This window comes from Kitasatospora sp. NPDC048545, assembly GCF_040651155.1.
Taxonomy (GTDB): Bacteria; Actinomycetota; Actinomycetes; order Streptomycetales; family Streptomycetaceae; genus Kitasatospora.
In genome coordinates this window covers 1-57,168 of record NZ_JBEZIQ010000017.1, presented here as the reverse complement: position 1 = coordinate 57,168, position 57,168 = coordinate 1, and the positions used below count along the sequence as shown (strand labels likewise).

Genomic DNA, 57,168 nt, shown 5'->3' with positions numbered 1-57,168 from the left:
CCCCGCCGAGGTCGGCCGGGCCCGTCGGTGGGTGCGCTCGCGGCTGTTGAACCACGGGGTGGACCCGGACGCGCCGATGGCCGAGACCGTTGTGCTGGTGGTCTCGGAGCTGGTGACCAACGCCGTGGTGCACACGGGCTGTCCGGCCGTGCTGCGGCTCTGCCTGCCGATGGCCGGGGACGCGGAGGGGGCGGACGGGCCGGCCGCCCCGCTGCGGGTGGAGGTCGCCGACGCCAGCCGGGCCGCCCCCGCCCCGCGGCACGCCGGGGCCGACGAGGACGCGACCAACGGCCGTGGCCTGGAGCTGGTCGAGCTGCTCTGCGAGCGCTGGGGCTGGTACCCGGACGGCTCGGGCAAGCGGGTCTGGTGCGAGATCGGCGCCGCTGCCCGCCCGGCCGATCCGCTCGCGGACGTGGACTGGGCGGCTTTGGCGCAATAGCGGCTGTCGCGACGGCCGCGGACCCGTGGCGATCACCGGCCGAAAGGTGACGCAACCATTCCGAATTTCGGACTACCCATTGACGTGACGTATCCGACTGATCACGCTTGGGTGCGGCTCTCCGTTGCGAGGGGACGCCGAGGGGCCGTCCGACCACCGCCGCGGTGCCGCTGTCCAGGGGGATCGTGTCAGCGAGGGGGCCGCGGACTGCCGGTCGCGGGCCGCTCCTCGGCGAGTGCGGAGGCCGCGGCGCGGGTTCAGGGCCCGCGCGTCGCGGTTGGATGGCGGCGTGCCGTTCCGTGCTCGGGGTGCGCGCGGCCTGCCGCCATCCAATGCGTCACCGCGCGGGGGGCTGGATCCGGCCACCCGGCGGTCCTTTGCCGGATCGTTCCCGGGACCGCCTCCGGTGGGCCTGCCGCGGACGCTAGCGGGGGGTGGTGCGGAAGGTGCGCCGGTAGGCGCTCGGCGCCACGTCGAGCCGGCCGCGTAGTTGCAGCCGCAGCGAGGCGGCGGTGCCGAAGCCGGACTCCCGGGCGACCTGGTCGATCGTCAGGTCGGTCCGCTCCAGCAGTTGGCGGGCCCGCTCGGTGCGCTGCGTGGTGATCCACTGGCCGGGGCTGGCGCCGGTCTCCTCGCGGAAGCGCCGGGTGAAGGTCCGTACGCTCATCCCCGCCCGGTCGGCGAGCCGGCGCAGTTCGAGCGGCTGGTCCAGGTGCTCCAGGGCCCAGGCGCGCACCGCGGCGGTGCCGTGGCCGCCGGAGTCCACCGGGCTCGGGGCCTCCACGTACTGCTTCTGGCCGCCCTCGCGCCACGGCGGGACCAGGCAGCTGCGGGCCACCGCGTTGGCCACCGCGCTGCCGTGGTCACGGCGCACCACGTGCAGGCAGAGGTCCACCCCGGCGGCGACCCCGCCGGAGGTGAGGACGTCGCCGTCGTCGGTGTAGAGCACGTCGGGGTCGAGCCGTACCCGGGGGTACATCCGGGCGAAGTGCTCGGTGTACCGCCAGTGGGTGGTGGCCGGTCGGCCGTCCAGCAGCCCGGCGGCGGCCAGGACGAAGGAGCCGGTGCAGATCGACATCAGCCGGGTGCCGGGCCGGATCCGGGCCAGGGCCTCGGCCAGCGCCGGGGTGAAGCAGGCGTCGACGCCCGCCGGACCGGCGTCGGCGGAGGCCGGGATCACCACCGTGTCGGCCCGCTCCAGCAGTTCGGGCCCGTGGTCGACCGTGACCCTGAAGTCGGCGCTGGTGGCGACCGGCCGTCCGTCCGGGGTGCAGGTGGCCACCTCGTAGTGGGGCCGCCCGGCCGCGTCCTTGGCACCGCCGAAGATGCGGGCGGGGATGCCCAGTTCGAAGGCGATCACGCCCTCCAGGGCGAGTACCGCGACCAGGTGTGCCATGCCGTCCCCTCGGGTGTCGGTGGGGTCCGGGCCAGCGTACGCCCGGTCGTGGCCCGATTCTTGCGAAAGCTGTCATTCAGGCCACTCGTCCGGGCCCCGGCGGCCCGGAACACTCGTCGCGTGACCGAACGCAGCGCCCTCGCCCCCACACCCGAACCCGGCCCCGGACCCGCCACCGACTCCGCTCCCGCTCCGGCCCCGGGACCCGCCCCCGACCCCGGCCCCACCGGGCGCCCCCGGGTCCACTACGCCTGGGTGGTGGCGGGCGTCGCCCTGCTCGTCCTGCTCGGCTCGGCCGGCTTCCGCTCCACGCCGAGCCTGATGATGGACGCCCTGCACAACGAGTTCGGCTGGTCGCTCGGGACCATCTCCGCCGCCACCTCCGTCAACCTGACCCTCTACGGCCTCACCGCCCCCTTCGCCGCCGCGCTGATGGACCGGTTCGGGGTCCGCCTGGTGGTGGTCTGCGCACTGCTGACCATCTCCGTCGGCTCCGGGCTCACCATGCTGATGCGCCAGCCCTGGCAACTGGTGCTCTGCTGGGGCGTGCTGGTCGGCCTCGGCAGCGGCTCGATGGCGGGCGCCTTCGCCACCACCATCACCGGCCGCTGGTTCCAGGCCCGCCAGGGCCTGGTCACCGGGGTGCTCACCGCCGCCGGCGCGGCCGGCAACCTGGTCTTCCTGCCGGTCGGCGCCTGGCTGGTCGAACAGCACGGCTGGCGGTCGGCCGTGGTCGTGGTCTCGCTCGCCGCCAGCGCCGTCGCCGTCCCGGTGCTGCTGCTGATGCGCGAACGGCCCGCCGATGTCGGCCTGCTCCCGTACGGCGCGACCGAGGCGCCGCTCTCCTTGCCCGCCAACGGGCAGGAGGGGCCCGGCGCGCCCGTCACCGACGGCCGCGCCCTGGCCCGCTCGCTGCGGGTGCTGCGCGACGCCGCCCGCATCCGTGCGTTCTGGCTGCTGGCCGGTTCCTTCGCGATCTGCGGCGCCACCACCGCCGGCCTGGTCGGCACCCACTTCATCCCGGCCGCGCACGACCACGGCATGCCGGTCACCACCGCCGCGAGCCTGCTCGCCCTGATCGGCGTCTTCGACGTGGTCGGCACCGTCTTCAGCGGCTGGCTCACCGACCGGGTCGACTCCCGGGCGCTGCTGACGGTCTACTACGGGCTGCGCGGCCTGTCCCTGCTCCTGCTGCCGCAGCTGATGGCCGGCTCGCTGAAGCCGCCGATCCTCGCCTTCGTGGTCTTCTACGGCCTGGACTGGGTCGCCACCGTGCCGCCGACCGTCGCGCTGTGCCGCCGGCACTTCGGCGAGGACGCCCCGATCGTCTTCGGCTGGGTCCTGGCCAGCCACCAGATCGGCGCGGCCGTCGTCGCCGGGCTGGCCGGCCTGGCCCGCGACGCGCTCGGGAACTACGACCTGACCTGGTACGGCGCCGGCGCACTGTGCGCGGTCGCGGTCGGGCTCTGCCTGGCGCTGCGCACCGGACGGACCGACCGCCCGGGTGCCGCCGGTGCCGCCGGTGCCGCCGGAAGGACGGTCACCGCGGAGGTCTAGGCTCCGGTCCATGGCGCTCACCTTCACCCTCGACCCGAAGCTCGACCCCGACCTGCGGGCGGACGTCGTCCGCCTGTGGGCCGACGTCACCAACGCCGGCGGCGCGGTCGGCTTCGTGGCGCCGGTCACCGAGGATGAGGTGTGGGACACCGCCGACCGCCAGTTCGCCGGGGTCGGGCCGGACGGCCCCGACCGGCTGCTGGTCGCGCACGACGACACCGGCCGGCTGGTCGGCGTGCTGTTCTTCGAGTCGATGCGCTTCGGCCCGATGGAGCACTGGCGGATGCTCAAGCGGGTCATGGTGCACCCCGACTGCCAGGGCCGCGGCCACGGCGCCGGACTGCTCGCCGAGGCCGAGCGGATCGCGCGGGCGTGGGGCCTGCAGTCGCTGCGGCTCACCGCGCGCGGCGGCCTGGGCCTGGAGGGCTTCTACGCCCGCAGCGGCTACCGGGAGGTCGGCCGGGTGCCGGCCGCGATCCGGGTCGCCCCCGGGGACGACCGCGACGACATCACCATGTGGCTCGACCTGCGCTGACCCCCGCCCCGGAGCCCGGTCCGGCCGGGGCCCCGCCGCGCAGGAGGGGCCCCGGCTGCTCCGGCCGTCAGGCATGCTTGACTGGAGGACCCGACCCCCGCCCGGACCCGCCCCGCGCAACGAGAAGGATGTGTTCCAGTGAGCAGCAACGGCCCGGACAAGTCGCACGCCACGCTCCGCTACACCTCCATGCGGGTCAGCATCTTCCTCGGCTGCCTGCTGGTGGCCCTGCTGCTCGGGCACTTCCAGATCATCCCGGTCAGCGGCCAGACCGGTGTCGTCTTCCTGTTCCTGCTGGCCGCGGTCGCCTCCGCGCCGCTCAGCTACGCGCTGCTGAGCAGGCAGCGTGACGAGATGTCCGCCCAGATCAGCGGCAAGGTCACCGGGATGCGCAACCGCACCGCCGAGCGGATCGCCGCGCAGAACGCGGAGGAGGACGCCGCGGACGACGCCGCCCGCGCGGCGGCTGCCGGGCAGAACTGACCCCGGCCCCACCCCGACCGCCGAGCCCCGCCGCAGCCGCCGTGCCCGCGACCCCAGACTCCGCGCCGCCCGGGCACCCGTCCGGGCAGCCCGTCGAGCAGCCGTCCGAGCAGCCCGTCGAGCAGTCCGCCGGGCATCCGTCCGGGCAGTCGTCCGGGCAGTCGTCCGGGCAGTCGTCCGGGCAGTCGTCCGTCGAAAGCGCGCTCGGGACCTGGCCTGCCCCCGTCCGCCGGCCCACCGGGCGCGACGTCGCCCGGCTCGCCGGGGTCTCCCAGGCCACCGTGTCGCTGGTCTTCTCCGGCGCCGAGGCCGGCCGCCGGGTCTCCGAGGCCACCCGGCAGCGGGTCCGGGAAGCGGCCCGCAGCCTCGGCTACCGCCCGCAGGCGGCCGGCCGGCAACTGCGGCTGGGCCGCAGCGGGATGATCCTGCTCGCCGTGCCGAACCTCCAGGGGCCGTTCTTCGGCCGGGTGCTGGAAGGGGTCCACCAGGAGGCCGGCCGCAACGGCCTGGCGGTCGTGGTCAGTTCCGGCTGGGGCAGTGCCACCCTCGCCGAGGCCGCCACCGCCGGCCGCTTCGACGGCCTGCTGATCTGCTCCCCGGACGACAGCCAGCTCGGCGAACTGCCCACCGACATCCCCGCCGTCTTCCTGGACGCCGACCCGGGCACCGACCGCACCCGCCCGACCGTCGAACTCGACGTGGCCGGCGGAATGCGCGCCGCCGTCGAGCACCTGGCCGCGCTCGGCCACCGCCGGATCGGCCGGCTGCGCTCCACCCACGCCGCGTACACCTTTCGGGTGCGGCAGGCCGCCTTCGAGCAAGTCGCGCGTGAACTCGGCCTGGACGTAGTGGAGTTGGGAGTGAGCCTGAACGAGGGGCACCGGGCCGCGCGGACCGTGGCGGACCGCCTGCTGGCACGGGCGGACCGGCCGCGCGCGGTGATCTGCGACGACGACGTGGTCGCCTCCGGGGTCTACCAGGCCGCCGCCGAGCTGGGGCTGCGGGTGCCGGAGGACGTGTCCGTGGTCGGCATGGACAACGTCGCGGTGGCCGCGCTGCTCGCCCCGCCGCTGACCACCGTCGACCTGCCCGGCGAGGAACTGGGCCGGGCGGGCGCGGCCGCGCTGGCGGGCCTGCTGCGCGGGGAGCGGGTGGAGCCGGTGGCGCCGCTCGCCACCTCGCTGGTCCTGCGGGCCTCCACGGCCTCGGCGCAGTAGCGACCGCCGGGCCCGGCCATCGAGCTCCCGGCGGTCGAACTCCCGGTGCGGGAGTCCGTTGCGCGGGGCCGGTCCGGGCGGGTTACGGGTCGTCCGCCGTGATCGCCAGGGGGCGCCGGGTCGGACGCGGCCGTCCGGGGACGTCGGGCCGCCGGGGCTGCCGCGGCCGATCGCTCGCGAGCAGTGGAGAAAAGGGGACTGCGCCCACCGGCCAGACCGCCGGTGGGCGCAGTCGTTCGTGGGGGCGGGCTCAGCCCACCGGGACGGGCCGCGCCGGGACGGGCGCCACGGGCGCCGGGTGGAACCAGCGCCGGGCACCGAACAGCAGCAGCGCGCCGAGCGCGATCCCGCCGGAGGCGCACAGTGCGACGGGCTGCAGCGAGCCCTCGGCGAGGTTGCCGGAGACCGCGTAGCCGAGCGAGTTGCCGGTGGCGAACAGCGTCACCAGCCAGGCGAAGGCCTCGGTGACCGTGCCGGTCGGGGCCAACTCGGCGACCAGGACGAACGCCGCCGCGAGCATCGGGGCCAGCATGACTCCGGACAGGAAGGCCAGCGCGGCCATCGGGTACGGCCCGGGCAGGAGGACCAGCGGCAGGTAGGAGACGGCCATCGCGAGCGCCATCACCCAGGTGCGGGTGGCGGTGGTCTGCCGCCACTTGACCGCTCCGTAGGCGAGCGCGCCGAGCAGTCCGCCGAGCGCGGCCAGGGCCAGCAGGGTGCCGGCGCCGCCCGGCAGCGCGTCGGCGTGGTGTTCGGCGTAGGCGATGAACAGCACGTTCTGCGCGCCGACCGCCCAGCCGGCCCCGGCCAGTCCGACCAGCAGCAGCACCAGGCCGGGGGAGCGCAGCGGTCCGAGCAGTCCGGCGGAGTGTTCCCGGACCGGGGCGCGCCAGGCCCTGGCGGGTGCGGTGGTGGCCACGATCAGCGCGCCGGCCAGGCCCAGGCCTGCGGCCGCCCAGAGCGCGACCACCGGGCTGAACAGGCCGGCGATCCCGGCGACGGCCAGTGGCCCGGCGACGTAGAGGATCTGCTGCGAGGCCGAGTCGAACGCGTAGGCGGTGTCGAGCTGTTCCTCCTCGACGACCTCCGGCCAGAGCGAGCGCAAGCAGGGTTCCAGCGGCGGCATGGCGAGGCCGGCGACCGCGGCGCCGACGGTGGCGGCGAGCGGGGAGCCGGGTGCGAGGGCGAGCAGCGCGTACCCGCCGCCGGCCACCGCGGCCGAGGCGAGCAGGACGCGCGGCTGCCCGGTGCGGTCCACGATCCGGCCGAGGACCGGTCCGCCGACGGCCGCCGAGATCGCGTAGGCGGCGGTGGCCAGCCCGATCCGCCCGTACGGCGCGCCGGCCTCGCGCAGGGCGAGGGCGATCACCAGGGCGGTCATGCCGGCGGGCAGGCGGCCGAGCAGGGTGCCGAGGAGCAGGCGGGTGACGTGTGGGGCGCGGAGCAGGGCGAGGTAGCCCATCGGCGTCCTCTCCGGTCTGGGCAGGCGGGGGCGGGGACGTCGTCAAAGTTATACGTATAACTGCTCGGCGGTCAATCTGCCCGGAGATCGTGACTGATGGGGCGTCAGGTTCGTTCGTGTCCGGAACTCGCCTGCGGGGCGGCGTGTCGGCGGGGTGCGGGTTCGCGTCATCTCAAACAACTACTTTGAACATCTCAAACCTTTACTGCTAACGTATCGGCCATGACAGCCTCAGACGCACTGCGGATGCACGGCCCGGGCCCGCAGCCCGGCGCCGCCCGCCCGTGCGCTCTGACCGGTGCTGTGGACAGCCCGCGCCGTTGTCGCGCCCTGATCTGTACTGCCCTGAGCTGTACCGCGGCGGCACGCCCCTGACCGGGGGCCCGACCCCTCCCGTCCGGCCCCGCGCCGTGCCGCCCGCTCCGCCCCGCACCTCACCTCACCGTCAGCAACGCCCTCCCCCGGAGTCGCTCCCCCATGTCCACAGCGCCTGAGGCGACCTCGTCGCCGTCCGTGCTCGCCCGTATCCGCAAGACGCCGTTCTGGGTGCAGATCGTCGCCGGTCTCGTGCTCGGTGTCGGCCTCGGCTACCTGGCCCGGGCCGCCGACATCTCCTGGCTGGCCACCACCCTGGAGACCATCGGCAAGATCTTCGTCCAGCTGCTGAAGCTGGCCGTCCCGCCGCTGGTGTTCACCGCGATCGTGGTCAGCGTCGCCAACCTGCGCAACGTCACCAACGCGGCCCGGCTGGCCACCCGCACGCTGCTCTGGTTCATGATCACCTCGCTGATCGCGGTCGGCATCGGCCTGGGCCTGGGCCTGCTGACCAACCCCGGCCAAGGCACCAACCTGAAGACCGAGGGCCTCAAGGCGCTCGACTCCAAGGGCACCTGGATCGACTTCCTGACCGGGATCTTCCCGACCAACATCGTCGACGCCTTCGCCAAGGTGAACGTGCTGCAGATCGTCTTCATGGCGGTCGTGGTCGGCGCGGCGATCATCAAGCTCGGCGCCAAGGCCGAGCCGGTCCTCAAGCTCAGCGAGTCCGTCCTGGAGCTGACCCAGACCGCACTGTGGTGGGTCATCCGGCTCTCCCCGCTCGGCACCCTCGGCCTGATCGGCAAGTCCGTCGCCAAGTACGGCTGGGACCTGCTCAAGCCCTTCGCCACGCTGACCCTGGACATCTACGTCGGCTGCGCCCTGGTCCTGTTCGTCGTCTACTCGCTGCTGCTGCGCTTCGCCGCCGGCCTCAACCCGCTGCACTTCTTCAAGGGCGCCTGGCCCGCGATCCAGCTGGCCTTCGTCTCGCGCTCCTCGGTCGGCACCCTGCCGGTCACCCGCCGCGTCACGGAGCGCCTCGGCGTCCCGAGCGAGTACGCGTCGTTCTCCGTTCCGTTCGGCGCCACCACCAAGATGGACGGCTGCGCCGCGATCTACCCGGCGATCGCCGCGATCTTCGTCGCGCAGGTCTACAACATCGAGCTCGGCATCAAGGACTACGTCCTGATCGCCTTCGTCTCGGTGGTCGGTTCGGCCGCCACCGCGGGCCTCACCGGTGCGATCGTCATGCTGACGCTGACCCTGTCCACCCTGGGCCTGCCGCTGGAGGGCGTCGGCCTGCTGCTCGCCATCGACCCGATCCTGGACATGATGCGCACCGCGACCAACGTCGCCGGTCAAGTTGTAACGCCGATCATCGTTGCTGCTCGGGAGGGCATCCTCAATCGCGAGGCCTACGACAACCCGCAGGGTGACCTGCTGGACGAGCCGGTCGCCATCCCGGCGCAGGCCTCCGCGAAGGCCGCTGCCGCCGCCTGATCCTCGTCGGACACGCCGAAGGGTCCTCCCCGCCACCGGGGGAGGACCCTTCGCCGTGTCCGGTGCCCGTCCTGGCCGGCGCGTCGGCCAGGACGAAAGGCAGGGGGCCCACCGAACGGCGGGCCCCCTTGGGTACTGCTCTTGTGCTCATGGTGACGGCTGTCGGGAGCCGCCGGTGGACCCGTCGGGGTCCCGAGCGATCAGATCATCAGAGGATGGTCAGACAGCGGTGACGTTCTCCGCCTGCGGGCCCTTCGGGCCCTGGGTGACGTCGAAGGTGACCGTCTGGTTCTCCTCCAGCGAACGGAAGCCGTTCGCGTTGATGGCGGAGTAGTGAACGAAGACGTCGGGGCCGCCGCCCTCCTGGGCGATGAAGCCGAAGCCCTTCTCAGCGTTGAACCACTTGACGGTTCCCTGAGCCATGCCGTTCTCCTTGCGATGCGTGTCGGGGACCACACCGTGTGGCCCCCGGTCCGCTGCGCTGATCGCCCTGCCTCCGGACGAGTCCGAAGTTTTTCGATATTGCTGAAAAACTACAAAAAGCCTGCGGTTACATGCTCCGCAGGCTTCAAGTACTGCAAGGGGAATCAAACTGCAACTGAGGGCAACGCTAGCATGCGGCCGCTGTGACGACCAGAGGTCACTTACGGCGTGGAAGGCGCGTGTCGTAAGGGCGAGAGCGGGCGTGGAAAGGCGTGTTGGGGGCGCGTGAGGGCGTGTCGGGTGGCCGGTGCGAGCCGTGGTGAACGACGGGCATACGCTGCGGGGAGGCGCACGAACAGCAAGGGAGCGGCGCAGTGGCAGCACCGGACGCACAAACACCGGACGCGCAAACGCGGGAGCCCCAGGAGAACACGCCGGCCAGGCCCCGGGTCGGCCATATTCAGTTCCTGAACTGCGTTCCCCTCTACTGGGGGCTCGCCAGGACCGGCAATCTGCTCGACCTGGATCTCACCAAGGACACCCCGGAGAAGCTGAGCGACCAGCTCGTCGGCGGCGCCCTCGACATCGGCCCGATCACCTGCGTGGAGTACCTGCGCAACGCCGACGACCTGCTGGTCCTGCCCGACATCGCGGTCGGCAGCGACGGCCCGGTGATGTCCTGCCTGATCGTGAGCAAGGTGCCGCTCGCCGACCTCGACGGCCGCCGGGTCGCCCTCGGCTCCACCAGCCGCACCTCGGTCCGGCTCGCCCGGCTCCTCCTCGAAGAGCGCGAGGGCGTGCGCCCCGACTACTTCAGCTGCCCGCCCGACCTCAGCGCGATGCTCGCCGAGGCCGACGCCGCCGTCCTGATCGGCGACCCTGCGCTGCGCGCCTACCTCGGGCAGGCCGCCGACCTCGGGCTGACCGTCCACGACCTCGGCGAGATGTGGAAGGAATGGACCGGCCTGCCGTTCGTCTTCGCGGTCTGGGCGGTGCGCCGCGAGTTCGCCGAGCGGCGCCCGGAGCTGACCGCGGCCGTGCACCGTGCCTTCCTGGAGTCCCGCGACCTCTCGCTGGTCGAGGCCGCCAAGGTCGCCGAACAGGCCGCCCGTTGGGAGGTCTTCGGGGCGGACGTGCTGGAGCGCTACTTCAGCGAGGCGCTCGACTTCTCGCTCGGCGCCCGCCAGTTGGCCGGCGTCGCCGAGTTCGCCAAGCGGGTCGCGCACGACAGCGGCTTCGCGCCGGACGTGGCCGTACGGCTGCTGGAACCGGCCGAACTGCCGCTGCAGCCGGTGGAGCTGCCGGTCGGCGGGTGAACCCGCGGCCGGGCGGGGCCGTCGCGGTCGCTGCGGGGTGACGGCCGGTGGGGCGTCCTCCCCGGCTGCGCGGCCGGGCGGGGCAGCGCCGGGGGCGGCCGGGCGGGGCCGCGCCGGGGACGACCTCTTTTCCGCTGATCCGGTCGGCGGGCTGAAGGGGGTCGGTCCGGCCCGGTACGGTCTGCTCCCGGGGTGTCAGCGGCGGGTGGCCCGCCGGGAGCACGCCCCGGAAGCGGCGCACGCGGCCGGGCATCCGCCCGGGGCCGCGCGTGCGAGGGCGAGGGGAGCGTGCGGGCCATGCAAGCACTGGGGGCGGGCGATCCGCGGCAGGTGGGCGCCTACCGGCTGCTGCGGCGGCTCGGCGCGGGCGGAATGGGCCGGGTCTACCTCGGCCGGACGGCCGGCGGGCGCACCGTCGCCGTGAAGGTGGTGCGCCCGGAACTGGCCGACGACGCCGAGTTCCGCGCCCGGTTCCGGCAGGAGGTGGCCGCCGCCCGCCGGGTCGGTGGCACCTGGACGGCGCCCGTCCTGGACGCCGACACCGAGGGCGAGCAGCCCTGGGTCGCCACCGGCTACGTCGCCGGGCCCGCGCTCACCACCGCCGTCCAGGAGTACGGGCCGCTGCCCGAACCGGCGGTCCGCGCCCTCGGGGTCGGGCTCGCCGGGGCGCTCGCCCACGTGCACGGGCTCGACCTGGTGCACCGGGACGTCAAACCGTCCAACGTGCTGCTGACCCTGGACGGGCCGCGGCTGATCGACTTCGGCATCGCCAGGGCGCTCGACGCGACCGGCGGCTTCACACGATCGGGCCACGTGGTCGGCTCACCCGGCTTCATGTCGCCCGAACAGGCGAGCGGACAGCCGGTCGGACCGGCCGGGGACGTCTTCTCGCTCGGCGCCGTGCTGGCCTTCGCCGCCACCGGTGTGCACCCCTTCGGAGAGGGCGTCAGCGCGGCCGTCCTGCTCTACCGGGTGCTGCACGAGGAACCGGACGTGGCCGGACTGCCGCAGGAGCTGCGGGCGGTCGTCACGGACTGCCTGGCCAAGGACCCGGCCGCCCGGCCCACCCCGCAGCAGCTGGCCGCCCGGCTGGACCCGGACGGCGCGGGCGGCGCCCGGTTGTGGGGCTTCCTGCCGCCGGCGCTGGCGGCGGGGGTGGGACGCGGTGCGGTGGAACTGCTGGACCTGGAGGACGAGCCCGAGGGGGCGCAGACGGACCAGGCGCAGGCGGAGCCGACGCCGACCTTCGTGCCCAGGGGCTACTACCCGCCGTCGATGGTGCGGCAGCCCGCGCCCGGCGGGCCGCGGCGGCGGGCGGGGCTCGCGGCCGCGGCGGTGCTGACGGTCGCGCTGCTCGGCGGCGGAGGGTACGGGCTGTACTCCTGGTGGCAGGGGCCCGGTCCCGATCCGGTGGCCTCGGGGCCGACCACGGGGCCGGTCCCGGTCCCGTCCGTCGACCCGGGTGACGCCGTCGCCTCACCCGGGGCCTTCGTACCGGGCGGGACGGACGGCCCGTCCGCATCCGCTTCCTCCCCCTCTGCTCCCGCCGCCGCCTCGCCGTCGGCTCCCGCGACCGGCGGGCCGAACGCGGTGCCGGCCGCCTTCCTGGGCACCTGGAGCGGGGACATGACCACCGACAAGGGCCTGCCCGGCGGCACCACCACGCTCACCGTCCGCCCGGCGGCGATCGGCCAGGAGACCACCGGCAGCCGCAACGCCGTCTCCGGGCTGATCCCGATCAGCTGCGAGGGGAGCTGGACGCTCACGTCGGTCTCCGACACCAAGCTGGTGTTCCGGTCCCGACTGGTCCGCTCCTCGCTCCCCGGCGCCTGCACCGGCGGCGCCAACGCCGAGACGCTCACCCTGCAGCCCGACGGGACGATCCGGTTCACCTCCGCCGACCCGGCGGCCGGAAACCCGGCCGGGACCCTGCGCAGGACGAACGGGGCGGCGGGCTGAGGATGCCCGAAAGGCCTGGCGTAGGCTGGTTCGGCCGTACCCGAGTAGCACTTGAGAGAGAGAAGGCCGCCAGGTGACCGAGCTCGCAGCGACCACCCTCGATGCGTCCAGCACCGACCTGCGGGCCGTGCTCGACCGGGCCGCCGCCGGCGGCCGGATCACTCCGGAGGAGGCGCTGGAGCTCTACCGCTCCGCGCCGCTGCACGCGCTCGGCTCCGCCGCCGACGCGGTGCGCCGCCGCCGCTACGCCGGTACCGAGCACATCGCGACGTACATCATCGAGCGGAACATCAACTACACCAACGTCTGCGTGACGGCGTGCAAGTTCTGCGCCTTCTACGTGCCGCCGAAGAGCGACAAGGGCTGGTCCCGCGAACTCGACGAGATCCTGCGCCGCTGCGCAGAGACGGTCGAGCTGGGCGGCACCCAGATCATGTTCCAGGGCGGCCACCACCCGGACTACGGCGTGGAGTACTACGAGCGCGCGTTCTCGGCGATCAAGGCCGACTTCCCGCAGCTGGTGATCCACTCGCTGGGCGCCTCCGAGGTCGAGCACATGTCCCGGATCTCGGGGGTCTCCATCGAGGAGGCCATCACCCGGATCCACAAGGCGGGCCTGGACTCCTTCGCCGGCGCCGGCGCCGAACTGCTCCCGGAGCGCCCGCGCAAGGCGATCGCCCCGCTCAAGGAGTCCGGCGAGCGCTGGCTGGAGATCATGGAGGCCGCGCACGGCCTCGGCGTGGAGTCCACCTCCACCATGCTGATGGGCACCGGCGAGACCAACGCCGAGCGGATCGAGCACCTGCGCATGATCCGCGACGTGCAGGACCGCACCGGCGGCTTCCGGGCCTTCATCCCGTACACCTACCAGCCGCAGAACAACCACCTCAAGGGCTCGACCCAGGCCACCGTCTTCGAGTACCTGCGGATGATCGCCATCGCCCGCCTGTTCCTCGACAACATCGCCCACATCCAGGGCTCCTGGCTCACCACCGGCAAGGAGGCGGGCCAGCTGTCGCTGCACTACGGCGCGGACGACCTCGGCTCGGTCATGCTGGAGGAGAACGTCGTCTCGGCGGCCGGCGCCAAGCACCGCTCCAACCTCACCGAGCTGATCCACCTGATCCGGGCCGCCGACCGCGTCCCGGCGCAGCGCTCGACCACGTACGAGCACCTGCGGGTGCTGGACGACCCGGCGAACGACCCGGTCGACCCGCGGGTCGCCTCGCACATCGCCTCCACGGCGATCGAGGGCGGCACGGCGCACCCCGAGCTGAAGATCCTGGACAACTGAGGCTCCCTGGCGTGCGCGGGGCCCCCGCGTTCGTGAGGGTCCCTGCGTGCGCGGGCCTCCCTGCGTTCGTGAGGGCCCCGCGTTCGTGAGGGTCCCTGCGTTGTTCGGGGGATCCCCGGGCTCGTGATGATCCCGGACGAGTGAGGGTCCCGGGCAGCCGAGGATCCCGGACGAGTGAGGACACCACCCGCCGTGCTGACCCTGCACCGGGCCGCCTTCGTGCTGCCCGACCCGGCCGACCCGACCGCCCCGTCCTTCGCGGACGGGGCGGTGGTGGTGCGCGGCGAACGCGTCGAGGCGGTCGGACCGTACCGGGAACTGGCGGCCGCGCACCCGGACGCGCGGGTGCGGGACTGGGGCTCGGCGGTGCTCGCCCCCGGGCTGTGCAACCCGTACGGGCACCGGCTGTTGGAGCGGGCTTACCACCCGGACCCGCGGGAGGAGATCGGCGTCGAGCCGGTGGCCGACGGACTGGCCGGATCGACGGACGAGGCGCGGTGCGGGGCGAGTGCGCGGCGCGGGCTGCAGCGGATGCTCGGGTTCGGGGTGACGGCGGTGGCCGGTCCGTTCGCGCGTCCCTCGGTGCGGACGGCGGTGGGGCGGTCGGGAGTTGTCGAGGTGCCGGTCCGGCCGGGCGGTGCGGACGTCGCGGGCGTTCCGGACGGCACGGGTGCTGCGGGTGTTTCTGGTGCTGCGGGCGGGGGGTCGTTGGACCCGCTGGCCGTGCTGCCCTTTGCGGAGGCCGTGCACGGGCGGGTGGCGGTCGGCGGACGGGCGGACTTCGCGGTGTTCCCGGCCGCGGGGGAGGGGCGTGCCGAGCCGGTGGCGGGCGGGTGCCTGGCCACGGTGCTGGGCGGGAGGCTGGTGTACCGGCGGCGCTGAACGGGCCGGTGACGGTTCCGTGGGGGTCCCACGGGGAGCCCGTGGGGGGCCGGTGGGGGGGGCCGGTGGGGGCCGGCCGGAGGGCGGCGGGGAGCCCGCGGGCCCGGCCCGGGTCCGGTGGCGGACCGGTGGCGGACCGGAGGTCGTCCGGCGACGCCAGTGTGACGTACTCGTCAGTAGCCGGATTCCCTTTCGGCGCACGGGACTTCCTTCGCGTACACCCGAACTCTGCTGCCGGTGGCGGGGGATGATTGTCCCTTCGCCGTGACCTGAGGGCCCGCCAGCGGATACGATCCCGGACAGCTCGATCCGTACCCTCACCACACCACCGCCCGTGCCCGCGGGCGGCGGGGCCCGTCCCCGGCCCCGACGGCAAGCCAGGACAGGAACCATGCAAACCGCGACCGTTCCCCCGCCGCGCGTCCCGCGGTTGGGCCGTGGTTGGTACCTCGCTGCCGTGCTCAGCGCCGTGCTGGCCGTCGGCATGTGCCTGCTCGGCTGGCGTCAGGCCGACCAGGCCGACCGGATCGCGGCGCACCCGGTGAGAGTCGAGGGCACCGTCACCCAGCTCCCGACCGGCGGCGGCACCTACAGCTCCGTCAGCTACCAGGTCGGCGGCCAGCCGCACACTGCGGCCGCGCTGCCCCTCGCGGACGGCACCAAGCTCGGTGACGCGATCTGCCTGGAACACGCCGCCGACGACGCGGGCGCGGTGCGGATCTGCGGCGACACCTACCCGCAACCCGTCGGCGTGGGCCTGGCCCGGTTCAGCGTGCCGGTCGCCGTGGTGCTCTTCGCGGTCTGCGTGCTGCGCATCTGGCGTCACCGCAGGGCGGTCGCGGTCCGCGCCGGACAGGGGCGGCTGGCCGCCAACCTCGCGATGGCGACGGAAGCGCTGGCCGACGGGATGCCCGCGATCACCCACGGCAAGCGCTCCCGCCGCAAGCGCCGGGCGGGCGGGCGGCGCGGCCAGCACTGAGGGGCCGCTCCCGTCCCCGGGGGCCGGGGCGACCCGTCGGCGCATCCCGGGCGAGGCCGGGGTGCGTCCGGTGTCGAGCCGCTGTTCGGTCCGGTGCGGAGCCCGGTGGTGCGCCCCGTGGTGCGGGCCGTCGCGGAGTCCGGCGTGCGGCGCATCGTGCGCCCCGTTGGTCGGGGAGTCCGGGCGAGGGTGAACAATGGGGGCGTGACCCGAGCCTCTCTGGACAAGCAGCCGCACGAAGTCGCCGCCATGTTCGACGACGTCGCGGCGAACTACGACCGCACCAACGACGTGCTCTCCCTCGGCCAGGCCCGCGCCTGGCGCCGGGCGGTGGCCGAGGCCGTGGCCGCCGGACCGGGGGACCTCGTGCTCGACCTCGGGGCCGGCACCGGCACCTCCTCGCTGCCCTTCGCCGAGGCCGGGGCCCAGGTCGTCCCGTGCGACTTCTCGGTCGGCATGCTCGCCGAGGGCAAGGCCCGTCACCCCGAGCTGGCGCTCACCGCGGGGGACGCCACCCGGCTGCCGTTCGCGGACGGCACCTTCGACTCGGTGACGATCTCCTTCGCGCTGCGCAACGTCCAGGACACCGACGCGGCGCTGAGCGAGATGCTGCGGGTCACCAAGCCCGGCGGCAAGCTGGTGATCTGCGAGTTCTCCACGCCGACCTGGACGCCGTTCCGGACGGTCTACACCGAGTATCTGATGCGCGCGCTGCCGCCGGTCGCCACGGCCGTCAGCAGCAACCCGGAGGCGTACGTCTACCTCGCCGAGTCCATCCGGGCCTGGCCGGACCAGCCGGGGCTGGCCGCCAAGCTGCAGGAGAACGGCTGGTCGAAGGTCGCCTGGCGGAACCTCACCGGCGGGATCGTCGCGCTGCACCGGGCGTACAAGACCGCGTAGACGGTGCGGGCGGTGCGGGTCACCCGGCGGACCGGGCGGACCGGCGGGCGGGTGCCGGGCGGGCGGTCGGGCGGGTGACCGGGCGGGGACGCGGGCATTTCCGGCGGCGTGAGCGGAACTAGACTGCCGAAGACAAAAGCCGCCGTCCCCCCGCCGCAGCTCCAGGAGTGTGTCCACGTGTCCGAGACCGCAGCCGATCTGACGAAGCCGGACAGCCCGGTGGAGAGCACGGCCGACGTCATCGTGGTCGGCGCGGGCCCGGCCGGTGCCACCACGGCGTACTACCTGGCCCAGGCCGGGCTGGACGTGCTGCTGCTGGAGAAGACCGCCTTCCCGCGGGAGAAGGTCTGCGGCGACGGCCTCACCCCGCGCGCCACCAAGCAACTGGTGGACATGGGCATCGACGTCTCCACCGAGAACGGCTGGCTGCACAACAAGGGCCTGCGGATCATCGGCGGCGGCGTCCGGCTGGAGCTGGACTGGCCCGAGCTGTCCTCCTTCCCCGACTACGGCCTGGTTCGCAAGCGCGCTGACTTCGACGAGCTGCTGGCCCGTCAGGCCGAGAAGGCCGGCGCCCGCCTCTACGAGCGCTGCAACGTCAGCGGGCCGGTCCTGGACGAGCGCACCGGCCGGATCGTCGGCGTCACCGCCAAGCTCGGCGAGGAGAAGCGGCCGGTCACCTTCCGCGCCCCGCTGGTCGTCGCCGCCGACGGCAACTCGACCCGGCTCTCCCTCGCCATGGGCCTGCACCGGCGCGAGGACCGCCCGATGGGCGTCGCCTACCGCACCTACTTCAACTCCCCGCGCCACGACGACGACTACCTGGAGTCCTGGCTGGAGCTGTGGGACACCCGCGGCGGTCAGCGCAAGCTGCTGCCCGGCTACGGGTGGGTCTTCGGCATGGGCGACGGCACCTCCAACGTGGGCCTCGGCATCCTCAACTCCTCGCCGGCCTTCGGCGAACTGGACTGGCGCGACGTGCTCAAGGCCTGGTGCGCCGGCATGCCGGAGGAATGGGGCTACACCCCCGACAACATGACCGAGCCGATCCGCGGCGCCGCGCTGCCGATGGCCTTCAACCGGCAGCCGCACTACACCCGCGGCCTGCTGCTCGTCGGCGACGCGGGCGGCATGGTCAACCCGTTCAACGGCGAGGGCATCGCCTACGCGATGGAATCCGGCCAGATCGCCGCCGGCGTCATCGTGCAGGCCCTCGCCCGGGTCACCGACGGGGGCCGGGAACGCGCCCTCCAGGCCTACCCGCGCATCCTCAAGGACGTGTACGGCGGCTACTACACGCTGGGCCGCGCCTTCGTGAAGCTCATCGGCAACCCGAAGGTGATGCAGCTGGCGGCCCAGCACGGCCTGCCCCGGCCGCTGCTGATGCGCTTCACCCTCAAGCTGCTCGCCAACCTGACCGACCCGCAGGGCGGCGACGCGATGGACCGCGTCATCAACGGCCTCACCCGGGTCGCGCCGAACGCCTAGGTCTGTCCGGCCGCACAGGACCTAGTCCGGAGCCCCTTCCGACTCCACCGCAGCAGTCTCCGCGGCAGGCTCCTCCGGCCGCTGCCCGGCCTGCTCCTCCGCCGCCTCCCGGCGTCCGTCGACCGGACGCCGGGAGGCGGCGGAGCGCTGTTCGACGTAGGCGAGGCGGTCGGCGAAGACCCGGGCCGCGTCGGGGGTGAGCGTCCGCAGCGCCACCAGGGCGGAGAAGACGACGTCGCAGAGCTCGTGCTGGACGTCCTCCCAGCTGTGGGTCACCCCCTTGCGCGGATTCTGGCCGGTGGCGCCGACCACGGCCGCGCCGACCTCGCCGACCTCCTCGGAGAGCTTGAGGATCCGCAGCAGCCGCTCCTCCCGGGGCGACAGCGTGCTCTCCGTGTCCAGCCATGCGACCAGGTGGTCGACGCTCTCCCAGATCCGGCTGTCCATGCGGCGTTGCTCCCTGCGGTGTGGTCGGTGTTGCCACGGTACGGGAGCGGCACGGCGGGCGGGCGGGCTCGGTCGGTGGCTGGTCGGTCGCTGGCCGGCTGGTGGCTGGCCGGTTGGTGGCTGGTTGGTGGCTGGTTGGTTGGTGGGCCGGGTCGCCGTGGCTGCCCGGCCCGGTCGGTCAGCGGGTGCTGATCTTCACGTTGCGGATGTTCACGGGCAGGTTGGGGAAGCCGTCACCGGGGTTGTTCTGGTCGTCCTCGCCGGCTGCGGCGATCTTCTGCAGGACGTCCAGGCCCGCCGTGATCCGGCCGAACGGGGTGTAGGCGGGGGAGAGCTTGGTGTCCTTCCAGACGAAGAAGAACTGGCTGCCGTTGGTGTTCGGACCGGCGTTGGCCATGGCCACGGTGCCGGCCGGGTAGGTGGCGCCGGTCAGGTTCTCGTCCGGGAAGGAGTAGCCGGGCCCGCCGCTGCCCGTCCCGGTCGGGTCGCCGCACTGCAGGACGTAGATCCGCTGGGTGGTGAGGCGGTGGCAGTGGCTGCGGTCGAAGTAGTCGTGCTCGGCGAGGAAGCGGAACGAGAAGGTGGTGCAGGGAGCCTTGTCGGTCAGTGCCTCGAAGGTGATCGCGCCCTGGCCGGTCCGCAGCGTCGCGCGGTAGGGCTTGGCCGCCTTCTTGGCGTCGAAGACCGGGATGCCCTTGAAGTTGTCCGCCGGTACGGCCGGTGTGTAGGTGCAGCTTGCGGTGGGGGTGGCGGCCGCGGGGGCGGAGGTGTCCGCGACGGCGGTGCCGGTGCTCGCCACGAGCGGGAGGACGGTGGCGGCGGCGACCAGCGCCCAGTGCGTGCGCTTCACGTGACGGGCCTTCCGGGGGGTGGTGGACGGCTGGATTGTCATGGAGGAATCATCCACGGCCGGGTGGGGATGCGATAGGGGGCGGGACGGCCGTGGCCCGCGGGGCGCGGGTGTGTGATGGTCGGTCAGATGTGCTCCGGGGGAGGGGTTTCGGGTGGGGCCGGCGGTCCGGGTGTTCCCGTCTGGCTGTCGGCCCTGTCGTGCTCGGTGGTCCTGTCGTGCTCGGCGGTGTCGTGCCGCGCTCGTGTTACGGATGTTGCCGGTTTGCCGGTGGGGCTGGAGTTGCCGGGGTGGTGGGACTACTCGATGGGGTGCTCCTCGGTGGGGGCGAAGAGTCCGGCGCGGGCGGCCAGGGCGGCGGCGTCGGCGGCCCGTTCGGCGCTGCGGGCGTCCAGTGGCTCCCCGGAGACGAACAGGCGGTAGTAGAGCGGGGCGGTGGCAGCCCGGACCACCTCGGCGCCGTCCGTTCCGACGGGCAACTCGCCCCGGGTGATGGCCCGTTCGGCCACCTCGGCGGCCTGCCGATGGCGGGCCGCGAAGAAGTCGCGCAGGGCGGCCGCGCCGGCGTCGGAGCGCTGGGCGGCGGAGATCAGCGCGGTGGGGGTGGGGCCCAGCTCCGGGTCGGTGAAGACGCCGAACACTTCCTGGGTGATCCGTCGGAGGTCCTGTCGGAGGTCGCCGGTGTCGGGCAGGGGCCACGGCTGATCGGCGGAGGCGGTCAGGGCGTCGGCGACGAGTCCGTCCACACTGCCCCAGCGCCGGTAGAGCGTCGCCTTGTGGACGCCGGAGCGGATGGCGACCGCCTCGACGGTGAGGCCGTCGTAGCCCTTCTCGGTGACCTCGGCCAGCGTGGCGGCGACGACGTCCGCCCGGACCCGTGCGCTGCGGCCCCCGGGTCGCGGGGTCGGGGTGTGAGGCGGCTGCTCGGGGTGGGCGGCTCCGGTCAAAGTCGACTCCAGTCGCGTTAAGGCTTGCTGCAGGGGTGGCGGTCGTGCCATGCTCATCATAATGCGACTTCAGTCGCATTTCGAGAGGAGTCCTGTGACCGCCACCGTCGTTCCCGATCCCACCGTGCTCCACCCGCTGGCCGGCCACGACCGGGTCGTGCTGCTGCGGTCGCTCGTCACCGATCCACGGATCGAGGTCGGCGAGTACACCTACTTCGACGACCCCGAGGGTGCCACCCGCTTCGAGGAGCGCAACGTCCTCTACGCGTACGGCCCCGAGCGGCTGGTGATCGGCAAGTACTGTGCGATCGCCACCGGGACCCGCTTCCTGATGGCCGGTGCGGCCCACCCGACCATCGGTGTCTCCACCTTCCCCTTCACGATGTTCGGCGGCAGCTGGACCGACCGGACCCTCGACATCGTCACCGGCCTGCCCAGCCGGGGAGACACCGTGATCGGCAGCGACGTCTGGTTCGGTTTCGGGGCCACCGTCCTGCCCGGCGTCCGGATCGGCCACGGCGCGATCATCGCGGCCGGTGCGGTGGTCACTGCCGACGTCGAGCCCTATACCGTCGTCGGAGGGAACCCCGCCCGCCCGATCCGGCGCCGCTTCGACGAGGCCGACACCGGGCGCCTGCTCCGCGCCGCCTGGTGGGACTGGCCGATCGAGCTCGTCACGGAACACGTCCGGGTGATCATGTCCGGAGCCCCGGCCGACATCGAGTCGATCGCCGCCGCGAACGGCCTGCTCGACCGCTGACCATCCGGTGGCTGGAACAGCATTGATCACCGGCGGCCGGTGCGCGAGGATGGCGCCCCCTCGTTCCACGCCGCTCCCCGTCCACTGCCCGGCCTCCCGCCCGGCTCCCGGGTCCGTCCGACGCCGTACGGTCCTCACGCCCGCAGGTTCCGTTCGCCCGGAGGGATCCTCGTCATGCCCGCCTCCCTGTCCAAGGACTCGACCTCGTCGGTCCTTCGCGATCTCCCGGTGCTGCTTGTGGCGGTGGTGTGGGGGTCGAGCTTCCTCGCCGTCCAACGGGTGGCCGAGCCGGGGACGGTCGTGGCGATGCTCGTCCTGCGCTTCGGGTTGGTGCTGCCGCTACTCGGGGTGGTCGCCTGGCGGGCGCTGCGGAGACTGAGCCCCGCCGAGTGGCTGGGCGGCGCAGCACTGGGGCTGGTGCTCAGCGGGATCTTCCTGCTGGAGACCTACGGCGCCGTGCACACCTCCGCGACCAACGCCGGGCTGATCATCAGCCTCGCGATGGTGCTCACCCCGCTCGGTGAGAGCGCCCTCGGCCGGACCGCGCCACCGCGGGCCTTCCTGGCGGCCGCCGGCCTGGCCGTTCTAGGCGTCGCCCTGCTCACCGGCGACGGCGGACTGCGGGCCCCCTCGCTCGGCGACCTGCTGGTGCTGGGTGCCGCCCTCGTCCGCTCCGCGTACGTTCTCGCCGTGGCCCGCACCCGGGCCCTTCGCGACACCGACATGCTGGCCGTGACCTGGGTGCAACTCGCTGTGGCCACCGGTGTGTTCGCCGTCGTCGCGCTCTCCGTGGGGCCGGCGCCGTGGACCGTCGCCCGCTCGTACGGGCCCGGCCAGTGGGCCTGGTTGCTGCACTTGTCCTTGTTCTGCACGCTCTTCGCCTTCTTCGTCCAGATGTGGGCGGTGCGGGCGACCTCGCCCTCGCGGGTGAGCCTGCTGCTCGGCACCGAGCCGCTGTGGGCCGCCGTCTTCGGGATCACCCTGGCCGGGAACCGGATGGGCCCGCTCGCCCTGCTCGGTGCGGCCCTGGTGCTGGTCGCGACCGAGTGGGGCCGCCGTACCGCTCCCGTGTTCCGTCCGGCCGGGGACGGGCACGGGGAGGAGATGGACGCCGCGGTGGATGCGGACGAGCGCGCCGGCGAGCAGCGGAGGGAACCGGCCTCGGCGTGATCCGTCGGTGTCGTCACCGGCGCCGCCGCAGTGTCCGGCGGGCGTAGTCGATGGTGACCGCCCCGAGTAGCGGGCCCCAGGCGACCAGCGGCAGGTAGGCGCCGGTCATCACCAGGGCGGCGAAGCCACGCGGCGAATCCGGTTCGGCCAGGTTGCGCGCCCAGCCGCCGAACAGCGCCCCCGTGCCGAGGACGGTGAGTATCATCGAGCCCAGCAGGGCCGGGACGACCGCGACGAGCGGCCGGACCCGGCGGCCGCCGATCAGCGGGATCCAGCGGGGCGCCACCAGCCCCCAGGGTCGGACCAGGCCGAGGGTCAGGAAGGCCAGCGCCTCGGTCAGGGCGCTCAGCACCACGCAGTAGACGGTGCCCCACCCTGGCTGGTGCGCGCCGTACGCCGCGGCCGTCGCGCCGGTGAAGCCGACCGGGACGCCGAAGCCGAAGGCGATCCGCCACACCCCCGAGGGGACGGTGCTCAGGGCCGCGGCCCTGGCGGCCAGCCGGGCCCAGCGCGGCGCCGGCGGGACGTCCGGGACGGTCGCGCCCGCCGCCCCGGACGCGTCCCGGTGGGCGGTGGTGCGGGCGTTGATCATGAGCGTCGACACGGCGGACTCCTCTCGGCCCGGCCCCATCGGCCGGTGCGATGGCTCAAGACTGGACGCCCACCAGGGGCTCGCGGCAGTGCCGATCGGGCTGTTTCCGCTGCTCAACCGGCCTGTGAAATATGCCGATCGGCACAGGCGCGCCGTCCTTCCCGCGTCGTAATGTGACGGCAGTCGACGAGAGGTGGTGACGATGACTCAGATCCTGGCGCTGGTGGTCCCGGCCCTGCTGCTGCCGGCCTGGACGGCCCGTCGGCGGCACGGGACGGCTGCCGTGACGACCGGGCTCGGCGCGGTGTCGGTGGCGGTCTCGCTCGCTGTCCGGTTCGCCGGCCACTGGACGGAGGCGGCCCGCTGGACGGGGCTGGTCGGTCTGGCCGAACTGGCCGCGCTGCTGCTGGCGGTGGTCCTCAGCCTGCGTGCGGAGGACGGTCCGCGGAGCGCTGCGGCGGCCTGGACGGCCTGCGGAGCGGTCGCGCTCTGGCCGTCCCGGTTCGACGGGCCCGCCGACGTGCTCACCCTCTTCGGGTTCGGATCGATCCTGTCCCTGCCGACCGTGCTGATCGGGCTCTACCTGAGGGGCCTGGACGACGGCAGGGCCCGCGCGGTGGCCGAGGCCCGTCGGACCCAGCGGCTCGAACTGGCCCACGACCTGCACGACTTCGTGGCACACGACGTCAGTGGCATGGTCGCCCAGGCCCAGGCCGGGGCGTACCTGGCCGCCATCGACCCGACACGGGCGGCCGAGCTGTTCGAGCGGATAGAGCAGGCCGGGCAGCGGGCCCTGGCCTCGCTGGACCGGACCGTGCAGCTGCTGCGCAGCGAGGAGGCCGCGAACCGCAGTCCGCAGCCGGGTCTCGCCGAACTCGCACAGGTCGCCGAGCAGTTCACCGCCGCCGGTGGCGCCGCGGTCCGGTTGGAGCTGCCGGACGGGCCGGTGCCGCGGGAGGTGGCGGGCACCGTCCACCGGATCGCGGTCGAGTGCCTGACGAACGTCCGCCGGCACGCTCCGGCCGCGCGGACGGTCGAGGTCCGGGCCCGCCGCAGCGGCGGACAGCTGGAGTTGACCGTGACCGACGACGGCGGGGCGCCGGCCCCGGGCGGGCGGCCGCGGCGGGGCGGCGGGAGCGGGCTCACGGGGCTCGCGGCCCGGGTGGAGGCCCTCGGCGGCTCGTTGGTAGCCGGTCCGTACGAGCGAGAGGGCTGGCGGGTGATGGCGGTGCTGCCGCTGGACGCGGCCGCCGGTGGGCCACAGGAATCCGGGCCACAGGAATCCGGGCCACAGCGATCCGGGCCGCAGGGTTCCGAACCACCGGGGGCCGAGTCGGCGCGATCCGGCCGGGAACGATCGGAGGAGCCGACGCGGGTCGGCACCGGGGAGGTACGGGGATGAGCGGTGGTACGGGTCCGGTCCGGATCCTGATCGCGGACGACCAGGCGGACGTCCGCAGTGCGTTCCGGATGATCCTGGACGTCCAACCGGACATGACGGTGGTGGCCGAGGCGGCGGACGGCGCCGCGGCGGTGGAGGAAGCGAGGAGGCTGCGGCCGGACGTGGTGCTGGCGGACATCCGGATGCCGAGGCTCGACGGTCTGGAGGTCACCAGGCAACTGTCCGGCCAGTGCAAGGTGATCGTGGTGACCACCTTCGACCTGGACGAGTACGTGCACACGGCGCTGCGGCACGGTGCGGCGGGGTTCCTGCTGAAGCGCTCGGGGCCGGTGCTGCTGATCGAGGCGGTCCGGGCGGCGATGGCCGGAGACGCATTGATCAGCCCGCAGGTCACGGTGCGGCTCCTTCGGCACATGGCCCTTCCGGGGGCGGAGCCGAAGCCCGGGCCGCTCCCCGGTGCACAGACGTCGGGGCCGCTGACGGCGGGGCCAGTGGAGGAACTGACCGCGCGGGAACGGGAGATCGCCGAGCAGGTGGCCGACGGGGCGACCAACGCCGAGATCGGCGCGGGCCTCTTCATCTCACCGGGAACGGTGAAGAACCACCTCGCCAGCATTCAGCGCAAGCTCGGTGCCCGTAACCGGGTGGGCATCGCGGCCTGGGTGTGGGAGCAGGCGGCCGGCAACCGGTAATCGGGACCCCTACGCACCCACGACCGGGCTACGCACCCACGACCGGAACAGAACGGAACAGCCCTCGTGGCAGCGGCCGCAGGAGCGCGGCCTCGCCCCCGCCCCCGCCCCCGGCATGCGCGTGGGCAAGCGCAGGAGTCCGCGCACAGCCACGCACGCACAGCTACGTACGCACGCACGCAAAGCCACGCACGCACAGCCGCGCACAGCCGCGCACAGGCTGGCACGCCCGGAGCCCGACGGGGGAGTCGCAGGGCGGTCGGGAAGCCGGAGCGGAACCCCACTCGACACCCACCCCGCGCGCTTGTGAACGAAGGGTCAAGCGAGCGTTCGGACCCCCGCCACCCCTCCGGGTGAGCCGCTATAACACGTCAACATTGCGCCTCGAAATTTGCTTGCTCCGGCGCATAGTTGATATAGGAATACGCCCCTGACCAGCTGCTTCACAAGTAAATGCGACTGGTTGTGATCATTTGACTCCTTTGCGTCGACAAAACTGGGCATGTTCACATTCGCCACCATTCACATGGTGTCGTAGATCACAAAGATCGCGGTGAACTGCGTGTCGCAGATCACAAGCCGACGGGCATAGGATGCGCTCGTTCCAGGCTTTGTGAACTGCCTCACATGAGGTGGATCCCGGGAACCGGAACGCGGGTTCACCTCAGCGTGACCTGCCGGTTCCGATCTGCAGTCAAGGACGACTGGACGGAGGGAGCGGGGGCTATGAATGCCTACGCGCCGATCCTCGTACTCGGTGCCATCGCGGCGGCGTTCGCGGTCGGCTCCGTCGTGATGGCCTCGCTGACCGGCCCCAAGCGCTACAACCGGGCCAAGTTGGAGGCGTACGAGTGCGGCATCGAGCCGACCCCGCAGCCCGTGGGCGGCGGTCGGTTCCCGATCAAGTACTACCTGACGGCGATGCTCTTCATCGTCTTCGACATCGAGATCGTCTTCCTCTACCCCTGGGCGGTGACCTTCGACGCCCTGGGGATCTTCGGGTTGGTCGAGATGCTGCTCTTCATCGCCACCGTCTTCGTCGCGTACGCCTACGTCTGGCGCCGCGGCGGCCTGGAGTGGGACTGAGTTCAGCGGGACCGACCCCCGGAGCGGGACTGAGCGCGGGGTGGCCGCCGCCCTTGTGAACGAGCGGACAAGCCCGAACGGGCCGGACGTACCAGAGGACTTGAGGGCATTGAGAGGGATCTGATGGGAATCGAGGAGAAGCTGCCGAGCGGCTTTCTGCTCACGACCGTGGAGACGGCCGCCGGCTGGGTGCGCAAGTCGTCACTCTTCCCGGCCACCTTCGGTCTGGCCTGCTGCGCGATCGAGATGATGACCACCGGTGCCGGTCGTTACGACCTGGCCCGGTTCGGCATGGAGGTCTTCCGGGGCTCCCCCCGGCAGGCCGACCTGATGATCGTGGCGGGCCGGGTGAGTCAGAAGATGGCACCGGTACTGCGCCAGGTGTACGACCAGATGCCCAACCCCAAGTGGGTGATCTCGATGGGCGTCTGCGCCTCCTCCGGCGGGATGTTCAACAACTACGCGATCGTGCAGGGCGTCGACCACATCGTCCCGGTGGACATCTACCTGCCCGGCTGTCCGCCCCGTCCGGAGATGCTGATGGACGCGATCCTGAAGCTGCACGACAAGATCCAGCACGAGCCGCTGGGCGTGAACCGGCGCCGGGCCGAGGAGCTCGGCGAGGCGCTCGCCCTGCAGGCCACCCCGATCAGCGAGATGCGGGGGCAGCTGCGATGAACGAGCAGGTTCCCGAGACCCGCCGCGAGCGGCCGGTCCGCGAGATCCCGGTCGAGGTGGTCGGCCGCCGCCAAGGCATGTTCGGTGCGAAGGGCAGCGGTGACACCTCCGGCTTCGGCGGTCTGGCGGCGCCGGTGGTGCTGCCCGGTCCGAGCGAACGGCCCTACGGCGGTTGGTTCGACGAGGTCGCCGACGAGCTGGAGGGCGCCTTGGAGGAGCAGGGCCTGGACCCGGCGGAGGTGATCGAGAAGACCGTGGTCGACCGCGGCGAGCTCACCTTCCACGTCGACCGCGCCCACCTGTTGAGGACCGTCCGCGTCCTGCGCGACGACCCGGCGCTGCGCTTCGAGCTGTGCCTGGGCGTGAGCGGCGTGCACTACCCGGACGACAAGGGCCGCGAGTTGCACGCGGTCTACCACCTGCGCTCGATCACCCACGGCCGGCTGGTCCGGCTGGAGGTCACCGCGCCCGACGCGGACCCGCGCGTCCCGTCCGTGGTGAGCGTCTACCCGACCAACGACTGGCACGAGCGCGAGGCCTACGACTTCTTCGGCCTGGTCTTCGACGGTCACCCGGCGCTCACCCGGATCATGATGCCGGACGACTGGCTGGGCCACCCGCAGCGCAAGGACTACCCGCTCGGCGGCATCCCCGTCGAGTACAAGGGCGCCCAGATCCCGGCTCCCGACCAGCGGAGGTCGTACAGCTGATGAACACTCAGCACCACGAGGAGGCCCGCGGGGAAGCCGCGGAGGCGGACGCCCGCGAGACCACCGAGGGCCGGGTCTTCACCGTCACCGGTGGCGACTGGGGCGAGGTGGTCGAGGCGGTCGGCCGGGCCGACGACGAGCGCATCATCGTCAACATGGGTCCCCAGCACCCGTCCACGCACGGCGTGCTGCGGTTGATCCTGGAGATCGACGGCGAGACGGTGAAGGAGGCCCGCTGCGGCATCGGCTACCTCCACACCGGCATCGAGAAGAACATGGAGTTCCGCAGCTGGGTCCAGGGCACCACCTTCGTGACCCGCATGGACTACCTGACCCCGCTGTTCAACGAGACCGCCTACTGCCTCGCGGTCGAGAAGCTGCTCGGCATCACCGACGACGTCCCGGAGCGGGCCGTCGTCATCCGCGTGATGATGATGGAGCTCAACCGGATCGCCTCGCACCTGGTCTGCCTGGCCACCGGTGGCATGGAGATCGGCTCCACCACCCTGATGATCTACGGCTTCCGGGATCGCGAGCTGATCCTGGACGTCTTCGAGCTGGTCACCGGCCTGCGCATGAACCACGCGTACGTGCGCCCGGGCGGCCTCGCCCAGGACCTGCCGCCCGGCGCCGTCGACCAGATCCGCGAGGCGGTCAAGGTCTTCCGCTCCCGAATGCACGAGTACGACAAACTCGCCACCGGGAACCCGGTGTTCAAGGCCCGCCTGGTCGATGTCGGCTTCCTGGACCTGCCCGGCTGCCTGGCCCTCGGCGCCACCGGCCCGATCCTGCGGGCCACCGGCCTGCCGCACGACCTGCGCAAGTCGGACCCGTACTGCGGCTACGAGGACTACGACTTCGAGGTCGCGATCGCTGACAGCGCCGACTCCTACGGCCGGTTCCTGATCCGGCTGGAGGAGATGAAGCAGTCGCTGCGGATCGTGGAGCAGTGCCTGGACCGGCTGCGCCCGGGCCCGGTCATGGTGGCCGACAAGAAGATCGCCTGGCCCGCCCAGCTGGCCGTCGGCCCGGACGGGATGGGCAACTCCCTCGACCACATCCGCAAGATCATGGGCACCTCGATGGAGGCCCTGATCCACCACTTCAAGCTGGTCACCGAGGGCTTCCGGGTCCCGGTCGGCCAGGCGTACGCGGCGGTCGAGTCGCCCAAGGGCGAGCTGGGCGTGCACGTGGTCAGCGACGGCGGGACGCGCCCGTACCGGGTCCACTTCCGGGACCCGTCGTTCACCAATCTGCAGACGATGGCGGCGATGTGCGAGGGCGGCCAGGTGGCCGACGTGATCGTCGCGGTGGCCGGGATCGACCCGGTGATGGGAGGCGTGGACCGGTGAGCAACGTCGAACTCGGACTGCCGGCGCTGCCGGCCGCACCGTACCCCGAGGAGGTGCGCGCCCGGCTGGCCGCCGATGCCGCCGAGCTGATCGCCCGCTACCCGCAGGCCCGTTCGGCCCTGCTGCCGCTGCTGCACCTGGTTCAGGCCGAGGAGGGCTTCGTCAGCCCGACCGGGATCCGGTTCTGCGCCGAGCAGTTGGACCTCACCACCGCGGAGGTCACGGCCGTCGCGACCTTCTACACCATGTACCGGCGCCGCCCGGCCGGGAAGTACCACGTCGGGGTCTGCACCAACACCCTGTGCGCGGTGCTCGGCGGTGACCAGATCTTCGCCGAGCTCCAGGAACACCTGGGGGTGCGCAACAACGAGACCACCGAGGACGGCGAGGTCTCGATCGAGCACATCGAGTGCAACGCGGCCTGCGACTACGCGCCCGTGGTGATGGTCAACTGGGAGTTCTTCGACAACCAGACCCCGGAGAGCGCCCGGCAGCTGGTCGACGACCTGCGCGCGGGCCGCGAGGTCCGGCCCACCCGGGGTGCCCGGCTGTGCGACTTCAAGGAGACCGCCCGGATCCTGGCCGGCTTCCCGGACGAGCGCCCGGGCGCCAACGACGAGTCCGGCGCCGGCGGCGCGCCCTCCCTGGCCGGACTGCGGCTGGCCCGCGGCGAGGCCCTGCCCGGCACCCCCGGAGCCCGGGTGGTCTCACCCCGCCCCGAGCCGCCCCGCAACGACGCGGCCCGCGCCGAAGCACCGCAGACCGAAGCGCCCCGCACCGACGCACCGCAGACCGACGCGCCCCGCACCGAATCACCGCAGACCGACGCACCCCGCACCGACGCACCGCAGACCGAAGCGCCCCGCACCGAGGGCACCGGCCAGGAAGGGAGCGAGGCGTGATGACCTCCGCCGAGCCGGCCGAGAAGCTGCTCACCCCCGTCCTGTCCGACCCCTGGGACGACAGCCGCCCCTGGACGCTCGACACCTACCGCCGCCACCACGGCTACGAGGGCCTCAAGGCGGCTCTCGCCATGCCCCCGGACGACGTGATCGCCCTGGTCAAGGACTCCGGTCTGCGCGGCCGCGGCGGCGCCGGCTTCCCCACCGGCATGAAGTGGCAGTTCATCCCGCAGAACGACGGCAAGCCGCACTACCTGGTGGTCAACGCGGACGAGTCCGAGCCGGGCACCTGCAAGGACATCCCGCTGCTGTTCGCCAATCCGCACTCCCTCATCGAGGGGATGATCATCGCCTCCTACGCGATCCGCTGCGACCACGCCTTCGTCTACCTGCGCGGCGAGGTCGTCCCGGTGCTGCGTCGGCTGCACGCGGCCGTGGCGGAGGCCTACGCGGCGGGTCTGCTCGGCCGGAACATCCTCGGTTCCGGCGTCGACCTCGACATCACGGTGCACGCCGGCGCCGGCGCGTACATCTGCGGCGAGGAGACGGCGCTGCTGGACTCGTTGGAGGGCCGCCGCGGCCAGCCCCGACTGAGGCCCCCGTTCCCGGCGATCGCCGGCCTGTACGCCTGCCCGACGGTGGTCAACAACGTCGAGTCGATCGCCTCGGTGCCGCCGATCCTGGCTCGCGGCAAGGAGTGGTTCAAGGGCCTGGGCACCGAGAAGTCCCCCGGTTTCACGCTGTACTCGCTCTCCGGCCACGTCACCAACCCCGGCCAGTACGAGGCCCCGCTGGGCGTCACCCTGCGCCAGCTGCTCGACCTCAGCGGCGGCATCCGTGCCGGGCACCGGCTGAAGTTCTGGACCCCGGGCGGCTCCTCCACGCCGATGTTCACCGACGAGCACCTCGACGTCCCGCTGGACTACGAGGGTGTCGGCGCGGCCGGCTCGATGCTCGGCACCAAGGCGCTCCAGGTCTTCGACGAGACCACCTGCGTGGTGCGGGCGGTGACCCGGTGGACGGAGTTCTACGCCCACGAGTCCTGCGGCAAGTGCACCCCCTGCCGGGAGGGCACCTACTGGCTGGTCCAGCTGCTTCAGCGGGTCGAGGCCGGCGAGGGCGTCGAGGGGGACCTGGAGAAGCTCCTCGACATCGCCGACAACATCAACGGCAAGTCCTTCTGCGCGCTGGGCGACGGTGCGGCGAGCCCGATCGTCTCCTCGCTCCAGCACTTCCGGGCCGAGTACGAGCAGCACCTGGCCGAGCGCCGCTGCCCGTTCGACCCGGCAGCCTCCACCGTCTGGGCCGACGGCCCCCGCCCCGGCCACCAGCCCGCCACCGAAAGGGAGGTGCACGCGTGACGATGACAGAGCCAACCGCCTCCACGGGAGAGAAGCCCGCGGTCGAACTGGTCACGCTCACCATCGACGGCGTCGAAGTGCAGGTCCCGAAGGGGACGTTGGTGATCCGCGCGGCCGAGGCCGTCGGCACCCAGATCCCGCGCTTCTGCGACCACCCGCTGCTCGACCCGGCCGGCGCCTGCCGCCAGTGCATCGTCGAGGTCGAGGGCCAGCGCAAGCCGGTCGCGTCCTGCACGATCCCGGTGGCGGAGGGCATGGTGGTGCGCACCCAGCTCAGCTCGCCGGTGGCCGAGAAGGCGCAGCGCGGCGTGATGGAGCTGCTGCTGATCAACCACCCGCTGGACTGCCCGGTCTGCGACAAGGGCGGCGAGTGCCCGCTGCAGAACCAGGCGATGTCCAGCGGCGCCGCCGACTCCCGCTTCGAGGGGATGAAGCGCACCTACGAGAAGCCGGTGTCGATCAGCAGCCAGGTGCTGCTGGACCGCGAGCGCTGCGTGCTGTGCGCGCGGTGTACCCGCTTCTCGCAGCAGATCGCGGGGGACCCGTTCATCGACCTGGTGGAGCGCGGGGCGCTGCAGCAGGTCGGCACTGGCGAGGGGGACGACTTCGCGTCGTACTTCTCCGGGAACACCATCCAGATCTGCCCGGTGGGCGCGCTGACCTCGGCGGCCTACCGGTTCCGCTCGCGCCCCTTCGACCTGGTCTCCTCGCCGAGCGTGTGCGAGCACTGCTCGGCGGGCTGCGCGCAGCGCACCGACCACCGGCGCGGCAAGGTGCTGCGCCGGCTGGCGGGCGAGGACCCGGCGGTGAACGAGGAGTGGAACTGCGACAAGGGCCGCTTCGCCTTCCGCTACGCCCAGCAGCGGGACCGGCTGACCACCCCGCTGGTGCGGGTGGACGGTGAGCTGGTGCCGGCCTCCTGGCCGGAGGCGCTGGCGAGGGCCGCCGGGGGTCTGCGCGGGTCCCGGACGGGCGTGCTGACCGGTGGCCGGGTGACGGTCGAGGACGCGTACGCGTACGCCAAGTTCGCGCGGGTGGTGCTGGGCACCAACGACGTGGACTTCCGGGCCCGCCCGCACAGCGGCGAGGAGGCCGACTTCCTGGCCGCGGCGGTCGCCGGGCGCGGCGTGGACGTGGACGGCTCGGGCGTGACGTACGAGCGGCTGGAGCAGGCGCCGGCGGTGCTGCTGGCGGGTTTCGAGCCGGAGGAGGAGTCGCCGATCGTCTTCCTGCGGCTGCGCAAGGCGGTCCGCGGCCGCGGCCAGAAGGTGTACTCGGTGGCCGCGTTCGGTTCCCGGGGCCTGGCGAAGCTGCGCGGCGCGCTGCTGCCGGCCGCGCCGGGCACCGAGCCGGAGTGGTTCGCGGCGCTGGCGGCGGACGAGCCGCTGAACGACGAGGCGGGCCGGGCGGCCGAGCTGCTGCGCACGCCGGGTGCGGTGATCCTGGCGGGCGAGCGGCTGGCCGCGGTGCCGGGCGCGCTGACGGCGGTGCTGCGGCTGGCGCATGCGACCGGCGCCCGGCTGGCGTGGGTGCCGCGCCGGGCGGGTGAGCGCGGAGCCGTGGAGGCCGGCGCGCTGCCGGGGCTGCTGCCCGGTGGCCGTCCGGTGGCCGCTGCGGCGGCGCGGGCCGAAGCGGCCGCGGCGTGGGGAGTGGCGGAGCTGCCGTCCGGGCCGGGCCGGGACACCGACGGGATCCTGGCGGCGGCCGCGCGGGGCGAGCTGGAGGCGCTGCTGGTCGGCGGCGTGGATCCGGACGACCTGCAGGACCCGGCGCTGGCCGACGAGGCGCTGGCGGCGGTCCCCTTCGTGGTGTCGCTGGAGCTGCGGCCCTCGGCGGTGACGGCGCGCGCGGACGTGGTGCTGCCGGTGGCGGCGGTGGCAGAGAAGGCCGGCACCTTCCTGGACTGGGAGGGCCGGGTGCGGATGTTCGAGTCGGCGCTCAAGCCGGACCAGCAGATGGGCCGTCACCTGCAGTCCGATCTGCGGGTGCTGAGCATGCTGGCGGACGCGCTGGGCCACCGGCTGGGCCTGCCCGACGTCCGGGCGGCGCGGCTGGAGCTGGACGGCTTCACCCCCTGGGAGGGCGACCGTCCGGTGGACCCGGCGGCGCATCCGGGTCTGTTGCCGCGACCGGCCACCGGCCAGGCGGTGCTGGCGGGTTGGCGCATGCTGCTGGACGGCGGCGTGCTGCAGCAGGGTGATCCGCACCTGGCGGGCACCCGGCACCGGGCGGTGGCCCGGATTTCCGCCGAGACGGCGAAGGAGGTCGGCGCGGAGGCGGCCGCCGCGCTGCGGCTGACCGGCCCGGCGGGCTCGCTGACCCTGCCGCTGGAGGTCACCGACTCGATCCCGGACCGCACGGTCTGGATCCCGTTCAATTCCACGCCGGGCGGCGCCCACCGCGCGCTCGGCACCACGGTCGGCCACCTGGTCACGATCGCCGCGGCCGAGGCCGCGCCCGAGCCGGCGGCGCAGGCCCCGGCCGAGGCGGCCGCGGCCGTAGGGGAGGACCGATGACGACTCCGCAGCCGTACGAGACGCTCCAGTTCTTCGGCCAGGACCCGTGGTGGCTGGTCCTGCTGAAGGCGGTGTTCTGCTTCGCCTTCCTGGTCCTGACGGTGCTGATCGCGATCGTCTGGGAGCGCAAGGTGGTGGCCTGGATGCAGTTGCGCATCGGGCCGAACCGGCACGGGCCGTGGGGCCTGCTGCAGTCGCTGGCGGACGGCGTGAAGCTGGCGCTGAAGGAAGACCTGGTGGTCACGGGCTCGGACAAGGTGGTCTACATCCTGGCCCCGATCGTCTGTGCCATCCCGGCGTTCATGGCCTTCGCGGTGATCCCGTTCGGCCCGGCCGGCGACGAGGTGTCGATCTTCGGCACCCGGACGCCGCTGCAGCTGACCGACTTCCCGGTGGCGCTGCTGTACATCCTGGCGACGGCCTCGGTGGGCATCTACGGCATCGTGCTGGCGGGCTGGTCCTCCGGTTCGACGTACCCGCTGCTGGGCGGGCTGCGTTCGTCCGCGCAGATGATCAGCTACGAGATCGCGATGGGTCTGTCCTTCGCGGCGGTGTTCATCTACTCGGGTTCGATGTCGACCTCGGAGATCGTGGCGCACCAGCAGCCGACCTGGTTCGCGGCGCTGCTGCCGGTGTCGTTCATCGTCTACGTCATCGCGATGGTGGGGGAGACCAACCGGGCGCCGTTCGACCTCCCGGAGGCCGAGGGCGAGCTGGTCGGCGGCTTCAACACCGAGTACTCCTCGCTGAAGTTCGCGATGTTCATGCTGGCCGAGTACGTGAACATGGTGACGGTCTCGGCGGTGGCCGCGACGCTCTTCCTGGGCGGCTGGCGGGCCCCGTGGCCGGTGTCGACCTTCTGGGAGGGCGCCAACCACGGCTGGTGGCCGATGCTGTGGATCACGCTGAAGATCCAGCTGCTGTTGTTCTTCTTCATCTGGCTGCGCGGCACGCTGCCCCGGTTGCGCTACGACCAGTTCATGAAGCTGGGCTGGAAGGTGCTGATCCCGGTCTCGCTGGTCTGGCTGGTGCTGATCGCGAGCGTGCGGGCGCTGCGCAACGAGGGCTACGGCTTCGGCGAGGTGGTGCTGTACGTGGGTGCCCCGGTCGGGGCGGTGCTGCTGCTGGCGCTGGTGCGGGACTTCCTGAGGAAGCAGCCGGAGGAGGAACAGGCGCCCCCGAAGGGCGAATTCGATCCGATGGAGGGCGGCTATCCGGTCCCGCCGTTGCCGGGTCAGGTGCTCCCGCCGGTGCCGCGCCGGCGCAGCCGCGCCCCGAAGCAACTCCAGGACGCCCTCAACGGGGCCGACCATTCCGAAGGGAGCTGAACCGAGATGTCGTCTGACCAGTCCGACCGGTCCGACCGCAGGGACGGGCCCGAGCGGGCCGACCGGCCGTCGATCCTCGGCCCGGCCGCCGGCTTCGGCGTGACCTTCAAGGCCATGTTCAAGAAGCGGCTCACCGAGCAGTACCCGGAGCAGAAGAAGCCCACTGCTCCGCGCTTCCACGGCCGCCACCAGCTGAACCGGCATCCGGACGGCCTGGAGAAGTGCATCGGCTGCGAGCTGTGCGCGTGGGCGTGCCCGGCCGACGCGATCTACGTGGAGGGCGAGGACAACCGGGAGGAGGAGCGCTACTCGCCGGGCGAGCGCTACGGCGCGGTCTACCAGATCAACTACGCCCGCTGCATCCTGTGCGGGCTGTGCATCGAGGCCTGCCCGACCCGGGCGCTGACCATGACCAACGAGTACGAGCTGGCCGACTCCTCCCGGCGGGACCTGATCTTCACCAAGGAGCAGCTGCTGGTGGGCCTGTCCGAGGGCATGGTCGACACCCCGCACGCGATCTTCCCGGGCACCGACGAGGGCGCGTACTACCGGGGCGAGGTCATCGCGGCGGCGCCCGGCACGGTCCAGCAGGAGCGCACCGACCGGGAGAAGGAGGTGCAGCAGTGATCGGGCAACTCGCGGCCGCGACCGGGACGACCTCCACCGGCGAGGCCGTTCAGTTCTGGGTGCTCGCGGTGATCGCGGTCGGCGGCGCCCTCGGGATGCTGCTGATGCGCAAGGCCGTGCACAGCGCGCTCTGCCTGGCGGCCACCATGATGGCGCTGGCGGTCTGTTACATGGCCGAGGGAGCGGTGTTCCTGGGCGTGGTGCAGATCGTGGTCTACACCGGCGCGATCATGATGCTGTTCCTGTTCGTGGTGATGCTGGTCGGCGTCACCAGCGAGGACTCGCTGAAGGAGCAGCTGAAGGGCCAGCGGTTCGCCGCGGTGCTGTGCGGCCTGGGCTTCGGCGTGCTGCTGATCGCAGGGATCGCCAACGCGAAGCTGGACCACTTCACCGGGCTGGGCGAGGCGAACGCCGAGGGCAACGTGCCGGGCCTGGCCCGGCTGATCTTCACCCGGTACGTGTGGGCCTTCGAGGTCACCGGCGCGCTGCTGATCACCGCGGCGATCGGCGCGATGGTGCTGACGCACCGCGAGCACGTGAAGGCGCCGAGGACCCAGCGCGAGTTGGCGGCGCAGCGGGTCAGGGACAACATCCAGCTGCCGCCGCTGCCGGCGCCGGGCGTGTACGCGCGGCACAACGCGGTGAACGTGCCGGGCCTGCTGCCGGACGGCACGGTCGCCGAGGACTCGGTGATGGCGACGCTGCGCGAGCGCGGTCAGATCCGGGACGTCAGCCAGGCGATGCTGCGGCGGATGGCGGAGCTGGAGAACAGCACGGCGGACTGGCTGGGCCGTCCGTCCTCCGAGCGGCCGGCGGTGACCGGTCCGCGCAAGTCGCTGGAGCCGGTGCCGGTGCCCGCGAACGGCGAGCACGGCGAGCACGGCGAGGCCGGCGGGGACGGCCCGGCCGGCGAGGAGGGCGCGCAGTGAATCCGGTCAACTACCTTTATCTGTCAGCCTTGTTGTTCACCATCGGCGCCTCCGGGGTGCTGATCCGGCGGAACGCGATCGTGCTGTTCATGTGCGTGGAGCTGATGCTCAACGCCTCGAACCTGGCGCTGGTGACCTTCTCCCGGATGCACGGGACCCTGGACGGTCAGATCATCGCGTTCTTCACGATGGTGGTCGCGGCGGCCGAGGTCGTGGTCGGCCTCGCCATCATCGTCTCCATCTTCCGGACCAGGCATTCCGCTTCGGTCGACGACAGCAATCTGATGAAGCTGTAGGCGGAGGGCCTTCGGTGAACTCTCTCATTCCGCTGCTGGTGGCGGCTCCACTGGCCGGCGCCGTCCTGCTGCTGCTCGGCGGCCGCGCGCTGGACCGGTTCGGCCACTGGCTGGCCACGGCGCTCGCGGCGCTCTCGTTCGGCTTCGGCCTGGCGCTCCTGTCCGACCTGCTCGGCCGGGACGCCGAGCACCGGACCGTCATCGAGTACCTCTACACCTGGATCCCGGTGGACGGCTTCCAGGCCGACATGTCCTTCCGGCTCGACCAGCTGTCGATGACCTTCGTCCTGCTGATCACCGGCGTCGGCACGCTGATCCACGTCTACTCGGTCGGCTACATGGCGCACGACGAGCGCCGACGCCGCTTCTTCGCGTACCTGAACCTGTTCCTGGCCGCCATGCTGCTGCTGGTGCTCGCCGACAACTACCTGCTGCTGTACTTCGGCTGGGAGGGCGTCGGCCTGGCCTCGTACCTGCTGATCGGTTTCTGGCAGCACAAGCCGAGCGCGGCGACGGCGGCGAAGAAGGCGTTCATCGTCAACCGGGTCGGCGACATGGGCCTGTCGATCGCGATCATGCTGATGTTCGCCGAGTTCGGCTCCTTCGCCTTCGGCCCGGTCTTCGGCGGCGCGCACGAGGCGAGCGAGGCCAAGCTGACGGCGATCGGCCTGATGCTGCTGCTGGCGGCCTGCGGCAAGTCGGCGCAGGTGCCGCTGCAGTCCTGGCTCGGGGATGCCATGGAGGGCCCGACCCCGGTGTCGGCGCTGATCCACGCGGCCACCATGGTGACCGCCGGCGTCTACCTGATCACCCGCTCCTCGGCGATCTTCGACCTGGCGCCGGACGCGCAGACCGCCGTGGTGGTGGTCGGCGCGGTCACGCTGCTGTTCGGTGCGATCGTCGGTTGCGCCAAGGACGACATCAAGAAGGCGCTGGCCGGTTCGACCATGTCGCAGATCGGCTACATGGTGCTGGCGGCCGGGCTCGGCCCGATCGGCTACGTCTTCGCGATCATGCACCTGGTGACACACGGCTTCTTCAAGGCCGGGCTGTTCCTCGGCGCCGGGTCGGTCATGCACGGCATGAACGACGAGGTGAACATGCGTCACTACGGCGGCCTGCGCAAGTACTTGCCGGTCACCTTCGTCACCTTCGGCCTCGGCTACCTGGCGATCATCGGCTTCCCCGGTCTGTCCGGCTTCTTCTCCAAGGACAAGATCATCGAGGCGGCCTTCGCCAAGGGCGGCACCGAGGGCTGGATCCTCGGCCTGTGCACGCTGGTCGGCGCCGCCGTCACCGCGTTCTACATGACCCGGGTGATGCTGCTGACCTTCTTCGGCGAGAAGCGCTGGCAGCCCGACGCCGACGGCAACCCCCCGCACCCGCACGAGTCGCCGAAGAGCATGACGATCCCGATGGTCCTGCTGGCCCTGGGCTCGGTCTTCGTGGGCGGGGTGTTCGCCTACAACGACTCCTTCCTGAAGTGGCTGGAGCCGGTCACCGGGTACTCGGAGGGCGACTCGCCGCTCGCCCCGCTGACCGTCACCCTGCTGACGACGGTCTGCATGGTCGCGGGCGTCGCCTTCGCGTACGTGGTGTACGGGCGCTCGCCGGTCCCGGTGGTGCCGCCGGTCGGCTCCCCGCTCACCCGGGCCGCCCGCCGCGACCTGCTCCAGGACGAGTTCAACCACGCGGTGCTGGTGCGGCCGGGCTCGGCGCTCACCGCGACGCTGGTCTACTTCGACAGCCGCGGCCTGGACGGCTTCGTCAACGGCCTGGCCGCCGCGATCGGGGGCCTGTCCAGCCGGCTGCGGCGGATCCAGAACGGCTTCGTCCGCACGTACGCGCTCTCCATGTTCGGCGGCACGCTGGTGCTGGTCGCCACGACTCTCCTGATGAGGTCCGTCTGATGACTCGCGCAGATTCCACGTGGGGGGTGAGCGCATGAGCGCCCTGCTGTCCGTCACCTGCGCCGTCCCGGCGGCCGGCGCGGTGCTGACCGCCGCCCTGCCCGCCGGGTCGAACGAGGCCCGGCGCAGGACCACCAAGTCCGTTGCCCTGGGCGTCTCGGCCGTCACCCTGGTGCTGGCCGTCCTGGTGGCGGTCCGCTTCGAGCCCGGCGGCGCCCGCTACCAGCTGACCGAGTCGTACAGCTGGATCCGCTCCTTCGGCATCAGCTTCTCGCTGGGCGTGGACGGCATCGGCGCCGTCCTCGCCCTGCTCACCGCGGTCCTGGTACCGGTGGTGATGCTCGCCTCCTGGCACGACGCCGATCCGGGCCCGGCCCGGCCCGACGGCACGTTCGAGAACCGGCGGCGGACCCAGGGCTTCTTCGCCCTGATCCTGGCGGTGGAGGCGATGGTGGTCGTCTCCTTCTACGCCACCGACGTCTTCCTCTTCTACGTGTTCTTCGAAGCCATGCTGATCCCGATGTACTTCCTGATCGGCGGCTTCGGCGACCGGGCCGGCGGCCCGGAGTCGGCGCGCCAGCGCTCCTACGCGGCCGTCAAGTTCCTGCTGTACAACCTGCTCGGCGGCCTGGTCATGCTGGCCGCCGTGATCGGCCTGTACGTGATCGCGCAGGACCAGGGCTTCGGCACCTTCGATCTGCCGACGCTCACCTCGGCGGTCGCCGACGGGAAGCTGCAGCTGTCCGGCACTGCCGAGAAGGCGCTCTTCCTGGGCTTCTTCTTCGCCTTCGCGGTGAAGGCCCCGCTGTGGCCGCTGCACACCTGGCTGCCGAACGCGATGGGCGAGGCCACCGCCGGCACCGCGGTGCTGATCACCGCGGTGGTGGACAAGGTCGGCACCTTCGCGATGCTGCGCTTCTGCCTCGGGCTGTTCCCGCACGCCTCGAAGACCTTCGCCCCGGCGATCCTGGTCCTCTCGCTGATCGGGATCGTCTACGGCGCGCTGCTGGCGATCGGCCAGAAGGACATCAAGCGGCTGGTCGCCTACGCCTCGATCTCGCACTTCGGCTTCATCATCATGGGCGTCTTCGCCCTGACCAGCCAGGGCCAGAGCGGCGCGACCCTCTACATGGTCAACCACGGCCTCTCCACCGCCGCCTGGATGCTGGTGGCCGGCTTCCTGATCTCCCGCCGCGGCTCGCGTCTGATCGCCGACTACGGCGGCGTGCAGAAGGTCGCCCCGGTGCTCGCCGGGACGTTCCTGATCGGCAGCCTGGCCACCCTGTCGCTGCCCGGGCTCGCCCCGTTCGTCAGCGAGTTCCTGGTGCTGGTGGGCACCTTCACCCGCTACCCGGCGATCGGGATCGTCGCGACCTTCGGCATCGTGCTGGCCGCGCTGTACGCCCTGCTGCTGTACCAGCGCACCATGACCGGCCCGGTGAAGGAGGGCGTGCGCGCGATGCCCGACCTCAAGGCGCGCGAACTCGCCGTGGTCGCCCCGCTGGTGGCGCTGACCGTCCTGCTCGGCGTCTACCCCAAGCCGCTCACCGACCTGGTCAACCCCTCGGTGAACGCGACGCTCTCGCAGGTCCACGAGACCGACCCGGCGCCGGCCCACCCGGTCGCCGCCACCTCAGGAGGTGAGCAGAAGTGAGCCCCACCGCAGTGCTCGCCGCCGCCGGCGGCAACACCCCCAGCATCCCGGCGCCGCACATCGAGTACGGCCAACTCTCCCCGATGCTGGTGGTGTTCGGCGCCGCCGTGGCCGGGATCCTGGTGGAGGCCTTCGTGCCCCGCCGGTACCGGCACTGGACGCAGGTGACGATCGCGCTGGCCGGCCTGGTCGGCGCCTTCGTCGCCGTGGTGGTGCTCGCCGTGCAGAGCCATGGCTTCACCCGGATCGACCTGCTGGCCATGGAGTCGGTCGCGCTGGACGGCCCGGCGCTGTTCCTGCAGGGCGTGATCCTGCTGGCCTCGGTGGTCGCGGTGCTCACCTACGCCGAACGGCGGCTGGAGCCCAAGGCCGGCGGCCTGCCCGCCGATGCCTTCGCCGCCCAGGCCGCCGCAACGCCCGGCGGCGAGCAGGAGCGGGCCGCGGTCCGGGCCGGCTTCGCCACCACCGAGGTCTTCCCGCTCACCATGTTCGCGGTCGGCGGGATGCTGCTGTTCCCCGCCGCCAACGACCTGCTGACCATGTTCGTGGCGCTGGAGGTCTTCTCCCTGCCGCTGTACCTGCTGTGCGCCCTGGCCCGCCGCCGCCGGCTGCTGTCCCAGGAGGCGGCGGTCAAGTACTTCCTGCTCGGCTCCTTCGCCTCGGCGTTCTTCCTGTTCGGCACCGCGCTGCTGTACGGCTACGCGGGCAGCGTGAAGCTCGGCGACATCGGGGACGTCATCTCCGGCAAGGCGATGACCACCCCCGCGCAGCTCAGCAGCACCCGGAGCGACGTGCTGGTGCTGACCGGCCTGGCGCTGCTGGCGGTGGGCCTGCTGTTCAAGGTCGCGGCGGTGCCCTTCCACTCCTGGACCCCGGACGTCTACCAGGGCGCGCCGACCCCGGTGACCGGCTTCATGGCGGCGGCGACCAAGGTCGCGGCCTTCGGGGCCTTCCTGCGGCTGTTCTACGTGGCCTTCCCCGGCCTGCGGCTGGACTGGCGGCCCGTGATGTGGGGCGTGGCGATCCTGACCATGGTGGTGGGCGCGGTGCTGGCGGTGACCCAGCAGGACGTCAAGCGGCTGCTGGCGTACTCCTCGATCGCGCACGCCGGGTTCATCCTGACCGGCGTGATCGCCGTCAACAAGCAGGGCATCTCCTCCGTGTTGTTCTACCTGCTGGCGTACTCCTTCGTGACGCTCGGCGCGTTCGCCGTGGTCACCCTGGTGCGCGACTCCAAGGGCGAGGCGACCCACCTGTCCAGCTGGGCCGGGCTCGGGCGGCGATCCCCGCTGGTCGCGGCGGTTTTCGCGCTGTTCCTGCTGGCCTTCGCCGGCATCCCGCTGACCTCCGGCTTCACCGGGAAGTTCGCGGTCTTCCAGGCCGCGGCGAGCGGCGGGGCGACACCGTTGGTGATCGTCGGTGTGCTGAGCTCGGCGGTGGCCGCGTTCTTCTACATCAGGGTCATCGTGCTGATGTTCTTCTCGGACCCGCAGCCGGGCGGCCCCACCGTGGCCGTCCCGAGCGCCTTCACGGCGACCGCGATCGGGGTGGGGGTGCTGGTCACGCTGGGTCTCGGCCTGCTGCCGCAGTACTTCCTCGACCTCGCGTCGAAGGCCTCGCTGTTCGTGCGCTGACCCGGCGCGTCCACCGAAAACCGACGAACACCCGTCCGGGCCGCGCCCCGTCCGCGCGGCCCGGACGGGTGTTTGTCGACAGCCGGGGCCGGAGTGTTCCGGCGGCTCTCCCGCCTTTATTTCCAGCCGAATTCGCCCCCACCGCCGCACGGCCCGCGCAGCCGCCCTGACCAGGGCATCCGGCCCGATCATGACAGGATCCGCACGCCCGTGCAGTGATCCACTCGCGACCGGATACCCTGCCTGTATGGCCAGCGGCGGCACTCAGGGACCAGGCCGCTAGATCGACCAGGGACAGAGGAGTGGTCTTCGTGACCGTCGTGGAACCCTTCGGGCTCAGCGTGCAGGACCGCGACCTGACCCGGGACATCCAGGCCGGACTGGAGGCGGTGGAGGCGGCGCTCGGCGAGGCCGTCAAGAGCGACGTCCCCTTCATCACCGTCACGGCCAGTCACCTCCTCGAAGCCGGCGGCAAGCGCTTCCGCCCGCTGCTCCTGCTGCTGGCCGCCCAGTTCGGCGACCCGGGGGCGCCCGGCGTGGTGCCGGCCGCGGTCGTCGTCGAGCTGACCCACCTGGCCACGCTGTACCACGACGACGTGATGGACGAGGCCCCGGTGCGCCGCGGCGCCCCGAGCGCCAACTCCCGCTGGGACAACTCGGTCGCCATCCTCACCGGCGACTTCCTGTTCTCCCGCGCCTCCCAGGTGCTGGCCGACCTCGGCCCGGAGGCCGTGCGGATGCAGGCCGAGGCCTTCGAGCGGCTGGTCACCGGTCAGATCCTGGAGACCCGCGGCCCCGGCCCGGAGACGGACCCCCTGCTGCACTACCTGGACGTGCTGGAGGGCAAGACCGGCTCGCTGATCGCGGTCTCCTGCCGGATAGGAGCACTGATGGCCGGTGCCGAGCCCGCTCTGGTGGACACCCTCGGCGAGTTCGGCGAGCGGATCGGCATCGCCTTCCAGCTGGCCGACGACGTGCTCGACATCGCCAGCGACGGCCACGAGTCCGGCAAGACCCCCGGCACCGACCTGCGCGAGGGCGTGCCCACCCTGCCGACCCTGCTGCTGCAGCAGATGCCGGCCGACGCGGCGGACCCGGACGACGCCCGGCTGCGCGAACTGCTCGCCCAGGACCTCGTGGACGACGAGCTGCACGCCGAGGCGCTGCGCCTGATGCGGGCCCACCCCGCGCTGGAGCGCGCCCGCGCGGAGACGCTGCGCCGCGCCGAGGAGGCCCGGGCGCTGCTCGCGCCGCTGCCGGACTGCGGGGCGAAGGCGGCCCTGGAGGGCCTGTGCGACGCGGTGGCCATCCGCACGATGTGACGCGCCGGCCGTTCGCGCGCTCCGGCGCGCCGGCCGTCCGCACCCCCTGACGCGGTTTCCGGTACGACCGGCCCGGGCTCTCGGTACGACCGGGCCCGGGCCGGTCGCGTTCCAGGTCCGGACCGCGCCGGACCGCCCCGGAACCCGCGTCCGGGGGCGGCCGGTTCGCGCATCGGGGACGACCGGCCCCCGGGATGGGGGAGACTGGCTTCCGTCAGCTCGCCCCAGCCGGGAAGGTCGCCATGCGTCGCGTCGTCATCGCCGAGGACTCCGTACTGCTGCGGGAGGGACTGACCCGGCTGCTCACCGATCGCGGCCTGGAGGTCGTCGCAGGGGTCGGGGACGGTGAGGCCCTGGTGAAGACCATCCACGACCTGGCGGCGGCCGACGCGCTGCCCGACGTCGTGGTGTCCGACGTGCGGATGCCCCCGAGCCACACCGACGAGGGTCTGCGCGCCTGCGTCGAGCTGCGCGGCCACTACCCGCAGCTGAACGTGCTCGTGCTGTCGCAGTTCGTGGAGGAACGTTACGCCTCTGAACTGTTGGCCGGATCCACCCGCGGCGTCGGATATCTCCTGAAGGACCGGGTCGCCGAGGTGCGGGAGTTCGCCGACGCGGTCGTCCGGGTCGCCGACGGCGGCACCGCGCTCGACCCCGAGGTGGTGCAGCAGCTGCTCAGCCGCAGCCGCAAGGGCGACGTTCTGGCCAACCTCACGCCCCGCGAGCGCGAGGTGCTCGGACTGATGGCCGAGGGCCGCACCAACGCGGCGGTGGCCAAGCAGCTGGTGGTCTCCGACGGTGCCGTGGAGAAGCACGTCAGCAACATATTCCTCAAGTTGGGCCTGGCCCAGAGCCCGGAGGACCACCGCCGGGTGCTGGCCGTCCTGACGTACCTCAACTCCTAGCCGACACCCCCGGCCCGACCCGCGGAACGGCGCGCGGCCCGCCTCCCGGCCGACGCCCCGGCCGCGCCGGGGACGGGCGCGGCCGCAGGGTCCGGGCGCGGCCGCGGGGCCGGGAACGGCCGCCGGATCCGGAATGATCTACGGCGGCCGGACGTTGTCCATGTGTGCGGTACGGGCGCGGGCCGGTGATTTCCCGCCGCACGCGGGAGTTCCGTCCCAGGCCGACTCCACCCGCATAGGATGCGGGAGGTGCACCAGGCGGACGGGGCACGGGGCCGCGCCCGCGGTGGTGTGCCCTAGGAGGTCCGCGGCAGTGACCAGTCAGGTCGATCAGTCAGAGGCAGTGGACGGCTCGGACGGCGACGAGACCCGTGCCGGCAGCGGCGACGTGCGCCCCGGTTCGGGCGTGCCCGCCGGCCCACCCTCCCCGGGCGGCCCGGCACCCGGGCGCACCAAGCCGATCCGCAGACTCGACCGGGTGATCATCCGTTTCGCCGGAGACTCCGGTGACGGCATGCAGCTCACCGGCGACCGGTTCACCTCGGAGACGGCGTCCTTCGGCAACGACCTGTCCACGCTGCCGAACTTCCCGGCCGAGATCCGCGCCCCCGCCGGCACCCTGCCCGGCGTCTCGTCCTTCCAGCTGCACTTCGCCGACCACGACATCCTGACCCCGGGCGACGCCCCGAACGTGCTGGTCGCGATGAACCCGGCCGCGCTGAAGGCGAACCTGCCGGACCTGCCGCGCGGCGCGGAGATCATCGTCAACACCGACGAGTTCACCAAGCGCGCGCTGGCGAAGGTCGGTTACGCGGCCGACCCGCTGACCGACGGGTCGCTGGACGGCTTCCACCTGCACAAGGTGCCGCTGACCACGCTGACCCTGGAAGCGCTCAAGGACAGCGGCCTGGCCCGCAAGGACGCGGAGCGGGCGAAGAACATGTTCGCCCTGGGCCTGCTGTCCTGGATGTACCACCGGCCCACGCACGGCACGGAGTCGTTCCTGCGCAGCAAGTTCGCGAAGAAGCCGCAGATCGCCGAGGCGAACGTGCACGCCTTCCGGGCGGGCTGGAACTTCGGCGAGACCACCGAGACCTTCGCGGTCTCCTACGAGGTGCCGCCGGCCAAGCTCCCGGCCGGGCGCTACCGCAACATCTCCGGCAACCTCGCCCTCTCCTACGGGCTGATCGCCGCCGGGCAGCGCTCGGGCCTGCCGCTGTACCTGGGCTCGTACCCGATCACCCCGGCCTCGGACATCCTGCACGAGCTGAGCAAGCACAAGAACTTCGGGGTCCGCACCTTCCAGGCGGAGGACGAGATCGCCGGCATCGGCGCCGCGCTCGGCGCCGCCTTCGGCGGGGCGCTCGGCGTGACCACCACCTCCGGGCCCGGGGTGGCGCTCAAGAGCGAGACGATCGGCCTGGCGGTCTCGCTCGAACTGCCGCTGCTGGTGGTGGACATCCAGCGCGGCGGCCCCTCCACCGGCCTGCCGACCAAGACCGAGCAGGCGGACCTGCTGCAGGCCATGTTCGGCCGCAACGGCGAGGCGCCGGTGCCGATCGTCGCCCCGGCCACGCCCGCGGAGTGCTTCGACGCGGCCCTGGAGGCGGCCCGGATCGCGGTCACCTACCGCACCCCGGTCTTCCTGCTCTCGGACGGCTACCTGGCCAACGGCTCGGAGCCCTGGCGGATCCCCGACGTCGACGAACTGCCGGAGATCGACCCGCGGTTCGCGACCGGCCCGAACCGCGAGGACGGCGCCTTCTGGCCGTACCTGCGGGACCCGCACACCCTCGCCCGGCCCTGGGCGGTGCCCGGCACGCCCGGCTTGGAGCACCGGATCGGCGGCATCGAGAAGCAGGACGGCACCGGGAACATCTCCTACGACCCGGCCAACCACGACTTCATGGTGCGCACCCGGCAGGCCAAGGTCGACGGCATCACCGTCAAGCCGGTCGAGGTGGACGACCCGACCGGTGACGCCCGGGTGCTGGTCCTCGGCTGGGGCTCGACCTACGGTCCGATCACCGCGGCGGTGCGCCGGGTGCGTGCGGACGGCGGCGAGGTCGCCCAGGCGCACCTGCGCAACCTCAACCCCTTCCCGGCCAACCTGGGCGCGGTGCTGAGGAGTTACGAGAAGGTCATCGTGCCCGAGATGAACCTCGGGCAGCTCGCCCTGCTGCTGCGGGCGAAGTACCTGGTGGACGCCGAGTCCTACAACCAGGTGCGCGGACTGCCTTTCAAGGCGGCCCAGTTGGCGGACGTGCTGTGGGCCGCGATCGGCACCCTGGACGAGGAGGACCACCGATGAGCGAGCACCGCTTCCCGTCCCTGCGGCTGGTGCCCAAGGCCGAAGAGCCGCAGGGCACACGGGACTTCAAGACCGACCAGGAGGTGCGCTGGTGCCCCGGCTGCGGGGACTACGCGATCCTGGCGGCGGTGCAGTCCTTCATGCCGGAGCTCGGCATCAGACGGGAGAACACCGTCTTCGTCTCGGGCATCGGCTGCTCCTCGCGTTTCCCGTACTACATGAATACCTATGGAGTGCACTCGATCCACGGGCGGGCGCCGGCGATCGCGACCGGTCTGGCCGGCTCGCGGCAGGACCTCAGCGTGTGGGTGGTGACGGGTGACGGCGACGCGCTGTCGATCGGCGGCAACCACCTGATCCACGCCCTACGGCGGAACGTCAATCTGAAGATCCTGCTGTTCAACAACCGGATCTACGGCCTCACCAAGGGCCAGTACTCGCCCACCAGCGAGGTCGGCAAGATCACCAAGTCCACGCCGATGGGCTCGCTCGACGCGCCGTTCAATCCGCTGTCGCTGGCACTCGGCGCCGAGGCCACCTTCGTCGCCCGCACCATCGACTCCGACCGCCAGCACCTGCAGTCGGTGCTGCGCGCGGCCGCCGAGCACGAGGGCACGGCGCTGGTGGAGATCTACCAGAACTGCAACATCTTCAACGACGGCGCCTTCGAGGTGCTGAAGGAGCCCGGAACCCGGGACGAGGCGCTGATCCGGTTGGAGCACGGGCAGCCGATCCGCTTCGGCGCGGAGGCCGCCAACGGCGTCTTCCGGGGCCCGGACGGAGAGTTGTCCACTGCGCCCGTCACGCCGGAGAACGAGGCGGACGTCCTGGTCCACGACGCGCACGCGGCCGGCCCGGCCACCGCCTTCGCGCTCTCCCGGATCGCCGACGCGGACACCCTGCACCACACGCCGATCGGTGTGCTGCGCAGCGTCCGGCGGCCCGTCTACGACGAGCTGATGGCAGGACAGCTGGCCGCCGCCACCGCCGAGCGCGGCACGGGCGACCTGGCCGCGCTGCTGGCCGGCAACGACACCTGGACGGTGGACTGACCGTCCCCCGACGCGCGTCGGCGCCCCTCGTCCCGGCCGGGACGAGGGGCGCCGGTCGTTGCGCGGCTACCGCGCGGCCCATTCCACCGGCTCGATCACGACCCCGTTCGGGTCGGTGACCTGGAACAGCTTCTCGCCCCACGGCTCCTCGCGCAGCGGCAGCGTGATCGGGACCCCCGCCTCGCGCAGCCGCCGCTCCTCGGCGGCGACGTCCTCGACGACGAACGCCAGGATCACGCCGTCCGCGGTGCGGTGGCGCTGCTCCTCCGGCAGGACCTCCAGGCCGCGCCGCAGGTAGACGACGTTGACCCCGCCGCCCGGGTGCGCGAGCGAGACGAAGCCGTCGGCCGACATCTCCTCCGTGTATCCGAAGTGCTCCCGGAGGAACGCGGCGGAGACGGTGACGTCCTCGACGGTCAGGGAGACGGTGGTCTTGGTGATCTGCAAGGCGGGAACCCTCTCGTTGGCATCGCGGGGCATCCGCACGATTACCCCGTACGCAGTACACTATACATAGTACGGAGAATTGCGCCAGGGTGGTCCGGGGGCGACCGCACCCGTTCCCGTGCTCATGTTCGAGAAAGTCCGGCGGCGAACGGCCCGGCACCGCTAGGGTCGGGACATCGCATCGAGCAATGGGGGGTCGATCCGATGTCGGACGCCGGATACGAGGTCTCGCCGGAGCAGTTGAGGTCCTCGGCGGCCAACGCCTCGTCCATCGCCACCAGCCTCGCCGCGCCGGTCCAGACCGCGGGCACCGCCTCGGGGACCGCCGAAGCGGCGCTGGGCGGCTGGCAGGTGGCCGGACAACTGGCCGCCGTGGTCACCGCTTGGACGCAGGGCGCGGAGAAGATCCGCACCGCGCTCGGAGCGGACGAGGAGGCGCTCCGCAAGGCGGCCGACAACTACGGCAGGACCGAGAGCGGGAACGCCGGGGCCCTCCAGTAGCGGAACAGGGGAAGGGGGGCTCCCGTGGTGGACTTCGCGCGCCTGCGCGACGTGAAGCTGGAGTCGGTGACGGAGACCGGCAAGGACTGGCAGGCCGTCGCCAAGGCGTTCGACCAAGCGCGGCAGCACATCGAGGAGTCGGTGCTGAAGCCGCTCGGGACCTGGACCGGACCCGCCGCGACCGGCGCCCGGCACTCGTTCGGCCAGCAGGAACTCCAGCTGCAGGTGGCCGCACTGGAACTCCAGGCGGTCGAGCAGGTCCTGTCCGGCTTCGTCCTGGCGGTGACCACCGCCCAGCAGGAGCTGCAGTACGTGCTGACGGAGGCGAGCAGGCTCGGCCTCACGGTCGACGCGAACGGCACCGTCACCGCGACGCCTACGCCGGCCGACCAGCTGCCCAAGAACGCTGCGCTGCGCCAGGAGGCCGCGGACTCCTACCGCGCCCAGGCCGCCTACGCCGCGACCCTCACCGCCGACATCGCCGCCGCCGTCCAGGCCGCCACCCAGGCCGACGCCAAGTGCGCGGCCGAACTCGGCAAGCTGGCCGCGGAGTCCAAGCTCCTCGACGGATCGGGGCGGACCGGCCTGGTCGGTGCGCTCCAACTCGCCGCCAAGGACCTCGTCGAGGCCACCCGGCTCGCCGGGACGGTCGAGGGCGACGCCGTCCCCACCGACCCGGCCGCCCGGGCCGCCTGGTGGAGCGCCCTGCCGCCGGACCGGCGCAACCTGTTCCTGGACGCGGCGCCCTGGAAGGTCCAGGGACTGCCCGGCGTGCCGACGCTCCAGGAGTACTACAGACAACTCGCCCTGAAGAAGGCGGGGATCGACCCGTCGAAGTGGGATCCGGACAAGGGACTGGACGCCAACGACGAGACGGTGCAGAAGGTCTATGCCTGGTACCAGAAGCTGTGGGACGAGAACCGGGACTTCCAGTGGGCCGGCATGGCCAAACTGGCCGGCGCGCCGGTGTACGGGGGGCTCCACGACCTCAACGAGGTGATCAAGGGCGCCGACATCGGCGGGCTCGTCACCCCTGTTCCGGGAGTGTCGCTACTGGCCGGTCTCAGCACGGAGGAGGTCCAGTGGTTCCAGAACAAGTTCCTGCACATGCAGAAGGACATCTTCGACGACGTCGGCGCCATGCACGCCGCGTACCAGCAGTACGGCATGGCCGGGATCGAGGCCCTTCAGGCGCATGATTCGAAGAAGTACCCCCAAGAACTGACCGATGCGTGGAGGGACATCGACTCGGGGGACCCGAAGAGGGTCGCAGCGGGGAACGCCGCGCTTCTGGAACGTGAGCAGACCGTCGTGCTCCCCGGTTCGTACCGGCAAGTAGAACGTCACCACGGGCCGGTCGGGGACACCTTCGCCCAGGTCCTGTCAGTCATGACCGAGTCACCGATCCCGGGCGGCAAGTCCTTCAACGGCTACTACGGTGGTGAATGGTCGACTTGGTGGGACGACCGCTACGTGACCGACACGAACGACCGGATGGACTGGATCCGCAAGGACATGCTGCCCAAGTACCAGCATCTTCTGGCGGATCCGGTGCAGGCGAAGACACTCATCGACACACCGCTGCTCGCCCGGGCCGACGAATACGAGGTCGTGCCGTGAGGGTGCCGTGGCGGATCCGCATACTCGTGGGGCTGCTCTGCCTGCTCCTGGTGGCGGCCGGGTGCTATCTGGTGAGCACGAGGAGCCATCCCGTCCACTGGGACCTCCGGAACTCGCACCGGGGCGCCGACCTCGGGGTCAAGCTCAACCCGCACAGCGGCCACGACTTCGAGAACCTGGGCCCGGTGGACATCGATCTGCCGGGAGGTCAGCGCTTCCATGCCGACGAGATGATGCTCATGGTGGCGGTCACGCTCGACGACGCCGAGAACATGGACGAACTCACCGGCTGGTACCCCGAAATGTCGCTCGACGAGGGGTATCGGAAGGCCCTGGAGCTCTGCGAGCAGTTCGGACTGAACACCGAGAGGATCGAGCAGTTCCGCCGGAACGTTCTCGACGACCTGGCGAAGGGCGACCGGGCGCACTTGTCCGGAGAGGACGGCGGTTCGGACTTCAAGTTGCTGACCCCGCAAGGACCGCTCGTCGGTGTCAGCCTCAAGTACGACACCGTCAACAACGGTGAGCCGGTGACCGTCAATGTCGAGTTCGCCTGGGGCGACAACCTGAGGCTCACGCTCGAGCACCAGGCCACTGCGTCCGCCACCCCGACCGCGCCCTGATCCGGAGGTCCCGTTGTCGTACGAGCAGCCCGTCCGGCCGACGGCCGTCACCTGGAACCTCCGCAGCGGCCACGGCCGCGGCGACGTGGGCTGGCCCGAGGGTGTCCGGCGCCGCTGGCACGTCCCCGTGGTCGCCGCGACCATCGCGCTGCCGGGCGGGCGCTGGTTCACCGGGCGGGTGGAGCTGACGGTCGCCGCCGAGGGGGAGGCGCTCGACCTGGTCAGCGCGACCTTCCCGGCCGCCACGGTGGACGACGCGTACCGGCTGTCGGGTGAGCTGGCCGCGTACTGGGGGCTGCCGGTCGAGCCGTTGGAGGCCTGGTACCGCGAGGTGCGGACGGGGGCGGGCCGGCGGATCAACGAGTTCGGGTTGAGCATCCGTGGCCCGCGGCTGGAGGAGCTGTCCGGGCCGACGGTGAACCTGGTGTTCCTCTTCGCGCCGGGCGGTCCGCGGCCGGTGCGGCCGGCGCTCTACTTCGAGTGGTCGTGAGCTTTCGAGTGGTTGTGAGCGGTGCCCCGCCGGGGTCGGCGGGGCACCGTGCGGTCGGCGGGGAGCGTCAGTAGACGCAGGGGATGCCGCCGTCGGACTGGGCGTCGACGCCGGGGCCCTGCATCGGGAGGTTGGCGACCGGGTCGGAGGAGCCGCCGGCGGGGGCCGCGGACTTGTCCCCGCCCACGCCGGTGAAGCCGGTGCCGAGGGTGACCACGACGCGGTCGGCGCCGACGGTGGCGGTGGTGGACTCGGTGGCGGTCACGCCGTAGCGGGCGGCGATCTGGTCGGCGGCCTCCTTGGCGCCCTTGCCGTAGACCACGGTGGTGGTCTTCGGCCGGCCGGCCGCCGATCCGGTCCGGCCCTGCTTGAACCCCATCGCGACCAGGGCCTTGGACTCGGTGGTGGAGGAGACCCCGGCGGCCGAGGAGGCGTTGAGGACGTCGACGGTGACGGTCCCGTCGGCCGTCTGGGTCGGCGTGGGGGTCTGGCTCGTGGGCGGCGGGGTGGCGCCGGGGGTGCCGTCGGCCGGGTCGGTGGCGGCCGGTGCGGCGGCGTCGGCGTAGCCGAACAGCTGCTTGACCACCTTCTGGACCTTCGCCGGGGTCACCAGGTTGACGTCCTGGCCGTTCCGGGTGCCGAAGCCGTCGAAGGTCAGGGTGTTGAACTCGACGTTCCCGCCGGCCAGTGCCGGGGCCTGCTGGGCGAAGTCGAGGATGTTCCACTCGTTGTCGATGACGAGGTCCTTCTGTATGACGCCCATCAGCTGCTGCATCTTGCCGAGGTCGCCGACGATGCCCTTCTGCTTCAGGTTGTGCACGACGGCGGAGATGAAGGCCTGCTGGCGGTGGGTGCGGGCGAAGTCGCCGGAGTTCCCGTCGGGGCCGTCGAGGTTGTGGCGCTGGCGGACGAAGGAGAGCGCCTGGGCGGCGTTGAGGGTGTTGATGCCCTTCTTGAAGTCGGCGCCGGAGCCCTGGCCCTCCATGGCCGGGTCCTTGGTGTCGTGGGTGAGGCAGACCTGGATCGGCTCGACCGCCTTGGCGATGTCGTAGAAGCCCATCAGGTTGACCTCGGCGATGTGGTCGATGGGCTGGTCGAGGAACTTCTGCACGGTGCGGATGGTGGCCGCGCGCCCCAGGTCGCGGCCGGCCTTCTCCAGGTCGGCGCCCTTGAGGCCCTTGGCCCGCAGGCCCGGGTCGGCCTTGTCCTTGGCCGCGCCGTAGGCCTCCTTGATCTTGGCCATGCCCAGTTGGGAGCCGTCGGCGTTGTAGGTCATGACGTAGTCGTCGCGCGGTATCGACACGGCCTGGACCTTGCCGCCCTTCGCCGGGATGTGCAGCAGGATCAGGGAGTTGGTGTTGTACCCGCCGATCTCTGAGCTGTGGCCGGCGTGCAGCTCGTCCTGGACGAACTGCGGGGGCAGGTCGGAGCCGTCCATGTTCTTGCGGCTGTCCAGGCCGATCAGCAGCAGGTTGACCGAGTTGTCGAGGTGCTTGGGTGCGTCCTTCTTCGTCTCGGCGATGACGTCGGACGTGGTCATCCCGTCGGTGAGCTGCTTGTACTCGTACCAGACCACCCCGCTGGCGGCGAACACCGCCAGTCCGACGGTGCAGGCCACCACCCGGCCGGCGATCAGCAGCGGGGAGGGCGCCCGCTTCCCGTCGCCGCGGCGGGCGGCTGCCCGGCCGCCGCTTCCGGCCTCCGGGGCGCCCCCGGTCCGCTCGGCGCCCCGGGCCGGCCCCGTCCGTCCGGTGCGCTGGGTGTGCTGCTCGGCGTCGTCAGCCACGGTGCCTCCTCCGGTGCCGGACCAGCCGGACCACGATCACCAGTAGGGCCGCGGCCGCGGCCTCGGCCATCACGGGAAAGCCCTGCACCACCCACTTCGCGGCGCCGGTGGCCAGGCCCCTTCCCTGGTAGCGGTCCCGGTGGGCGGCCAGCTCGACGGCGGCCGTCGCGCCGAGGACCACCAGCGGTGAGGCCGCGAGCAGCCACCACCAGCCGTTGCGGCTGCTCAGCGCCGCCGCCACACCGGTGCCGAGCACCGCGCCCACCGCGAACGCCAGGCCCATGCCGGGGCCGGAGAGTTCGTCGACCGCGGCGCCGGCCAGGGGCAGCCCGAGGGTCGCGGCTACCGGCAGCGCGGCGCCGCCGGGCAGGGGCCGGGCGGGCGCGCCGGGTCCGCCCGCCGTCCGCCGTCGCGAACCCTGGTCGGGCGACCGTCCTCGCTGTCCTGCCACGCACTTACCCCCGGTGTTCCCGTGTCCCGTGCGCCATGGTGGCGCTGGTGCCCGCTCCGGTGCCTGTCCGTCGTTCGGAAATCCGTTCGCGGTGCTTCCAGTTCTGGACGTTCGGGCCGGTCGTCCGGTTCCCGGGGGCGGCCCGGCCGCCTGCGGGCGGAGGTGGGGGCTTCCGATTTACCTCTACACGGGTGTAGAGATCGTAGGCAGCATAGATCACGTGCGTCCGGGGTGGCGGCTCCGGATCTGGCGCGGGTCGGATAAACTACACCGAGTAGTTTCTTAAGAGGTCGGCCGGTGGGCCGACGGATGAGGAGTGGGCCGTGGCGACCACGGGTGGAGCGGGACGGCCGGAGAAGCGCAAGGCGATCACGCAGGCCGCGACGGTGGTGTTCGGGCGCGAGGGGTACGTGCGGGCCAGCATGGACGCGATCGCGGCCGAGGCCGGGGTGTCCAAGCGCACGGTCTACAACCACTTCGCCGACAAGGAGACCCTCTTCCTGTCGGTGGCGCTGCAGAACTCGGCGGAACTGACCGAGGAGGTCCGGCGCCTGATGGCGAAGTACCTCGACCGCGTGGTGGACCTGCGCCGGGACCTGGTCGACTTCGCGGTGGAGCGGGCCCGCGCGGTGCTGTCCGCCGGTGAGCACGGAGCCCTCGGCCGGGCGATCCGCGCCGAGGTGGCCAACATCCCGGCGGACGTCCTGGAGGCCTGGCTGGAAGCCGGGCCGATCGCCTCGCTGCGCGACCTCGCGGCGCACTTCGAGGCGCTCGCGGAGCGCGGACTGCTGGCCGTCGAGGACGCCGTACTGGCCGCGGAGCAGTACACGCTGCTGACCTTCCACGGCATCGCCGAGCGCTCGTTCTGGGGCGCCGTCCCGGTGGCGGACGAGGAGGTCGAGCGGATCGCGGCGGTCGGCGTCGACGCCTTCCTGCGGATCTACGGCGGGCCGGCGGCCCGGGTGTGAGCCCCCGCCCGGGTCCCGCCCGGGGCGTCGGCCGGGCTCGGGCTCGGGCCCGGGGCGGGGCCGGCCGTGTGCCGCCCCCGCCCCGGGCCCGCGTGGATCACTTCCAGTTGACGCCCTTGCCGAGGGTGTACGGGTCGCCCCAGTACTCGGCGCCAGCGACCTTCGAGGCCTCCGGGGACATCGCCACCGCGCAGGAGGTGGACGATTGGCCGTTGGTGAAGCCCTTGGGCAGCGAGTCGCTCTTGCACTTGGGGAAGGCGCCGATGATCAGCAGGTCCTGCGCCTCGGTGCCGTCCGCCAGCAGGCCCTTCATGTGGTTGACGCTGGTGAAGGACAGGTCGGTGCCGCCGGCGTTCGTGATCTTGTAGTGGATGTAGTACGGCACCAGGCCCTTGGCCTTGTCGCCCAGGTTGAGCGAGGTGAGGTCGGCCGGGTCGCCCTTCTCGATCGAGGTGACCGCGAGCGCGATGGTGCCCTTGGTGCTGCCCGAGCTGAACGGCATCGTGACGGCGTCGCCGACCTTGACCGTGGTTCCGGGCGCCGCGGTGGCGCCGGCCGGTGCGGGTGCGGCGGCCGTACCGGACGCCGCGCCGCCCGCCGGGGCGGAGGTCGGGGCGGCCGGGGTGATGGCACCACCGCTCGGCGACGGCGCGTCGGTGGCGGCGGCGGACGGGGCGGCCGGCGGTGTCGTCGCCGCGGTGTCCGACGACGCCGCGTCGTCGTTGCAGGCGGTCATGGTGAGCGTGCCGACCGCGGCCAGTGCGGCCAGGGCCAGCACGCGGCGATTGCTGCGGATGGGCTTCATGTGACGTCCCCCGTCATCGCGGGCCGCCGTCGGGCGGCCCTCCTGATGGACGTTCATAGCGCACTCCACTGACCGGTGCCATGACTTCGGCCAGGCTTTGACCGGTCCGTGACGACTTCCTCGCGGGTCCGTGACAAGGGATATCGAGTCGTGATCAGGGAAGCGGGGTCGGTGCCGCCCCAGGCCCGACCGGATCCGTGCGATCCTGATCGCCATGATTGCGAAGATGGTCGATCAGGCTCGCCGTCTGGTGGCCGAGCGCTACCCGGACGCGCTCGCCGCACTGCTGGCCGGCTCCGCCGCGACCGGGAACCCCACCGCCACCAGCGACCTCGACCTCGCGGTCCTGGTCGCCGACGGCGGCGGGACCCACCGGGAGACCGTCCGCTTCGAGGGCCGCGTCGTCGAACTCTTCGTCCACACCGGGACCGGCCTCGCCGAGCTGTTCGCCGTCGACGCCGCCTCCCGCCGGGCGGTCCTCCAGAACATGTACGCCACCGGCCTCCTGCTGACCGACCCGGACGGCCACGGCGCCCGCGCCCGCGAACGGGCCCGGGCCGACCTGCGCCAGGGCCCGCCCGCACTGGCCCCGGACACCGTGGAGACCCGTCGCTACGGCCTGACCGACCTGCTGGACGACCTGGCGGACGCCGACGACGACGCGGAACGCCTGGCGATCGCCGCAGAGGTGCTGACCGCCGCCGCCGACCTGCTCTGCGATCACCGGCGGGCCTGGACCGGCGCCGGCAAGTGGCTGCCGCGCCGCCTCCGGGAAGCCGACCCGGTCCTCGGTCCGGCCCTGGTCGACGGCCACCTGCGGCTGTGCCGGGACGGCGACCCGGACCCGCTGGCACGGGCGGCCCGGCACGTCCTCGACCTGGTCGGCGGCCCGCTCTCCGAGGGCTACCGCCGCACCTGGCACGGCACCATCGAACGCACCGTCTGACCGGGCGCCCTGTCCGAACCTGCGCACCGCCTGAACCTGCGCACCGCCCGGGCGCTCAGGATGCGCTGAGCACCAGCTCGTTGTACGTCGCGACGGTGGTGAACCCGAGCCGCTCGTAGAGCCGGATCGCCGGGGCGTTGTCGGTGCGGACGTTGAGGCCCAGGTGGTCGGTGGTCGCGGCCAGGTGCCGGCACAGGGCGGTGACGCAGGCCCGGGCGAGGCCGCGGCCGCGGGCGTCGGGGTGGGTGGTCACGTTGCCGAGGACCGCGACCCGCTGGGTTGGGGAGTGGACGTGCACCCCGGCGACGGCCAGCAGCCGGCCGTCCTCGCGGACGCCGGTGTACCCGCCGCCGGTCAGCATCCGGGGGTCGAACCAGGCCTCCGGGTACGACGTGGGCAGCAGGGCGCGCGTGTCGGCGAGGTCGTCCGGGGTCAACAGCTGCGCCTCGTGGGGGACTTCGGTGGAAAGGTCGTGGGTGAGGAGCATCCGGAGCAGCGGTGTCCGGCGCTCGACCGCGTAGTCGGGTGCGAGGGCCCGCTCGGCGCCGTCCGGCAGTCCGGCCAGGAAGCGGCGTGGCAGGAACGGCAGCAGGTCGCCCAGCAGTGCCTCCAGCGGGGGGACGGCGGCGGGCCGGGCGAAGGCGAGCAGGACGGGGGTGTCGCCGCCGCTGTACAGCAGGGCGACCGGGCCGTGCTCGGCGGAGGCGGTGTACCAGGTGGTGTCGTCCAGGTCGCCGAGCTCGAACAGGTGTAGCGCCGGATCGGTGCGGAACCGGGCGGCGAGCGCGGCGCGGTCGTGCAGGCTGATGAGGGGCACGCGGTCGAGGATAGGCCCGGCCCGTCCGGCCGCGTCCGGTCCTCAGCCGTCCACGCGCCCTCGCCGGCGGCCGGTTCGAGCGCTTCACCGCCGAAGACCTTCTCGTAGGCGCTGTCGTGAACCGTTCCCTGCA

53 protein-coding genes (1 of these 53 only partly in view) are annotated in these 57,168 nt (G+C 72.4%); 41 read left to right on the top strand and 12 right to left on the bottom strand.

The annotated features are described in order from the left end of the window. Positions 1–439 carry the 3' portion of an ATP-binding protein gene (locus AB0D10_RS18035; protein WP_360257091.1) on the top strand. The gene continues 38 nt to the left of window position 1, outside the view, so the window shows 439 of its 477 coding nt (coding positions 39–477); its start codon lies off the left edge, out of view; the stop codon is at positions 437–439. 424 nt (positions 440–863) lie between these two features. Here the strand turns inward: AB0D10_RS18035 and AB0D10_RS18030 are convergent, their stop codons facing one another. Further along, positions 864–1,835 carry a helix-turn-helix domain-containing protein gene (locus AB0D10_RS18030; RefSeq protein WP_360257088.1) on the bottom strand — a complete coding sequence of 324 codons (972 nt, stop codon included), beginning with the start codon at positions 1,833–1,835 and terminating at the stop codon, positions 864–866. Between the two features lie 120 nt (positions 1,836–1,955). Between AB0D10_RS18030 and AB0D10_RS18025 the strand changes: the two genes are divergently transcribed. The 4 genes from AB0D10_RS18025 to AB0D10_RS18010 all read left to right on the top strand — a co-directional run bounded on the left by AB0D10_RS18025 (position 1,956) and on the right by AB0D10_RS18010 (position 5,627). After that, a complete protein-coding gene (locus AB0D10_RS18025) occupies positions 1,956–3,392 on the top strand; it encodes an MFS transporter (RefSeq protein ID WP_360257086.1) in 1,437 nt (478 codons plus the stop codon). Positions 3,393–3,402: 10 nt separating this feature from the next. Beyond that, positions 3,403–3,927, top strand: coding sequence for a GNAT family N-acetyltransferase (locus AB0D10_RS18020; RefSeq protein WP_360257083.1), 525 nt, complete (start codon positions 3,403–3,405; stop codon positions 3,925–3,927). Between the two features lie 138 nt (positions 3,928–4,065). After that, positions 4,066–4,410: a DUF4229 domain-containing protein gene (locus AB0D10_RS18015; protein WP_360257080.1), complete on the top strand. Its 345-nt coding sequence runs from the start codon at positions 4,066–4,068 to the stop codon at positions 4,408–4,410. Between the two features lie 41 nt (positions 4,411–4,451). Next, positions 4,452–5,627, top strand: coding sequence for a substrate-binding domain-containing protein (locus tag AB0D10_RS18010; RefSeq protein ID WP_360257078.1), 1,176 nt, complete (start codon positions 4,452–4,454; stop codon positions 5,625–5,627). A 250-nt stretch (positions 5,628–5,877) separates the two neighbouring features. Here the strand turns inward: AB0D10_RS18010 and AB0D10_RS18005 are convergent, their stop codons facing one another. Beyond that, on the bottom strand, positions 5,878–7,089 hold the full coding sequence (locus AB0D10_RS18005; RefSeq protein ID WP_360257076.1) for an MFS transporter: 1,212 nt from the start codon (positions 7,087–7,089) through the stop codon (positions 5,878–5,880). A 477-nt stretch (positions 7,090–7,566) separates the two neighbouring features. Here AB0D10_RS18005 and AB0D10_RS18000 point away from each other — a divergent pair, with 477 nt between their 5' ends. Then, the gene (locus AB0D10_RS18000) at positions 7,567–8,907 is read left to right on the top strand and encodes a dicarboxylate/amino acid:cation symporter (RefSeq protein WP_360257074.1); all 1,341 of its coding nucleotides are present in this window, start codon (positions 7,567–7,569) and stop codon (positions 8,905–8,907) included. A 219-nt stretch (positions 8,908–9,126) separates the two neighbouring features. On the opposite strand, the gene AB0D10_RS17995 is transcribed toward AB0D10_RS18000, so the two are convergent. Further along, positions 9,127–9,330, bottom strand: a complete 204-nt coding sequence (locus AB0D10_RS17995; RefSeq protein WP_189920031.1) for a cold-shock protein — start codon at positions 9,328–9,330, stop codon at positions 9,127–9,129. 458 nt (positions 9,331–9,788) lie between these two features. Between AB0D10_RS17995 and AB0D10_RS17990 the strand changes: the two genes are divergently transcribed. The 7 genes from AB0D10_RS17990 to AB0D10_RS17960 all read left to right on the top strand — a co-directional run bounded on the left by AB0D10_RS17990 (position 9,789) and on the right by AB0D10_RS17960 (position 18,148). Then, positions 9,789–10,646 carry a menaquinone biosynthesis protein gene (locus tag AB0D10_RS17990; protein ID WP_360257292.1) on the top strand — a complete coding sequence of 286 codons (858 nt, stop codon included), beginning with the start codon at positions 9,789–9,791 and terminating at the stop codon, positions 10,644–10,646. 297 nt (positions 10,647–10,943) lie between these two features. Beyond that, positions 10,944–12,605, top strand: coding sequence for a serine/threonine-protein kinase (locus AB0D10_RS17985; protein ID WP_360257071.1), 1,662 nt, complete (start codon positions 10,944–10,946; stop codon positions 12,603–12,605). 73 nt (positions 12,606–12,678) lie between these two features. After that, positions 12,679–13,899: a cyclic dehypoxanthinyl futalosine synthase gene (gene mqnC / locus AB0D10_RS17980; RefSeq protein ID WP_360257069.1), complete on the top strand. Its 1,221-nt coding sequence runs from the start codon at positions 12,679–12,681 to the stop codon at positions 13,897–13,899. 219 nt (positions 13,900–14,118) lie between these two features. Beyond that, positions 14,119–14,781, top strand: coding sequence for a hypothetical protein (locus tag AB0D10_RS17975; protein WP_360257290.1), 663 nt, complete (start codon positions 14,119–14,121; stop codon positions 14,779–14,781). A gap of 391 nt (positions 14,782–15,172) precedes the next feature. Next, positions 15,173–15,760: a hypothetical protein gene (locus tag AB0D10_RS17970; RefSeq protein ID WP_360257066.1), complete on the top strand. Its 588-nt coding sequence runs from the start codon at positions 15,173–15,175 to the stop codon at positions 15,758–15,760. 204 nt (positions 15,761–15,964) lie between these two features. Then, entirely contained in the window at positions 15,965–16,660 is a 696-nt protein-coding gene (locus AB0D10_RS17965) for a demethylmenaquinone methyltransferase (RefSeq protein WP_360257063.1), read from the top strand. Between the two features lie 177 nt (positions 16,661–16,837). Next, a complete protein-coding gene (locus AB0D10_RS17960) occupies positions 16,838–18,148 on the top strand; it encodes a geranylgeranyl reductase family protein (protein ID WP_360257061.1) in 1,311 nt (436 codons plus the stop codon). A gap of 21 nt (positions 18,149–18,169) precedes the next feature. On the opposite strand, the gene AB0D10_RS17955 is transcribed toward AB0D10_RS17960, so the two are convergent. The 3 genes from AB0D10_RS17955 to AB0D10_RS17945 form a co-directional block, all read right to left on the bottom strand. Continuing rightward, a complete protein-coding gene (locus AB0D10_RS17955; protein ID WP_360257059.1) occupies positions 18,170–18,595 on the bottom strand; it encodes a MazG-like family protein in 426 nt (141 codons plus the stop codon). Between the two features lie 178 nt (positions 18,596–18,773). Further along, positions 18,774–19,487, bottom strand: a complete 714-nt coding sequence (locus tag AB0D10_RS17950) for a peptidylprolyl isomerase (RefSeq protein ID WP_360257056.1) — start codon at positions 19,485–19,487, stop codon at positions 18,774–18,776. 257 nt (positions 19,488–19,744) lie between these two features. Then, the gene (locus tag AB0D10_RS17945; RefSeq protein WP_360257054.1) at positions 19,745–20,392 is read right to left on the bottom strand and encodes a TetR/AcrR family transcriptional regulator; all 648 of its coding nucleotides are present in this window, start codon (positions 20,390–20,392) and stop codon (positions 19,745–19,747) included. A 94-nt stretch (positions 20,393–20,486) separates the two neighbouring features. Between AB0D10_RS17945 and AB0D10_RS17940 the strand changes: the two genes are divergently transcribed. Together AB0D10_RS17940 and AB0D10_RS17935 are read left to right on the top strand one after the other, a co-directional pair. Next, positions 20,487–21,152, top strand: coding sequence for a CatB-related O-acetyltransferase (locus AB0D10_RS17940; protein ID WP_360257051.1), 666 nt, complete (start codon positions 20,487–20,489; stop codon positions 21,150–21,152). Between the two features lie 174 nt (positions 21,153–21,326). Beyond that, the gene (locus AB0D10_RS17935; RefSeq protein WP_360257049.1) at positions 21,327–22,322 is read left to right on the top strand and encodes a DMT family transporter; all 996 of its coding nucleotides are present in this window, start codon (positions 21,327–21,329) and stop codon (positions 22,320–22,322) included. A 13-nt stretch (positions 22,323–22,335) separates the two neighbouring features. Here AB0D10_RS17935 and AB0D10_RS17930 read toward each other — a convergent pair whose 3' ends face one another. After that, complete coding sequence (locus AB0D10_RS17930; RefSeq protein ID WP_360257046.1) at positions 22,336–22,926, bottom strand: hypothetical protein; 591 nt, start codon at positions 22,924–22,926, stop codon at positions 22,336–22,338. Between the two features lie 190 nt (positions 22,927–23,116). Between AB0D10_RS17930 and AB0D10_RS17925 the strand changes: the two genes are divergently transcribed. The 20 genes from AB0D10_RS17925 to AB0D10_RS17830 all read left to right on the top strand — a co-directional run bounded on the left by AB0D10_RS17925 (position 23,117) and on the right by AB0D10_RS17830 (position 47,581). Further along, positions 23,117–24,316, top strand: coding sequence for a histidine kinase (locus tag AB0D10_RS17925; protein ID WP_360257044.1), 1,200 nt, complete (start codon positions 23,117–23,119; stop codon positions 24,314–24,316). Then, positions 24,313–25,008, top strand: a complete 696-nt coding sequence (locus AB0D10_RS17920) for a response regulator transcription factor (protein ID WP_360257042.1) — start codon at positions 24,313–24,315, stop codon at positions 25,006–25,008. Before AB0D10_RS17925 ends, AB0D10_RS17920 begins: the two co-directional genes overlap by 4 nt. 726 nt (positions 25,009–25,734) lie before the next feature. Then, entirely contained in the window at positions 25,735–26,094 is a 360-nt protein-coding gene (locus AB0D10_RS17915; protein ID WP_030060100.1) for an NADH-quinone oxidoreductase subunit A, read from the top strand. A gap of 123 nt (positions 26,095–26,217) precedes the next feature. Next, positions 26,218–26,772, top strand: coding sequence for an NADH-quinone oxidoreductase subunit B family protein (locus tag AB0D10_RS17910; protein ID WP_360257040.1), 555 nt, complete (start codon positions 26,218–26,220; stop codon positions 26,770–26,772). Beyond that, positions 26,769–27,482, top strand: coding sequence for an NADH-quinone oxidoreductase subunit C (locus AB0D10_RS17905; protein WP_360257038.1), 714 nt, complete (start codon positions 26,769–26,771; stop codon positions 27,480–27,482). The genes AB0D10_RS17910 and AB0D10_RS17905 overlap by 4 nt, the downstream gene beginning before the upstream one ends. Next, positions 27,482–28,834: an NADH-quinone oxidoreductase subunit D gene (locus AB0D10_RS17900; protein ID WP_360257036.1), complete on the top strand. Its 1,353-nt coding sequence runs from the start codon at positions 27,482–27,484 to the stop codon at positions 28,832–28,834. Before AB0D10_RS17905 ends, AB0D10_RS17900 begins: the two co-directional genes overlap by 1 nt. After that, positions 28,831–29,736, top strand: coding sequence for an NADH-quinone oxidoreductase subunit NuoE (gene nuoE, locus AB0D10_RS17895; protein WP_360257034.1), 906 nt, complete (start codon positions 28,831–28,833; stop codon positions 29,734–29,736). The genes AB0D10_RS17900 and nuoE overlap by 4 nt, the downstream gene beginning before the upstream one ends. After that, entirely contained in the window at positions 29,736–31,097 is a 1,362-nt protein-coding gene (gene nuoF, locus AB0D10_RS17890; protein WP_360257031.1) for an NADH-quinone oxidoreductase subunit NuoF, read from the top strand. Before nuoE ends, nuoF begins: the two co-directional genes overlap by 1 nt. A gap of 2 nt (positions 31,098–31,099) precedes the next feature. Next, positions 31,100–33,613, top strand: coding sequence for an NADH-quinone oxidoreductase subunit G (locus AB0D10_RS17885; protein ID WP_360257029.1), 2,514 nt, complete (start codon positions 31,100–31,102; stop codon positions 33,611–33,613). Next, positions 33,610–34,941 carry an NADH-quinone oxidoreductase subunit NuoH gene (gene nuoH, locus AB0D10_RS17880; protein WP_360257027.1) on the top strand — a complete coding sequence of 444 codons (1,332 nt, stop codon included), beginning with the start codon at positions 33,610–33,612 and terminating at the stop codon, positions 34,939–34,941. Before AB0D10_RS17885 ends, nuoH begins: the two co-directional genes overlap by 4 nt. A gap of 6 nt (positions 34,942–34,947) precedes the next feature. Continuing rightward, positions 34,948–35,568 (top strand): NADH-quinone oxidoreductase subunit NuoI, encoded by a 621-nt coding sequence (nuoI, locus tag AB0D10_RS17875; RefSeq protein WP_360257024.1) that lies wholly within the window; start codon positions 34,948–34,950, stop codon positions 35,566–35,568. Beyond that, positions 35,568–36,497, top strand: coding sequence for an NADH-quinone oxidoreductase subunit J (locus AB0D10_RS17870; RefSeq protein ID WP_360257288.1), 930 nt, complete (start codon positions 35,568–35,570; stop codon positions 36,495–36,497). Before nuoI ends, AB0D10_RS17870 begins: the two co-directional genes overlap by 1 nt. Beyond that, a complete protein-coding gene (gene nuoK, locus AB0D10_RS17865) occupies positions 36,494–36,793 on the top strand; it encodes an NADH-quinone oxidoreductase subunit NuoK (protein WP_030235394.1) in 300 nt (99 codons plus the stop codon). Before AB0D10_RS17870 ends, nuoK begins: the two co-directional genes overlap by 4 nt. Positions 36,794–36,807: 14 nt before the next feature. Further along, positions 36,808–38,703, top strand: coding sequence for an NADH-quinone oxidoreductase subunit L (gene nuoL, locus AB0D10_RS17860; protein WP_360257021.1), 1,896 nt, complete (start codon positions 36,808–36,810; stop codon positions 38,701–38,703). A gap of 34 nt (positions 38,704–38,737) precedes the next feature. Next, complete coding sequence (locus tag AB0D10_RS17855; protein ID WP_360257019.1) at positions 38,738–40,357, top strand: NADH-quinone oxidoreductase subunit M; 1,620 nt, start codon at positions 38,738–38,740, stop codon at positions 40,355–40,357. Continuing rightward, positions 40,354–41,991 (top strand): NADH-quinone oxidoreductase subunit NuoN, encoded by a 1,638-nt coding sequence (nuoN, locus tag AB0D10_RS17850; protein WP_360257017.1) that lies wholly within the window; start codon positions 40,354–40,356, stop codon positions 41,989–41,991. The genes AB0D10_RS17855 and nuoN overlap by 4 nt, the downstream gene beginning before the upstream one ends. Positions 41,992–42,302: 311 nt before the next feature. Beyond that, positions 42,303–43,313, top strand: coding sequence for a polyprenyl synthetase family protein (locus AB0D10_RS17845; RefSeq protein WP_360257014.1), 1,011 nt, complete (start codon positions 42,303–42,305; stop codon positions 43,311–43,313). A 242-nt stretch (positions 43,314–43,555) separates the two neighbouring features. Continuing rightward, entirely contained in the window at positions 43,556–44,218 is a 663-nt protein-coding gene (locus tag AB0D10_RS17840) for a response regulator transcription factor (RefSeq protein WP_360257012.1), read from the top strand. A gap of 313 nt (positions 44,219–44,531) precedes the next feature. Beyond that, the gene (locus tag AB0D10_RS17835) at positions 44,532–46,529 is read left to right on the top strand and encodes a 2-oxoacid:acceptor oxidoreductase subunit alpha (RefSeq protein ID WP_360257010.1); all 1,998 of its coding nucleotides are present in this window, start codon (positions 44,532–44,534) and stop codon (positions 46,527–46,529) included. Further along, positions 46,526–47,581 carry a 2-oxoacid:ferredoxin oxidoreductase subunit beta gene (locus AB0D10_RS17830; RefSeq protein WP_360257008.1) on the top strand — a complete coding sequence of 352 codons (1,056 nt, stop codon included), beginning with the start codon at positions 46,526–46,528 and terminating at the stop codon, positions 47,579–47,581. The genes AB0D10_RS17835 and AB0D10_RS17830 overlap by 4 nt, the downstream gene beginning before the upstream one ends. Positions 47,582–47,647: 66 nt before the next feature. Here the strand turns inward: AB0D10_RS17830 and AB0D10_RS17825 are convergent, their stop codons facing one another. Then, positions 47,648–48,028 (bottom strand): VOC family protein, encoded by a 381-nt coding sequence (locus AB0D10_RS17825; RefSeq protein WP_360257005.1) that lies wholly within the window; start codon positions 48,026–48,028, stop codon positions 47,648–47,650. A gap of 204 nt (positions 48,029–48,232) precedes the next feature. Here AB0D10_RS17825 and AB0D10_RS17820 point away from each other — a divergent pair, with 204 nt between their 5' ends. From AB0D10_RS17820 to AB0D10_RS17805, 4 genes are all read left to right on the top strand, one after another. After that, positions 48,233–48,529, top strand: coding sequence for a type VII secretion target (locus AB0D10_RS17820; RefSeq protein ID WP_360257002.1), 297 nt, complete (start codon positions 48,233–48,235; stop codon positions 48,527–48,529). A 24-nt stretch (positions 48,530–48,553) separates the two neighbouring features. Beyond that, the gene (locus tag AB0D10_RS17815) at positions 48,554–50,149 is read left to right on the top strand and encodes a hypothetical protein (RefSeq protein ID WP_360257000.1); all 1,596 of its coding nucleotides are present in this window, start codon (positions 48,554–48,556) and stop codon (positions 50,147–50,149) included. A 71-nt stretch (positions 50,150–50,220) separates the two neighbouring features. Further along, positions 50,221–50,772 carry a hypothetical protein gene (locus AB0D10_RS17810; protein WP_360256998.1) on the top strand — a complete coding sequence of 184 codons (552 nt, stop codon included), beginning with the start codon at positions 50,221–50,223 and terminating at the stop codon, positions 50,770–50,772. 13 nt (positions 50,773–50,785) lie between these two features. Beyond that, positions 50,786–51,262, top strand: a complete 477-nt coding sequence (locus tag AB0D10_RS17805; RefSeq protein WP_360256996.1) for a hypothetical protein — start codon at positions 50,786–50,788, stop codon at positions 51,260–51,262. A 67-nt stretch (positions 51,263–51,329) separates the two neighbouring features. On the opposite strand, the gene AB0D10_RS17800 is transcribed toward AB0D10_RS17805, so the two are convergent. Both AB0D10_RS17800 and AB0D10_RS17795 read right to left on the bottom strand, forming a co-directional pair. Further along, positions 51,330–53,048, bottom strand: coding sequence for an LCP family protein (locus tag AB0D10_RS17800; RefSeq protein WP_360256994.1), 1,719 nt, complete (start codon positions 53,046–53,048; stop codon positions 51,330–51,332). After that, on the bottom strand, positions 53,041–53,499 hold the full coding sequence (locus tag AB0D10_RS17795; protein WP_360256992.1) for a DUF6542 domain-containing protein: 459 nt from the start codon (positions 53,497–53,499) through the stop codon (positions 53,041–53,043). The genes AB0D10_RS17800 and AB0D10_RS17795 overlap by 8 nt, the downstream gene beginning before the upstream one ends. A 323-nt stretch (positions 53,500–53,822) precedes the next feature. On the opposite strand from AB0D10_RS17795, the gene AB0D10_RS17790 reads away from it, so the two are divergent. Continuing rightward, on the top strand, positions 53,823–54,467 hold the full coding sequence (locus AB0D10_RS17790) for a TetR/AcrR family transcriptional regulator (RefSeq protein WP_360256990.1): 645 nt from the start codon (positions 53,823–53,825) through the stop codon (positions 54,465–54,467). A gap of 97 nt (positions 54,468–54,564) precedes the next feature. Here the strand turns inward: AB0D10_RS17790 and AB0D10_RS17785 are convergent, their stop codons facing one another. Beyond that, entirely contained in the window at positions 54,565–55,272 is a 708-nt protein-coding gene (locus tag AB0D10_RS17785) for a hypothetical protein (RefSeq protein ID WP_360256988.1), read from the bottom strand. A gap of 226 nt (positions 55,273–55,498) precedes the next feature. Between AB0D10_RS17785 and AB0D10_RS17780 the strand changes: the two genes are divergently transcribed. Further along, positions 55,499–56,218, top strand: coding sequence for a nucleotidyltransferase domain-containing protein (locus tag AB0D10_RS17780; RefSeq protein WP_360256986.1), 720 nt, complete (start codon positions 55,499–55,501; stop codon positions 56,216–56,218). 55 nt (positions 56,219–56,273) lie between these two features. Here the strand turns inward: AB0D10_RS17780 and AB0D10_RS17775 are convergent, their stop codons facing one another. Next, positions 56,274–57,035, bottom strand: a complete 762-nt coding sequence (locus tag AB0D10_RS17775; protein ID WP_360256984.1) for a GNAT family N-acetyltransferase — start codon at positions 57,033–57,035, stop codon at positions 56,274–56,276. Positions 57,036–57,168 lie beyond the last annotated feature (133 nt).

What these genes read in the sequence shown, in the direction of transcription:
- AB0D10_RS18030 (WP_360257088.1), bottom strand. Translation starts at nt 1,835, where the DNA reads ATGGCACACCTGGTCGCGGTACTCGCCCTGGAGGGCGTGATCGCCTTC.
- AB0D10_RS18020 (WP_360257083.1), top strand. Translation starts at nt 3,403, where the DNA reads ATGGCGCTCACCTTCACCCTCGACCCGAAGCTCGACCCCGACCTGCGG.
- AB0D10_RS18005 (WP_360257076.1), bottom strand. Translation starts at nt 7,089, where the DNA reads ATGGGCTACCTCGCCCTGCTCCGCGCCCCACACGTCACCCGCCTGCTC.
- AB0D10_RS18000 (WP_360257074.1), top strand. Translation starts at nt 7,567, where the DNA reads ATGTCCACAGCGCCTGAGGCGACCTCGTCGCCGTCCGTGCTCGCCCGT.
- AB0D10_RS17995 (WP_189920031.1), bottom strand. Translation starts at nt 9,330, where the DNA reads ATGGCTCAGGGAACCGTCAAGTGGTTCAACGCTGAGAAGGGCTTCGGC.
- AB0D10_RS17985 (WP_360257071.1), top strand. Translation starts at nt 10,944, where the DNA reads ATGCAAGCACTGGGGGCGGGCGATCCGCGGCAGGTGGGCGCCTACCGG.
- AB0D10_RS17970 (WP_360257066.1), top strand. Translation starts at nt 15,173, where the DNA reads ATGCAAACCGCGACCGTTCCCCCGCCGCGCGTCCCGCGGTTGGGCCGT.
- AB0D10_RS17955 (WP_360257059.1), bottom strand. Translation starts at nt 18,595, where the DNA reads ATGGACAGCCGGATCTGGGAGAGCGTCGACCACCTGGTCGCATGGCTG.
- AB0D10_RS17950 (WP_360257056.1), bottom strand. Translation starts at nt 19,487, where the DNA reads ATGACAATCCAGCCGTCCACCACCCCCCGGAAGGCCCGTCACGTGAAG.
- AB0D10_RS17935 (WP_360257049.1), top strand. Translation starts at nt 21,327, where the DNA reads ATGCCCGCCTCCCTGTCCAAGGACTCGACCTCGTCGGTCCTTCGCGAT.
- AB0D10_RS17925 (WP_360257044.1), top strand. Translation starts at nt 23,117, where the DNA reads ATGACTCAGATCCTGGCGCTGGTGGTCCCGGCCCTGCTGCTGCCGGCC.
- AB0D10_RS17920 (WP_360257042.1), top strand. Translation starts at nt 24,313, where the DNA reads ATGAGCGGTGGTACGGGTCCGGTCCGGATCCTGATCGCGGACGACCAG.
- AB0D10_RS17915 (WP_030060100.1), top strand. Translation starts at nt 25,735, where the DNA reads ATGAATGCCTACGCGCCGATCCTCGTACTCGGTGCCATCGCGGCGGCG.
- AB0D10_RS17910 (WP_360257040.1), top strand. Translation starts at nt 26,218, where the DNA reads ATGGGAATCGAGGAGAAGCTGCCGAGCGGCTTTCTGCTCACGACCGTG.
- AB0D10_RS17905 (WP_360257038.1), top strand. Translation starts at nt 26,769, where the DNA reads ATGAACGAGCAGGTTCCCGAGACCCGCCGCGAGCGGCCGGTCCGCGAG.
- AB0D10_RS17900 (WP_360257036.1), top strand. Translation starts at nt 27,482, where the DNA reads ATGAACACTCAGCACCACGAGGAGGCCCGCGGGGAAGCCGCGGAGGCG.
- nuoF (WP_360257031.1), top strand. Translation starts at nt 29,736, where the DNA reads ATGACCTCCGCCGAGCCGGCCGAGAAGCTGCTCACCCCCGTCCTGTCC.
- AB0D10_RS17885 (WP_360257029.1), top strand. Translation starts at nt 31,100, where the DNA reads ATGACAGAGCCAACCGCCTCCACGGGAGAGAAGCCCGCGGTCGAACTG.
- nuoH (WP_360257027.1), top strand. Translation starts at nt 33,610, where the DNA reads ATGACGACTCCGCAGCCGTACGAGACGCTCCAGTTCTTCGGCCAGGAC.
- nuoI (WP_360257024.1), top strand. Translation starts at nt 34,948, where the DNA reads ATGTCGTCTGACCAGTCCGACCGGTCCGACCGCAGGGACGGGCCCGAG.
- AB0D10_RS17855 (WP_360257019.1), top strand. Translation starts at nt 38,738, where the DNA reads ATGAGCGCCCTGCTGTCCGTCACCTGCGCCGTCCCGGCGGCCGGCGCG.
- AB0D10_RS17840 (WP_360257012.1), top strand. Translation starts at nt 43,556, where the DNA reads ATGCGTCGCGTCGTCATCGCCGAGGACTCCGTACTGCTGCGGGAGGGA.
- AB0D10_RS17830 (WP_360257008.1), top strand. Translation starts at nt 46,526, where the DNA reads ATGAGCGAGCACCGCTTCCCGTCCCTGCGGCTGGTGCCCAAGGCCGAA.
- AB0D10_RS17820 (WP_360257002.1), top strand. Translation starts at nt 48,233, where the DNA reads ATGTCGGACGCCGGATACGAGGTCTCGCCGGAGCAGTTGAGGTCCTCG.
- AB0D10_RS17785 (WP_360256988.1), bottom strand. Translation starts at nt 55,272, where the DNA reads ATGAAGCCCATCCGCAGCAATCGCCGCGTGCTGGCCCTGGCCGCACTG.
- AB0D10_RS17780 (WP_360256986.1), top strand. Translation starts at nt 55,499, where the DNA reads ATGGTCGATCAGGCTCGCCGTCTGGTGGCCGAGCGCTACCCGGACGCG.